This window comes from Marinitoga sp. 1138 (assembly GCF_013363265.1).
Lineage (GTDB): Bacteria > Thermotogota > Thermotogae > Petrotogales > Petrotogaceae > Marinitoga > Marinitoga piezophila.
In genome coordinates this window covers 1-57671 of the sequence record NZ_LBFA01000030.1, presented here as the reverse complement: position 1 = coordinate 57671, position 57671 = coordinate 1, and the positions used below count along the sequence as shown (strand labels likewise).

Annotated in this window: 44 protein-coding genes (1 of these 44 running past the window's edge); 21 read left to right on the top strand and 23 right to left on the bottom strand. The window is 29.2% G+C overall.

Translation table 11 applies throughout. The features are described from left to right. From XO11_RS09950 to XO11_RS09935, 4 genes are all read left to right on the top strand, one after another. Positions 1–289, top strand: partial view of a diguanylate cyclase gene (locus XO11_RS09950; RefSeq protein WP_014297469.1) — the end only. Its footprint begins 1112 nt before the window's first position; only the last 289 of its 1401 coding nucleotides appear in the window; its start codon lies beyond the left edge, outside the window; its stop codon occupies positions 287–289. 2 nt (positions 290–291) lie between these two features. Continuing rightward, the gene (locus XO11_RS09945) at positions 292–1581 is read left to right on the top strand and encodes a methyl-accepting chemotaxis protein (RefSeq protein WP_014297468.1); all 1290 of its coding nucleotides are present in this window, start codon (positions 292–294) and stop codon (positions 1579–1581) included. Between the two features lie 125 nt (positions 1582–1706). Beyond that, a complete protein-coding gene (locus XO11_RS09940; protein ID WP_014297467.1) occupies positions 1707–3368 on the top strand; it encodes a formate--tetrahydrofolate ligase in 1662 nt (553 codons plus the stop codon). An 18-nt stretch (positions 3369–3386) separates the two neighbouring features. Next, complete coding sequence (locus XO11_RS09935) at positions 3387–4199, top strand: bifunctional 5,10-methylenetetrahydrofolate dehydrogenase/5,10-methenyltetrahydrofolate cyclohydrolase (protein WP_014297466.1); 813 nt, start codon at positions 3387–3389, stop codon at positions 4197–4199. 30 nt (positions 4200–4229) lie between these two features. On the opposite strand, the gene XO11_RS09930 is transcribed toward XO11_RS09935, so the two are convergent. After that, entirely contained in the window at positions 4230–5495 is a 1266-nt protein-coding gene (locus XO11_RS09930) for a hypothetical protein (protein WP_014297465.1), read from the bottom strand. Between the two features lies 1 nt (position 5496). Beyond that, complete coding sequence (locus XO11_RS09925) at positions 5497–8646, bottom strand: hypothetical protein (protein WP_175418567.1); 3150 nt, start codon at positions 8644–8646, stop codon at positions 5497–5499. A 194-nt stretch (positions 8647–8840) separates the two neighbouring features. On the opposite strand from XO11_RS09925, the gene XO11_RS09920 reads away from it, so the two are divergent. Beyond that, complete coding sequence (locus XO11_RS09920) at positions 8841–11399, top strand: ATP-binding protein (protein ID WP_217671924.1); 2559 nt, start codon at positions 8841–8843, stop codon at positions 11397–11399. Next, a complete protein-coding gene (locus tag XO11_RS09915) occupies positions 11396–11752 on the top strand; it encodes a response regulator (RefSeq protein ID WP_014297462.1) in 357 nt (118 codons plus the stop codon). Before XO11_RS09920 ends, XO11_RS09915 begins: the two co-directional genes overlap by 4 nt. Positions 11753–11781: 29 nt before the next feature. On the opposite strand, the gene glmM is transcribed toward XO11_RS09915, so the two are convergent. Continuing rightward, the gene (gene glmM / locus XO11_RS09910; protein ID WP_175418565.1) at positions 11782–13098 is read right to left on the bottom strand and encodes a phosphoglucosamine mutase; all 1317 of its coding nucleotides are present in this window, start codon (positions 13096–13098) and stop codon (positions 11782–11784) included. Between the two features lie 113 nt (positions 13099–13211). On the opposite strand from glmM, the gene XO11_RS09905 reads away from it, so the two are divergent. Then, complete coding sequence (locus tag XO11_RS09905; protein ID WP_175418564.1) at positions 13212–14699, top strand: carboxypeptidase M32; 1488 nt, start codon at positions 13212–13214, stop codon at positions 14697–14699. Between the two features lie 39 nt (positions 14700–14738). Here the strand turns inward: XO11_RS09905 and fliD are convergent, their stop codons facing one another. From fliD to rsmH, 9 genes are all read right to left on the bottom strand, one after another. Continuing rightward, entirely contained in the window at positions 14739–16607 is a 1869-nt protein-coding gene (gene fliD, locus XO11_RS09900) for a flagellar filament capping protein FliD (protein ID WP_014297459.1), read from the bottom strand. Positions 16608–16625: 18 nt separating this feature from the next. Beyond that, positions 16626–17018: a flagellar protein FlaG gene (locus XO11_RS09895; RefSeq protein ID WP_175418563.1), complete on the bottom strand. Its 393-nt coding sequence runs from the start codon at positions 17016–17018 to the stop codon at positions 16626–16628. Positions 17019–17100: 82 nt separating this feature from the next. Continuing rightward, entirely contained in the window at positions 17101–17928 is an 828-nt protein-coding gene (locus XO11_RS09890) for a PHP domain-containing protein (RefSeq protein ID WP_014297457.1), read from the bottom strand. A gap of 2 nt (positions 17929–17930) precedes the next feature. Further along, positions 17931–21932 carry a diguanylate cyclase gene (locus XO11_RS09885; protein ID WP_175418562.1) on the bottom strand — a complete coding sequence of 1334 codons (4002 nt, stop codon included), beginning with the start codon at positions 21930–21932 and terminating at the stop codon, positions 17931–17933. A gap of 20 nt (positions 21933–21952) precedes the next feature. Beyond that, positions 21953–23041 (bottom strand): HD family hydrolase, encoded by a 1089-nt coding sequence (locus XO11_RS09880; RefSeq protein WP_014297455.1) that lies wholly within the window; start codon positions 23039–23041, stop codon positions 21953–21955. 4 nt (positions 23042–23045) lie between these two features. Next, a complete protein-coding gene (locus XO11_RS09875; RefSeq protein WP_175418561.1) occupies positions 23046–24011 on the bottom strand; it encodes a DNA polymerase III subunit delta in 966 nt (321 codons plus the stop codon). Then, positions 24008–25687 (bottom strand): penicillin-binding transpeptidase domain-containing protein, encoded by a 1680-nt coding sequence (locus tag XO11_RS10570; protein ID WP_014297453.1) that lies wholly within the window; start codon positions 25685–25687, stop codon positions 24008–24010. Before XO11_RS10570 ends, XO11_RS09875 begins: the two co-directional genes overlap by 4 nt. Positions 25688–25691: 4 nt before the next feature. After that, positions 25692–25967 (bottom strand): hypothetical protein, encoded by a 276-nt coding sequence (locus XO11_RS09865; protein WP_014297452.1) that lies wholly within the window; start codon positions 25965–25967, stop codon positions 25692–25694. 16 nt (positions 25968–25983) lie between these two features. Then, a complete protein-coding gene (gene rsmH / locus XO11_RS09860) occupies positions 25984–26871 on the bottom strand; it encodes a 16S rRNA (cytosine(1402)-N(4))-methyltransferase RsmH (RefSeq protein ID WP_175418560.1) in 888 nt (295 codons plus the stop codon). Between the two features lie 264 nt (positions 26872–27135). Between rsmH and pulA the strand changes: the two genes are divergently transcribed. Next, a complete protein-coding gene (gene pulA / locus XO11_RS09855) occupies positions 27136–29730 on the top strand; it encodes a type I pullulanase (RefSeq protein ID WP_175418559.1) in 2595 nt (864 codons plus the stop codon). Between the two features lie 37 nt (positions 29731–29767). Here the strand turns inward: pulA and XO11_RS09850 are convergent, their stop codons facing one another. From XO11_RS09850 to XO11_RS09825, 6 genes are all read right to left on the bottom strand, one after another. Then, on the bottom strand, positions 29768–30043 hold the full coding sequence (locus XO11_RS09850) for a hypothetical protein (protein WP_014297449.1): 276 nt from the start codon (positions 30041–30043) through the stop codon (positions 29768–29770). Between the two features lie 82 nt (positions 30044–30125). Then, positions 30126–31277, bottom strand: a complete 1152-nt coding sequence (rlmD, locus tag XO11_RS09845; protein WP_175418558.1) for a 23S rRNA (uracil(1939)-C(5))-methyltransferase RlmD — start codon at positions 31275–31277, stop codon at positions 30126–30128. 15 nt (positions 31278–31292) lie between these two features. Then, positions 31293–31769, bottom strand: a complete 477-nt coding sequence (gene bcp / locus XO11_RS09840) for a thioredoxin-dependent thiol peroxidase (protein WP_014297447.1) — start codon at positions 31767–31769, stop codon at positions 31293–31295. A 303-nt stretch (positions 31770–32072) separates the two neighbouring features. Next, complete coding sequence (gene mnmG / locus XO11_RS09835) at positions 32073–33947, bottom strand: tRNA uridine-5-carboxymethylaminomethyl(34) synthesis enzyme MnmG (RefSeq protein WP_175418557.1); 1875 nt, start codon at positions 33945–33947, stop codon at positions 32073–32075. Between the two features lie 41 nt (positions 33948–33988). After that, positions 33989–34684, bottom strand: a complete 696-nt coding sequence (locus XO11_RS09830) for a rhomboid family intramembrane serine protease (protein ID WP_014297445.1) — start codon at positions 34682–34684, stop codon at positions 33989–33991. Positions 34685–34774: 90 nt separating this feature from the next. Continuing rightward, positions 34775–35434, bottom strand: coding sequence for a PAP2 superfamily protein (locus XO11_RS09825; RefSeq protein WP_014297444.1), 660 nt, complete (start codon positions 35432–35434; stop codon positions 34775–34777). Between the two features lie 252 nt (positions 35435–35686). Here XO11_RS09825 and XO11_RS09820 point away from each other — a divergent pair, with 252 nt between their 5' ends. From XO11_RS09820 to XO11_RS09795, 6 genes are all read left to right on the top strand, one after another. Continuing rightward, positions 35687–36535, top strand: a complete 849-nt coding sequence (locus tag XO11_RS09820; protein ID WP_175418556.1) for a 50S ribosomal protein L11 methyltransferase — start codon at positions 35687–35689, stop codon at positions 36533–36535. Continuing rightward, complete coding sequence (locus XO11_RS09815; protein WP_175418555.1) at positions 36502–37023, top strand: DUF501 domain-containing protein; 522 nt, start codon at positions 36502–36504, stop codon at positions 37021–37023. Before XO11_RS09820 ends, XO11_RS09815 begins: the two co-directional genes overlap by 34 nt. Continuing rightward, the gene (locus XO11_RS09810) at positions 36977–37792 is read left to right on the top strand and encodes a GGDEF domain-containing protein (RefSeq protein WP_148265173.1); all 816 of its coding nucleotides are present in this window, start codon (positions 36977–36979) and stop codon (positions 37790–37792) included. Before XO11_RS09815 ends, XO11_RS09810 begins: the two co-directional genes overlap by 47 nt. Continuing rightward, on the top strand, positions 37782–39515 hold the full coding sequence (uvrC, locus tag XO11_RS09805) for an excinuclease ABC subunit UvrC (RefSeq protein ID WP_014297440.1): 1734 nt from the start codon (positions 37782–37784) through the stop codon (positions 39513–39515). Before XO11_RS09810 ends, uvrC begins: the two co-directional genes overlap by 11 nt. A gap of 15 nt (positions 39516–39530) precedes the next feature. After that, the gene (locus tag XO11_RS09800) at positions 39531–40997 is read left to right on the top strand and encodes an ATP-binding cassette domain-containing protein (RefSeq protein WP_014297439.1); all 1467 of its coding nucleotides are present in this window, start codon (positions 39531–39533) and stop codon (positions 40995–40997) included. A gap of 79 nt (positions 40998–41076) precedes the next feature. Next, a complete protein-coding gene (locus XO11_RS09795) occupies positions 41077–42456 on the top strand; it encodes a Do family serine endopeptidase (protein WP_014297438.1) in 1380 nt (459 codons plus the stop codon). Between the two features lie 23 nt (positions 42457–42479). Here the strand turns inward: XO11_RS09795 and XO11_RS09790 are convergent, their stop codons facing one another. Then, positions 42480–43190, bottom strand: a complete 711-nt coding sequence (locus tag XO11_RS09790) for a tetratricopeptide repeat protein (protein WP_014297437.1) — start codon at positions 43188–43190, stop codon at positions 42480–42482. A gap of 147 nt (positions 43191–43337) precedes the next feature. Between XO11_RS09790 and XO11_RS09785 the strand changes: the two genes are divergently transcribed. From XO11_RS09785 to XO11_RS09765, 5 genes are all read left to right on the top strand, one after another. Continuing rightward, positions 43338–43778, top strand: a complete 441-nt coding sequence (locus XO11_RS09785) for a Fur family transcriptional regulator (RefSeq protein ID WP_014297436.1) — start codon at positions 43338–43340, stop codon at positions 43776–43778. Positions 43779–44101: 323 nt separating this feature from the next. Then, positions 44102–44878, top strand: coding sequence for a transporter substrate-binding domain-containing protein (locus XO11_RS09780; RefSeq protein ID WP_175418554.1), 777 nt, complete (start codon positions 44102–44104; stop codon positions 44876–44878). 18 nt (positions 44879–44896) lie between these two features. Next, the gene (locus XO11_RS09775) at positions 44897–45622 is read left to right on the top strand and encodes an amino acid ABC transporter permease (protein WP_175418601.1); all 726 of its coding nucleotides are present in this window, start codon (positions 44897–44899) and stop codon (positions 45620–45622) included. Beyond that, positions 45619–46317, top strand: a complete 699-nt coding sequence (locus tag XO11_RS09770) for an amino acid ABC transporter ATP-binding protein (protein WP_175418553.1) — start codon at positions 45619–45621, stop codon at positions 46315–46317. Before XO11_RS09775 ends, XO11_RS09770 begins: the two co-directional genes overlap by 4 nt. Positions 46318–46519: 202 nt before the next feature. Continuing rightward, positions 46520–47293, top strand: a complete 774-nt coding sequence (locus XO11_RS09765) for a transporter substrate-binding domain-containing protein (RefSeq protein WP_175418552.1) — start codon at positions 46520–46522, stop codon at positions 47291–47293. A gap of 160 nt (positions 47294–47453) precedes the next feature. Here XO11_RS09765 and XO11_RS09760 read toward each other — a convergent pair whose 3' ends face one another. Together XO11_RS09760 and XO11_RS09755 are read right to left on the bottom strand one after the other, a co-directional pair. Continuing rightward, positions 47454–48197, bottom strand: coding sequence for a hypothetical protein (locus tag XO11_RS09760; protein ID WP_175418551.1), 744 nt, complete (start codon positions 48195–48197; stop codon positions 47454–47456). A 63-nt stretch (positions 48198–48260) separates the two neighbouring features. Further along, positions 48261–51644, bottom strand: coding sequence for a hypothetical protein (locus tag XO11_RS09755; RefSeq protein ID WP_175418550.1), 3384 nt, complete (start codon positions 51642–51644; stop codon positions 48261–48263). A 353-nt stretch (positions 51645–51997) separates the two neighbouring features. Here XO11_RS09755 and XO11_RS09745 point away from each other — a divergent pair, with 353 nt between their 5' ends. After that, positions 51998–53362, top strand: coding sequence for an RNA-binding domain-containing protein (locus XO11_RS09745; protein WP_254873330.1), 1365 nt, complete (start codon positions 51998–52000; stop codon positions 53360–53362). Between the two features lie 60 nt (positions 53363–53422). Here XO11_RS09745 and XO11_RS09740 read toward each other — a convergent pair whose 3' ends face one another. Both XO11_RS09740 and XO11_RS09735 read right to left on the bottom strand, forming a co-directional pair. Further along, on the bottom strand, positions 53423–54178 hold the full coding sequence (locus XO11_RS09740; RefSeq protein ID WP_175418548.1) for a hypothetical protein: 756 nt from the start codon (positions 54176–54178) through the stop codon (positions 53423–53425). Positions 54179–54230: 52 nt separating this feature from the next. Continuing rightward, positions 54231–56441 carry an LVIVD repeat-containing protein gene (locus XO11_RS09735; RefSeq protein ID WP_014297426.1) on the bottom strand — a complete coding sequence of 737 codons (2211 nt, stop codon included), beginning with the start codon at positions 56439–56441 and terminating at the stop codon, positions 54231–54233. Between the two features lie 289 nt (positions 56442–56730). On the opposite strand from XO11_RS09735, the gene XO11_RS09730 reads away from it, so the two are divergent. Then, positions 56731–57671: AAA family ATPase (locus XO11_RS09730; protein ID WP_175418547.1), on the top strand; the 941-nt coding region annotated here is incomplete at its 3' end.

Below are 57671 nucleotides of genomic sequence, written 5' to 3'. Positions count from 1 at the left end.
AGAAATGAGGGAAAATGATTTTGCCGGTAGATTTGGCGGAGAAGAATTTTTAATACTAATGCCGGGAACCTCCTGCATCGAAGCCAAAAAAGCTCTGGAACGTATATTAGAATCTGTAAGAAATTATAATTGGAAAGATTTAGGTATAAATCTTCCTGTTACATTTAGTGCAGGTGTTGCCTGTAACTATCAAAATAAAAGTGCAACAATATTTATCAATACTGCCGATAAATTATTATACAGAGCCAAGAAAAAGGGTAAAAACAGAATAATTATTGAGGAGGAATAAATATGAAACTTGAACTAAAGTATTCTTTAGCCATTTTAGGGATTTTCGCCATATTCTTTGTTGCTTTTTTCATAATTAGCTGGGATTTATTCTCAAACAACTTAAGAACAGAAATTCTGGATTCGTTTTTGTATTCATTGAAAATTGAAAGATATTCAATAAAAGACATTTCAAAAATTACAGAAGATTATTTTATAGAAGAATTCACAAAAGAAAACTCCGGATATTATTATGTAATAGATGAAAAAGGATATGCAATACTACATACCGACCCGACAAAAGTAGGAATTCATATTGTCAAAGACGCAAAACTTGATGATTTATGGAAATATATGAGAGAAAATGATGCAGGAACATATGAATATATCTTTGAAGGTGAAAAAAGATATGTATCCTTTGTAAAAATCACCTCAGAAGGAAAAACATATTATCTTGCCCATGCAATAACATATGGCGAATTATTTGCTGACTTAATAAAAACCAGATATTATATACTAAACATATTTATAATCTTCATGGTAATATTCTTTATTATTTCATATTATCTTGGAAAATGGCTAACACTGGCAATAAAAAAACAGGTAAAGAGTATAGAAGAATTCTCTGCAAATGTTGCTTCATTTATAGCTGAAAACAGTGCAGCTGCAGCTGAAATGGAATCTGTTACTAAAAACACGCAAAAAAATATAAATGAACTTGACGAATTAATTCAAAACTTTGCATCTGCAATAGAAGAAGGAAGAAGCGAATTAAATTCTATTTTGAACAATGTAAAATCATTCTTCCTGAATATTCAGGACATGACTCAAATGACAATGAAAATAGCAGATTTCATAAATAATCTTTCAGATTTAAACTATAAAATCAAAGATATATCAGAAACAGTTTCAATACTTTCAATAAACTCATCAATCGAAACAAGTAAAGAAGAAATAGACAGAGAGGGTATTTCGAGAATCGCTGATATGATAAACGAACTTGCATATGACGCTAAAAAAACATCAAGAGAATCAGAAAAAGTTTTAAAAAACATTGAGAGCAGTATAACCTCAAGCGTATTGCTTTCAGAAAAAACATTAAAAGAATTATCAAACGTTGAAAATTCCTTAGATTCTATTGATCAGGTTGTCGAAAGCTTTGTAAACAACATCGATACATTATCTTCTTTCTCAAATTCAACAAAAACATTAATAAAAGGTGTTCTTGATGGAATAAAACAAACATTTGAAGCACTCGAAGAAATAAAAAATAACATTGATGAACTTGTTAATATGGCTAAAAAAATCGAATGAAGTGGATTTCCACTTCATTCTTTTTTTTAAATAAAAAACCGATAAAAATTATCTTTTTTAAAAAATTATGGTATAATAATATTAGAATGTGAAAAATTCACAAACTAACAGAAGGAGGCGGGAATATGTTAAGTGATATTGAAATCGCAAGAAAAGCAAAATTAAAAAAAATAACTGAAATTGCTAAAGACATCAATATTAAAGAGGATTATGTTCATCAATGTGGAAATTATATTGCAAAAATTTCTCATCACTACTTAAGGGAATTAAAAGACAAAAAAGATGGAAAATTAATACTTGTTACAGCAATTAACCCAACACCTGCCGGTGAAGGGAAAACCACAACAAGTATTGGATTATCAATGGCTATAAACAAATTAGGAAAAAAGTCAATAGTAACCTTAAGAGAACCTTCATTAGGGCCTGTAATGGGAGTAAAAGGCGGTGCAGCAGGTGGAGGATATTCTCAGGTATTACCTATGGAAGATATAAATTTACATTTTACAGGAGATATCCATGCAGTAACAACTGCTCATAATCTTGTTTCTGCTGTAATTGACGCTCATATAAAATATGGAAACGATCTCGATATAGATGAAACAAGAGTATTCTGGAAAAGAGCAATGGACATGAACGATAGAGCTTTAAGGCAAATAGTTATAGCCCTTGGCGGCCATGCAAACGGAAATCCAAGAGAAGACGGATTTATAATCACTGCAGCATCAGAAATAATGGCTGTATTATGTCTTGCTGAAGATATACCAGATTTAAAAAGAAGACTTCAAAATATTGTAGTTGCAAGAACAAGAAAAGGAAAACCTGTAACAATTGGCGATTTAAAAATTGAAGGTGCTTTGGCTGCGGTATTAAAAAATGCTATAGATCCAAACCTTGTTCAAACAATTGAAAATACGCCTGCATTTATTCATGGAGGTCCATTTGCAAATATTGCACACGGAACCAATTCATTAATAGCAACAAAAATGGCTTTAAAATTAACTGATTACGTTGTTACAGAAAGTGGTTTTGGAGCAGATTTAGGTGCAGAAAAATTCCTTGACTTTGTATCTCCAACCGCAGGATTTAAACCAGACGTTATTGTTTTAGTTGCTACAGTAAGAGCATTAAAATACAACGGAGGAACAAAGGATTTCGAACAGGAAAATATGGAAGCATTAAGAAACGGAATAGAAAATCTAAGAGTTCATATAGAAAACTTAAGAAAATTTGGTATTCCTGTTGTTGTTGCATTAAACAGATTCAGCACAGATACTGATAAAGAACTGGAATTTGTTATAAAATTCGTAGAAAATCTTGGAGTGAAAATCGCATTAAATGAAGCATTTGCAAAAGGTTCTGAAGGTGCCCTTGATTTAGCAAAAAAAGTTTTAGAAGAGTCAGAAAAAGAAAGCGAATTAAAACCTATATATAACTGGCATGACCCACTTGAAGTAAAAATCATGAAACTTGCAAAAGAAATATACAGAGCTTCACATGTAGATTATGAAATGGCAGCAAGAAATAAAATTAAATTCTTCAAAAAATATGGATATGATCATTTACCTGTTATAGTCGCAAAAACACAATATTCAATTTCAGATGACCCTAAAAAACTCGGAGCTCCTTCAAATTACAACTTTACAATCCGTGATTTTGAACTCTCAGCTGGAGCAGGATTTATCGTTGCACTTGCTGGAGAAATTATGAGAATGCCCGGATTACCAAAAGTCTCAAATGCAGTAAATCTTGATGTTGACGCAGATGGAAACATAACAGGATTATTCTAATAAAAGAGGTGATTAATTATGATAATAGATATTGAACCTCTTGCTGAATCCATAAGAAATAAAATATCTGAATTTACAAAAAATCATGAAGTAACTCTGGCAAGTATTTCATGTAATCCAGATCCTGCAACAAAAGCTTATTTAAAATCACAAAAACGTCTATCAAAAAAATTCCGTATTAATTACATATCAATTGAAACAAAAAACAAAGAGGAAATGATTAAATCTTTAAAAAATCTTTCTCAGGATAATAATATTGATGGTATATTTATTGCTCAACCTTTACCATTTGATATTAAGGAAATTATAGAATATCTCAATCCTCAAAAAGATGTGGAAGGAATACATCCATATAATCTTGGTAATTTAATATATGGCAATGCTTATTTCAAACCATGTACCGCTGACTCTGTTGTAAGGATAATAAATCATTTTACCAATCCTGATGGTAAAAAAATCACAGTAATAGGACGTAGTGTAATAGTTGGAACACCAGTTTCCATTATGTTATCTGGTCATGAAAACAACGCCACTGTTTCTATATGCCATAGTCATACAAAAAATATTGAAGAATACACAAAAAAATCTGATATCATAGTTTCCGCAGTGGGAAAACCGGCATTTATAACAAAAGACCTGGTAAACGAAAAAAGCGTTGTAATAGATGTTGGAATAAATGTTGTTAATGATGAGATCGTTGGAGATGTTGATAAAAACTTATATGATTATATTTACGTTACCGAAGTGCCTGGTGGTGTTGGCGAAATAACCTCCTTAATACTCTTAGAAAATACAATAAAAGCTTACAAATTAAAAAGAAGAGATAGCTAAAAAGCTATCTCTTCTTTTTAATTAAACCCATTAAATTCCAGCTGCTACATTAACTTTAACTGTAAACCCTTCAAACTTCCACATTCCACCAAAAGTATCTGAAGCTGATCCTATTGTAAAATTAACATCTGCAAGATGAATATTTAGCCCAAATCCTGTATTTAACGACCATACATTCTGATTCTTGCTTATATCCATCCAGAATGGAATTATCCAGAGATTTCCATCAATTGAAACTCCATAATCAAGTCCTTTTCCCATATAATACTGAAAATGTGGTGTAAAATCAAATAACATATGCGTTGTAAAGAAATAACTAATGCTCATAGGCATATCTTCTGGTGAATTTGGATATTCCATAACCAATGCATCTTCATCCTCTTTAAGCATTGTACTTCCTTCTTCTGTTTCTATATTCATATTTTCTATTGTTATAGAAGATGTTGAAGAAAGGGTATATGCATAATCTGCCTGAGCTGGTTTTAAAACAATATCATTTATTGCTATTCCCCATTTTGCTTTTCTATTATAACCATTAACATATCCTATACTCATTTTAAATCCTGCGCTTTCACTCTTAAATGTTTCCATTAAATCCTCATTTAAATCTGGACCATAATAATCTTCAGAATCTCCTAATAGTGAAGATAAAGATTGCAAAGAACTATTTACATTTCCAACAACAGCATAATCTATCTTCATAATTCCCTTATCTGCATCTGCAGTCTGCGAAAAATCTATACTGCTTCTCATAATCATAACTGGATAAAATTTAGATAACATTATTCCGTATGAATAATTCTTATTACCAAATGAATAATAATTACTTGACTGAGCTATAATATCAACATTAAATATTCCATCTTTACCTTCTAAATCCTTAAATTCTCCATCCTCAACATTTCCCTCTGCAAGAAATTCCACTATTGCATTTGGAATAGACACATCTATATTTCCATCAATTGAATATTCTTTGGCATATGAAAAAGACCATAAATGCAACTTTAAATACAATCCTGTATCAAGATCAAGGGTTATAGGCAATGGATTTCCATCTAAATTATCATATATTTCATTTAAATCTATAACTATCTCTTCTTTAAACAAATCACCCATGGAAATAACAGGATTTGCCAAATCAAGATTTGCGTTTACTCCTATATCTATAAAGTTTCTCGTGCCAAAATCCAATAAAGCTGGATTAAATTTATAATTCCATGGTTTATTTATATTGGGATTTGCAAACAATGAAATGGAAAATATAAAAATCAAAAGTAATATATATAATTTCTTCATATTATTCACCACCTTCCATAAGGTCCATATCTACATCTGTTTTTACTTCTAACCATATTTTTATATCTACTTTTCCATTATCAAGAAAGCTCTGTAAATCACCTGGATTAATTTGAACTTTCGTATCGAGATAATACGGAATTGTATTCATAATAGTTTTTATATCTTCCGATTTAATTTCAATAACATCTTCATGAGAACCGTCCTTTAATGTAAATGTTTTTTTCATTAGCTGTTTATCAAATTTATTTCTTCCTATCAAGATAACTTCCGGTGAAAGACCTGATGTATTATTATATTTTATATGTATCTTAATTGATCCATCATCTCCTAATATAGAATTAATTAAAGTATCATCGCTTTCAGAATTTTCATCTCTGCCCAAAACATCATTTTCGCCTTTTATTTCCAAAAGTGTTAATGGCTCATTTCCTAAAATAGTAAAACTCAAAGGTACTGTCATATCAATTTTAAATGAGAATTTAAAATTATTCAGAGATGTAATATTTGCAGTAATATCATTTGATTTCATTGACATTACAACATCTTTTCCTTTTAAAACTTCCAGCAAGAAATCAGTAATATCTTTTTCTATATTAGTTTTATCCAATACAACATCAACTGATTTAACCTTTTTAACATTATCAACTGTGTATGTTGCTGTTAAGGTTATTTTATTATTTGCACTAACCAGATCCTGAGGAATATTTCCAAGTATCTTTGCTGAAAAACCATCTAATTCTATATCATTTAATGTGAGTGTAGTCTCTTCAGAAATTGGAATTTCAAAATTCAAAGGATTATCCTCTGTAATTATATTTGTATTAATTGGTTTTACACTTGCATTAAGATTATAATCAAGGGAAACTGTTGCTTCAAGTGTATATTTAGATCCCATTTCCAAATAATCATCTTCATTTGAAATATCTATTGTAAGAACTTCGCCATCGTAATTTTGCGGCGATGCTTCAAAGGTAAAGTTTAATCCGTTATCAAGATTTACTTCTCCACTAAAATTAATAACTTTACTTGATTCACCACTAATTACAAATTGATCGTTAACATTTAATTCAGGAATAGCTATTTTTGAATTAATATCAACTGGTAATTTATTATCCCATTCAATTAAAATTGTTGATGGATCCGTAAAGGTTATGGAATTTAAAACCTCTTTTAATCCTGCAAAATCTACAAATTGAGACTCTGAAATATCCATACTATCAGATGATTTTATTTCCACATGTTTTATTTTTGGTTCTTTTAATTCTACGTTTGCAGTAATGTTATCTCCAAGAGATATACCTGCATCTGACTCAATAGCAATTGAAGTAATGTTTATTTCGGCACTTGGTGCTCCTAATTCCAGATCTGTCATATCTATCGTTGCAGATCCTTCTGATGTAAGTTGAAGAGGTGTGCTATTAGTCTGATATATTAAATTACCACTAATACCTGTAAATTTAGCATTTAATAATGTTATTTCTATTGTACCAGAACCAAAAATAACGCTTTTAATATCCTCTGGAATTGGGATATCCTGTTTTATTTCTTTATTTACTGTTACTCTGGAAATTTTTGGCTCTGAAAAGTTTACCTCTGCATTTAATGTGTCTGAATTGCCTGAATCAAAATCAAGTGAAATTTTATCGATTAAAACTGTTGCATCAACTGATAAATTTCCAGACATGGTAATACCTGCTAAATTTAAAGTTGCTTCTCCAGTGTCTTCCACATTAAAATATACTTTATCTGTTGTTCCATCTCCTTTGTTGTATTCAAAGGAGGCTACTATAGAAGCAATCTTTGTATCAGTAATTTTCAATTCAAAACTTCCACTCATAAATGTAACAGATTCTATTTCATCTGGCAAATCCATAGTTTGTGTATTTTCAACCTCAAAGCCTTCTATTGAATTAATTGTTATATCTGGAGTAATTGTAAATGTTGGCGAATCTTCAAAATTTACATTGGCTTTTTGACCTGATTCATTTGTATATGTTGAATCTACTGTAAATTTAAAAACTCCATTTGCATCATATGGTATAGAAACATTATCAAAATTAAGAGGTCCATTTTCTGAAACATCTTTATGCGCAATTAAAATTTCCTTTGTATCATTTGAATATGAATATACTATTGTTGCTTCATATTCTGTTGAAATATTTTGCCATGTTGAAGGGAATTGAATTCCAACGTCAAAGCTACCGCTTATTGTAACTGTGGAAAATTTTGTACTTCCAAAACCGGGATTAATTTCCTGGGTTATTGATTTTCCAGTTTCAAACTCAATACCTTCTGCTGCTTTGATTTGAGTATCAGTGGAAAAAGATATGTTATTTACATTTAATGTATTATTTCCGTTCCCTGTACCACTTGTTATAGTTGCAATTAAGGTTATAATTGCATCTTTAGTAAGAATATCTCCATCTTCTAAAGATATCACCAATGTATCCGATTCTCCTTGAGCAAGGGTTGCAATATTACTCTTTAATACACTTCCATTTGAATTTTTTATCATTACTTGAGTCTCAATTGTAACCGCATCTCCACCATCATTATGCTTAACATCTATATTTATAGCCCCTTGTGAAAATACTAAAGTATTAAATTCTGTTGCGTTTATAGGTTGCGAGACACTTCCATCATCATCTACAGAACCCCAAATTTCTATTTCCAATGAAATATCAGGAAAAGTTACGCTATCAGGAATAGAAATAGCTCCAATATTTGCCTGGGTAGATTCAGGAGTTGAACCAAGATCGGGAAGATTCATAGTAATTGATTGAGGATCAAAATCCATGGAAGGAACTTCAATATTTATTGGATCTATATCATCAATAGAAGGAATGGAGATTTCCTGTATTATTGAAGTACTGAAAGAATCTATTTCTTTAAACGATTCTCCTCCATCTACAACCAATCCAGTTGCATAACGTATTGCCTTTGTTCCATCTACAGTAATTATTTCAGCACCTGGAAGAACGGATTTTATTCCATCTTCAATACCAACTGTAAAATCACTAACTGCTATACTTGTAGCCGAAACTGGAACACCTAAATCCGGTTTGGCTTTTACTTTTACATTTTGCACACATGACGCTAATAGTACCAGCATTAAAATCATAATTCCAATGATAATACTCTTTTTCATAAAATCACCTCTCTTTAAAATTTCTTTTTTTATATTATATCACATTTTCATTAAGTGTTCGCTTTATAACTTTAGACTTATTATATTTTACTAAGTTCTTAATATAGCCATATTTTATGGTATAATATTATATACAGATATAATATAGTAGTTAGGGGGATAATATGTTAAAAAAATATTCCTTATTTTTCTTTTTGTTTTTATTATTTTTCACTTCAGCTTTCTCATATATTAAGTTATATGATGGCTGGGAATATAAATGGGAATCCGAAAAAGAATGGCACAAATATGAAAATCCCGGTATCCCCATTGAAAATAAGGGCGAAGAACTTTTGCTTCGTTATAAGCTTCCAGATGTGACCTTCGAGGAACCTGCTATTTATATACGCGGAATCCTGAATTTTTTTACCCTTTATATTGGTAATAAGGTAATATATAGCAATATTTCTGAAGAAAGTTATTTTAGCCCTAAAAGCATTTTTAAAATCCCTGATAACTTCCAGAACAAATATCTTCTTTTAAAGATAACTTCTAAAAAAAGGGATGTTGGTTTTTTTGGAGAATTTTTACTTGGCAACGAAAAAGAATTATTAACTCATCAAATAGTTTATGAATCGGATAGATTGATTTTAATAGCATTTAATATCTTTATTGGATTTTTGGCTTTTATTTTTGCCATTTATTTCTGGACAATGAATAAAAGCTTAAATGAAGGAAAATTATTTTTATATCTTGGAATCTTTTCTATTTCTCTTTCAACATTTATTATGGGACAAAATCAAACCTTTAAATACTTTTATGATAATCCTGTTTTCTGGGCATATTTAATGGATATTGGAAAGTATTTATCTCCAATTGGCATTCTGGGATTTTTTTATAATATATTTGACTATTCATCAAAAAAATATATTCGAATTCTCATAAAGGCTCATCTTATTATTTTTGCAGGAATTACATTAATTCAGATTTTTACAGGAATAGAACCAAATTATTATGTAAAATATGTATTATTGCTATATTTATTGATGATTATTGATATAATGCTGATGATGTACTATATGTATATTGGAATTTCCAGATTTAAAGATAGAAAAGCTTATATTTTTTCTTTTTCAATTGTTACTGTTTCTATTTTTACCATTTATGAAATTTTAGGGGATTTTAGAATAATAAAATGGGAAAGGCCTTTAATACAGTGGTCCATTTTTATATTAATAAATTCAATGATTATTATGTCCTTGAAAAATATAAAGGATTTAAACCTTGAACTTTCTGTAAAAAACAAAATTCTGGAAATATGGAATGCCGATCTTGACAAAGAAGTATCAAAACGAACAAAAGAGATTAAGATGTTACTTGATAATTCTGGTGAAGGATTTCTGGCTTTTGACGAGAATTTTATAATTGATGATACATATAGTAAAGAGTGCCTTAAGATTTTTGATGGAGATATAGGAAAGAAAAATATTCTGGATTTATTGTTTTCTGAAGATAAGGATTTTGTAAAACGTATTTTTGAAGATATTTTTGCTGAAAATGATTCTTTAAGAAAAGAAGTTTATTTTTCATTTCTTCCTGAAGAAATATTATTTAAAGAAAAGTATTATAATCTAAGATTTAAAGAAATAGATTTTGATGATAAGAAAAAGATAATGCTTGTATTAAAAGATATTACAAACGAAAAAGCACTTGAACAGGCAATTCAAACAGAACGAGAAAATTTAAATAAAATTATAACTGTTATTCAAAATTACGATGCTTTTATGTATAACTTAAAGGATTTCAAATATTTTATATCACATGGTTATATTGAGATTTTTGAATCTAAAGATTCAAAAAATGAAAAGAATTTTGAAATACACAGAGCCATTCATACATATAAAGGAGTTTTTGCTCAATTTTATCTAACTCAAATCTCATATACTCTTCATTTAATCGAAAATGAGATTATAAAGGCTATTGAAAAGAAAACATTTTCTCAAAAATACTTTGAAAAACTATTATTTGAAAAATTCAACATTTATGAAAAGTTATCCTCTGAATTAGATATTTTGAAAGAGGCTCTGGGTGAGGAATTTTTAAATGACGAGGAAAAACTTAAAATACCAAAAAGCAAGATTATAGAATTAGAAAATAAAGTATTAAAATACTTTGAAAATGAAAAGGCTAAAAAAATATTAAAGGATATACGAAAATTAAGATACAAAAAAATCGATGATTTATTAAAACCTTATTTGCAATATTCTAAAGAATTAGCAACTCGCTTAGGTAAAGTTATAAACTATCCTCAAATTATACAGGATGAAGATGTATATATCGATCCGGATAAGTATTTTGAATTTATAAAATCACTTGTTCATGTTTTTAGAAATATTATAGATCATGGTATTGAAATACCCGAATTACGTATTGAAAAAGGGAAAACTGAATATGGAAATATTACAATACGTATTTTTAAAGAAGACGGACTATTGAAAATTGATATTGAAGATGATGGAAGCGGTATTGACAAAAACCAATTAATTGCTGTTGCCAATCGAAAAAATATCCCCTATGACAAAGAGAAAATTTTTGATATAATATTCCATGAAGGTTTTTCTACAAAGGTTGAAGTTACTGAAATCTCTGGAAGAGGTATTGGGTTAAATGTTGTAAAAAAAGAGGTTGAAAAACTCAACGGAAAGGTATATGTCGAAAGTGAAATAGACAAAGGAACAATATTCCATTTTGAAATACCGGAGGAAGATATATGAGAATACTTATTGTAGATGATGCACCATTTATAAGAAATCAATTAAAAATGATATTAGAACCTTTAAACTTTGAAATTATAGAAGCTTCTGATGGTGAAGAAGCTGTTGAAAAATATAAGCAATTCAGGCCAAATATAGTTACAATGGATATTACAATGCCTAAAGAAAACGGTTTAAAGGCTCTACAAAATATTTTAGCTTTTGATCCAAAAGCTAAAGTAATTATGGTGACCTCTTTGGGGCATAGAACAAGAGTTTTAGAAGCTATTGAAAAAGGTGCAAAATATTATATTGTAAAACCTTTTTCTCCAGATAAGGTTAGAGATGCAATTTTAAAGGTATTAAATTCGTAAGCCCCGAATTATCGGGGCTTACGTTTATTTTAATATTTTTCTATTTCTTCTATCATGGCATATAATTCATTAACAACATCATGCACTAATTTTTTATCTTCACCTTCAGCCATTATCCTAATTTTATGTTCTGTTCCAGATGGTCTTACTACAAGTCTGAAATTATCAAGTTTTGAAAATTTCTCTATTGCTTCTATTAAGTTTTTATTCCTCATAACAGCTTTCTTATCTTTCACAGAAACATTTTTTAATAATTGAGGATATTCTGGAATATCTTTAATAAGTTCATCGATATTTTTGTTATAATGAAGCATTGTTTCCAGAGTTTCAAGCGCTGTTATTATACCATCTCCTGTTGTAGCTTTATCGAGGAAAATAATATGTCCCGATTGTTCCCCACCAAGATTCGCCTTTGAAGCCAACATTTCTTCCAATACATATTTATCCCCAACTGCTGTTCTCATTAATGAAATATCATGTTTTTCAAGAAACTTTTCTAAACCTAAATTACTCATTATTGTTGCAACAACAAGATTACCTGATAATCTTCCTTTTTCTTTTAATTTTAAAGCATTTATTGCCATTAATTTATCTCCATCAATTAACTTACCATTTTTATCAATGAATAAACATCTGTCACCATCACCATCAAATAATATTCCAAGATCATATCCTTTTTCTTTTACTATTCCTGCAAGAACTTCTGGATGCGTAGAACCACATTTTTCATTGATATTTAAACCGTCAGGTTCATTAAAATACAAATCATAATCAATATTAAATGCACCAAAAATCTTATCTATTACCGCACCTGTTGCACCATTTCCAACATCAACAGCAATTTTATAATTTAAATTATTTATTTCAAATAAAGATACTATATATCCTGTATATTTGTCCTTTAAATGCGATGACGTCATCTTCCCTATTTCGCCATATGGAACATAGTCAGGATGTTTTTCAAGAATAATATTTTCTATATCCACTTCATCTTCATCTGATATTTTAAATCCTTCTGCAAGAACCTTTATTCCATTATAATTTGCAGGATTATGTGACGCTGAAATCATAACTCCCAGACTTTTCTCGCTTTTGGTTAAATATGCCAAAGCCGGTGTTGTTATAACACCACAAAATTCAACATTTAAACCGGCAGATAATGCTCCAGCGGCTAAAGCTGCTTCAAACATTTCTCCTGAATTTCGTGTATCTCTTCCAATTAACAATTTTTCATATTTACCTGCATACATTCTTCCCAATGCATTTCCCACTTTATATGTTAAATCTACAGTTAACTCTTCATTTACCAAACCTCTAATACCATCAGTTCCAAATAATCTTTTCATAATCCACCTCCACATAATTTATATATATAATTATATCATATATTTATATTGACAAAGAAAATTTAATGTAGTAATATAATATTATATGAAATTTTTTTCAAGGGGGTATTTTAATGAGCGCATTAGAAGATTTAAAAAAACGATTAAGATTAATATCGAGGTATAACACAGCCGCTGCATTGCTTGAATGGGATTTTGAAACTATGATGCCAGAAAAAGCTGCTGAAGAAAGAGCTGAGGTAATTGGTGAAATTTCAGGTCATGCTTTTGAAATGTCTGTTTCTGATGAAACATGGAATCTTGTTTTAAATGCAGAGAGAGAACTTTTAGAAAGCGAAGTTGATAAAGCTATAGTCAGAGTTGCAAAAAAGGAACTTGAAAAATCTAAAAAAATTCCTCCAGAACTATACAAAGAATTAAGTATTGAAACCTCAAAAGCTCAGGCTGCATGGGAAAAGGCAAAAACAAATAATGATTTCTCTATTTTCCAACCACATCTGGAAAAAATTGTTGAATTGACAAAACAAATTGCCGATAAATTAGGATATGAAGAAAATAGATACGATGCCTTATTGGATATGTATGAACCAGGACTTAAAACATCAGAACTTAAAAAGATTATTGAACCTTTAAGGGATTTTCTGGTAAATTATCTCGCTAAACTCGAAAAAGGCGAAAAACCAGATAATGAAATTTTAAAGCAATTTTTTCCTGTTGAAAAACAGAAAGAACTATCTATACGTGCTTTAAACTTAATGAATTATGACTTTAAAGCAGGAAGAATGGACGTGGCAATGCACCCATTTACAACAACAATAGGATTAAATGATGTAAGAATCACAACAAGATACAACGAACACGATTTAAATGATTCATTATATAGTACAATTCATGAAGGAGGACACGCATTATACGAACAGGGAATCCCTGCAGAATTTTCAGGATTACCTATTGGTGATGGTGCTTCAATGGGAATTCATGAAAGTCAATCAAGATTCTGGGAAAATATTGTAGGAAGAAGCCCGGAATTCTGGGAATATTTTTATAACGATCTTGTTGATGTATTTCCAGAATTAAAGAAATATACACCCGAAGATATTTTCAGAGCAACAAATTACGTTGAAAGATCATTAATAAGAACAGAAGCCGATGAAGTTACATATAATCTTCACATTATGTTGCGTTTTGAAATTGAGGAAGCTTTAATAAATGATAAAATTAAAGTAGCGGATTTACCAAAAATATGGAATGAAAAAATGGAAAAATATCTTGGCGTTGTTCCTGAAAAGGATAGCGAAGGGGTTTTACAGGATGTTCATTGGGCACATGGCTCTTTTGGATACTTCCCTTCATATATGTTAGGAAACCTTTATTCAGCACAATTATTATATGCAATGAAAAAAGATATTCCGGATTATAATGAAACTATTAGAAAAGGAGATTTTAAACCTCTTCTTAAATGGTTAAGAGATAAAATACATTCAAAAGGAAAGATGTATGAACCAGGAGAATTAATAAAAATGGCAACTGGGGAAGAATTAAATCCAGAATATTTCATGAAATATATAGAAGAAAAATTTAATAAAGTTTATAAAATCTAAAATAAAAAGGGCTGTTAAATTTAACAGCCCTTAATTTTATTATTTTGCAAATGCTCCTAATATCCATGAACCCTGTGATTGCATTTGAGATACAGATTGCTCCATAGCTGAGAATTTCTGCCAGTAATATGCTTCTTTTCTTTGAAGTTGATCTACAAGCGAAACCATTCTTTTTGCTATATCTCTCATTTCAAGTCCAATAGTGCCTGTGGTTCCAGAAATTTGATCTATAGTTCCACCAAACTTTGTTGTATCCCATACATAATCCTTAAACTGTATTGCTATCCCTTTATTATTATCATCTTCATATGCAAACAATTTCCATACTTCTTCTGCATTATCCTGTATAGCAGCCTTTAATTTATCCTCATCAATTGAAAGAACACCTTTCATTGTATTTTCATACGTCCCACCAGCATCACCAGAAGATATTCCTATATCATATAAAGAACTATATTTTCCTTTTACATCAGAAGTCCAATCAACAACTCCATATGCAATATCTCTTAATTTATAAAAGATATCTCTTAGATTTTGATCATCTTTTAAAACACCTTTCATTTTATCTTCTTCGCTTAATTCTTTCCCTCTTTCTGGTTTTACTGGCTCTTCATTTAATTTTTCATACACATAACCAATTACTTCATTGTATTTATCTACAAATTCTTTTATTTTATCATATGTAGCATCTGCATCCTGTGTAACCTGAACATTTACCCAATCTGTAGATGTTGATTTCAAATCAATGGTAACATTATTATATTCAACTGTATTACCCCATGTTGTTTTTGTAAGATCAGCTACACCATCGCCATCTATATCTATTTCAACATTTGCAGCAGTACCAGGAGTTACTTTTCCCATATAATTTCCTGTTGCATCTACCCAGGACAAATCATCTAAAACATTAGTTTTATTATTTCCATCTGCATCTCCATCCTCTATTGTAATAGACTGTGGACCGCCTTCTTTATTTCTTATCATTAATTTATCTTCATTCTCATCATACCATGCAATAACCCCTGCATTTGAAGCATTTATTCTTGAAATTAAACTTCCTATTGTATCATCTGCACTTACTGTAATTTCTGTTCCGTTTATTCTGATTATTCCAGAAGTTACATCAGAACTTATATCTGACAATGTTGTTCCGGTATTTACTGCACCTGCATGTACAGTACTTTCAATATAACCAGCACTTCCGCCACTGCCAGCAACATAATCAGCACCCTCAAGATTGAATACTTCTGTAAAATTACTTGTATCAGAAGCATCGCCCAATAAAATATTTGCAACGGAACCTTCCTGTCCGGCCTTTTCATGTATTTTTAATTTCCCATCAACTAATTCAGCTGTAAAATATGTGGAATTTGAATCGATTTTATTTATTATATCCTGTATTGTATCTGTACCTGCAAAATCAATATTTACTGTTTCAAGTGTATTACCATTTGAATCTAAAGCTTTTAATGTAAATGTCCCTGCTACCGGTGTTGTCCTTCCAGTTAATTTATAATATTGCGTATTTAAATCAGGTACATCACCTAAAGTATTATCCGGAGTTAAAATTGTTGATGAGGATAATGAATTAACCTTAACTTTGAAACTTGAATTTGTGGCTGAAGTTGCAGCTGTGGCACTTAATACATTTTCATCACTTACACTTACACTTTTTGGAATAAGTTTGCTCTTTAATTTAAAAGTTGCAAGGAAATCCCAGAAGTCACTTAATTTTTCATCTAATTCCTTCCACGCCTTTTGCTTTAATTTTAAATTTTCATAATCATTTTGAAGCCTTTCTAACGGCTTTCTTTCAACTTCCATTAATTTATCTATCATACTTGCTGTATCAAGACCACTGGCAACACCGCCAAATTGAAATGATCCAAGATAACTATTTTCACTCATTTAAATCACCTCCGCGCTTTAAGCACGTTCATCTAATAATATTCCCTCCAACTTATCAAGCATTTCTGCAATTTTTACTGCAGTTTCCGGAGGAATCTGTCTTATAACCTTTTTGGAATCTTTATCTATTATTTTAACTATAACCATATCAACATCATTGTTTACTTCAAATTTTACTTCACCTTTAAAGATTTCTCTTAATTTATTTAACTTTTCTTCTATCATTTTTGATAAAACTTCCGGATCCTTAATTTCATTGTTCTTCTGTTGATTCTGATTGCCCTGTACTCTTTGATGCTCTTCACCAATGTTATTATTGTTTTTCGATAATCTTCTGCTATTTTCGGCATCTCTTGTTATTGAATCTATAAAACTTCCAAAGTCCCCACTTATTCTGTTTAAGTCTCCCATAAAAACACCCCCACAGAGATTGAATATTTCTTCCCTACCATTTCTATTATCGGCTATTTTTATAATAACATAAGTTATTTTATTAATATTTTGTAATAAAATAGTTAATTGTATCTTGCAGAATAAAATCTTCAACAAAAACTCCAAGGGATACAAATGGTTTGTTAGTACCGTGAAAATCACTTCCAGCAGTTATTAAAAGCCCCAATTTTCTTGCTAAATCAATTAGAAAATTAGTATATTCTGGATCACTGGAATAATGAAATGCCTCTACTCCATCCAATCCATAATCTTTTAATTCATTTAAAAGCGTCTCAACCTGTATTTTTGATAATCTAAGTTTTCTTGGATGAGCTAAAACTGCAATTCCACCTGCTTTTTTTATAGCCTTTATGGTTTTTTTGGGAGAAAATTTAAATCGTTCAACATAGCATTTTTTTCCTCTTGTGAGATATGTATTAATTATCTGACTTACCGATGTTCCATAGCCTTTTTTTAATAGCATACGTGCAATATGGGGACGACCTATTGTATGAAGAGAAACTCCTTCAAGATCTTCAATATCAATATTAAAACCTTCTTCTTTCAGCAGTTCTATCATTAACCTGTTTCTTTCTATTCTTTTTTCAAATATTGTGTTTAGTATATTTAACAAATAATCATTATTTATATCTATATTGTATCCAAGAATATCCATTAATGTAGGAAATTCTGCATTTATTTCAACACCTGGTATATAATTGAGATTGAGTTGCTTTGAATACTCAATTGCTTCCGGTTGAGCGTTTATTGTATCGTGATCAGTAATGGAAAAATATTTTAATCCAAGATTTTTGGCTTTTTTTATTAAAGATTTTGGAGAACATGTACCATCAGAATATGTGCTATGACAGTGTAGATCCAGTAACATCGCTAATCTCCTCTCGATATAACAACTTTATTTTTTCCAGTATTCTTAGCCTTATACAATGCATCATCTGCATTTTTTATAAGATGTTTTGCTTTTGGTTCTTTCATTATGTTTTCTATAGATGAAACTCCAAAACTGCATGTAATATCAAGACCTGTTACATCTAATAAATCTCTATTTACCTCTATTCTTAATCTTTCTGCTATTTTTCCGGCTGCATTTAAACTGGTATTTGGAAGAATAACTATAAACTCTTCTCCACCATATCTACATACTATATCAAAGTCCCTTAAATTATTTTTCAGACTTCTTACAAGTTCTATTAATACTTCATCACCTTTTTGATGCCCGTATGTATCGTTTATTCTTTTGAAATTATCAATATCAAGCATTATGATGGAGAATGTAAATTTGTATCTTTCATTTAATCCTATTAATTCATTTAATTTATTTTCAAGATATCTTCTTGAAAATGCAGATGTTAATGGATCAACTATACTGTTTTCATAATGTACTATTTTATCAAGTATAGAAGTTAACAATTGCTCAATTATAATTAATGAATCAAGTATATAATTAGCTTCACTTTTTTCTAATTCTATATTTTTATTGGCAAAATATATATAATAGGTAAAATCTTTATATTCAGCTTTAAATGAGACAGTCAATGGATTTAATAAAAATATATCGTTTTTATACATAACAGGTTCTCTTGCATTAAATGCATATTCAACGTCATATAAATCTGTTTTTAATTTTAAAAATACAGTATCTACAGGAAAATTATTCTTTAAAAAGTTCCCTATTTTATTTATTACGTATTTCGGAGAATTTGATTTTAACAGATTTAAAGAGAGTTCATTTATTTTTTCATAGAAGTTAATTTTATTCTGTAATTTTTCAAATATTTTTCTGTTAGTTTCATCTTCAATTTCAATATCTGAAAAATCAAAGGCAAAACTTGGCATATTAAATTTATTCGTTAAATAATCATTTATTTTATCAAACTTGTTTTTCATAAAGAACATTTCATAGTTCATTTGAGCTGTTCTTAAATATTTCAATGACTTGAGTTTTTTTCTTTTTATATCGTAAAAATATCCCAGACCTTCATAAATTAATGTTAAGGATAATTTTTTCTCTTTTAACTCTTCTTCAAGAGATAATGCCCATTTTTCAAATTCATCTGCAAATGAATAATGCGCAATCTTAGGAGCAAGTATATTTATTAATTCTTCTTTTAAATACAAAAATGGATTATTTTTGAAGAATAGCCAGTGTTTATATACTTTTTCTTCTTCATCTTCTTTTAGAAGATAATAAAAATGCCTATAAAAATCATCTTTTTCAATAAACTCCATTAATTTCTCATCTTTTAATGTATCAAAATCATGTTCATAAAAAGCCTTTAAGATTATTATATTATTAATAACGTTTTCTATTCTTTCTTTTAAATAATAATTTTTATTTAAAACATTCAATGATTTAATAAGTGTATTTAAATTTGAAAAATCTATTCCATATAAATAATATATATTTTTTAATTCATATATTGAAATAAGATTTTCATAATCATTGTTTATTCTTGAATATTCTTCCGCTTTATTAATTAAATAAAAGAAGTCTTTTACATTTCCTTTGTATAATTCAGTATTTGCAATACTTACCAATGTTCTATTATAACTTGAAAAATCCCCTATACTTTTTGAGATTTCAAGCACCTTTTTAAAATAATATTCATTTAAAGGTGAATTTAATACTTCATATAACGAAGCCATATTGCTATATAAAACCTGCAATAATCTATTATATTTAATTTCCTTAGCTATTCTCAATGCATCGTTGAAATAATTTAACGCCAGATCAGGTAAATCTTTCTGCATTTTTAACGCAAGTATATTTAATAATAATCCTTTTAATGTCTGAAATTTCCTTAAATTATGATGTTTTGAAAACACATAGCTTTCAAGATATAAATAATAATCATAAATTTCTTCTCTTTTTAGCTCATCAAATTTAAAATAAAAATAGAAATAAGTATATAGCGCTTTTTTATAATCCGCTATACCTTTTTTGTTAATTAAAAATTCAAAGTGTTCCTTTGCAACATCAGGATTTTTAAACTTAAAGAATATTATATATATATAATTATAAACCTTCGAATTTTTTAATTTGTCAAGATAAACTTCGAGTTCTTGAGAATACTCATTTAAAAAGAATTTCTTTGTTAAATAAAGGGCTATAGCTGAATTTGGTATATCTTCCACTAAATCTTTTAAGCGTTCAAACCATATCTCTATTAAATTTAAATCTTCCCAGTTAAAAATCTTCTTTTTCATTTCTTTTATTATAAGAGCTGCTGCACTCTTATTTTTTCCCATACTAACAAGATGGAATATCTTCTTATCTATGTCCTTTGTTTTACACAACAAATATCCATGTACATTCTCTATTTCTTCCTGAGAAAGCATTTGATGCAATCGTTCTTGATATACCAGATTAAAGAATTTATAATTTTTCCCTTCTACGAGAATAATTCCTTTTTCTATTGCAAAATCTATTACTTCTTTAAAATCTTTGTTCAGAAAATCAGAAAGAGTTTTTAATTCTTCGCTATTAAACATAAATCCCAGAGTAGAAATATATTTTAAGCAATTTATATATTTTTCGGGAATATGTTTTATCTGTTCGAGAATAAAATCATATATCTTCCTGTTTTTTATCTTTTCTATATTAAATACCCATTTTTCATTTTTATATTCCAGAATATTCTGTTCATAAAAGTTTTTTATTATATGGAACATATTCCCCGGTAATCCACGAGAATATGAATATACAATTTCCACAAAATCAGGATTTTCTTTTATAAATTCACTTGATAATATTGTTTTCAAAAATATAGTTGCAATTTCCTTTGAAAACGGTTTAATTTCTAAATATTTTATCTTGTCGTTATCAAAATCAAACTTTTCATGAGAAATTATAAATATAGAAAATGGGAAATCAAATTCTTTTAATATCAAGGTTTTTATAAAATTTTTAAATGTTGTGGATGTACTCTGATAATCATCTATTAATATTATCAGTTTAAAGTCTTCATTCTTACCTTTTAAAGCCTTAAGAAACTCTATAAAATGAAATATATTCATAGAATTTGTCATTGTTTCCGGTAAACCAGGAACAATATCCTTAAAGTTTTTAGCATATATAACTTCATACCCCAATTCTTTGAATTTTGGGGTCAGAAAATTTATAAGTTGTGTTTTTCCAACACGCTGTTTTCCATAGATATAAAAATGTGTATTTCCTTTTAAATTTTCAAGGATAAAATTTCTTTCTTCAACTCTATCCAGAAAATGTGGTATCTTTAATGGATGTATTTTTTTTGAAATATAATAATTGGATAATATAATATAAAAATCATGAACACATTCAAATTTATATTCTTTTATTTCCTTGATAAAGTCTTTAACTGTTTTATTTTTAGATTCCAGAAGATTATATATCTCAAGTGTAGCTTTTTTTAAAATGTCAATTACACCTGCTTCTGCATCTAATTCACTTGTTATAATATATTCATTTTCTTCTTCTGTTTCAAAAAAAGGTAAAATTATTGAGACATTTCCCAATTCATCTATAAATATATCTTCCAGATATATATAATCAACATACCATTTTGTTGCATGAGTAATTCGATCAAATAAATCGTATAATGTATATAAAACCTCAAAAAATTCATTTTCTGTTAGTTTTTTTCTTGTTATTGAAACTTCATTCCAGTAATTAAAATAAATCTCATATGTTCCATTTGTATTTTCTATTTTAACAGGCAGGTCAACACCAAAGTCTTTTAAGGAATATATATCATTATATATCTGATAATATAAAGTATTATCAAAATTATCGCTACTTGTTTTTCTAACGCGATATGTCTTATTTTCTATTATTTTTAAATAATCAATTCCAAAAGCATTTTTATTCAAATAAGTGGTAAGTTCATCCATAATATAATCACCTCAAAAGGTTAAAAAAAGGTTATTTTTTCTATTTCATCTATTAAGTCATACATAAAATCAAAATTAAATCTTTTTAATTCCTTTTTAATACTGAAAAATGCTTCTCTAAATAGATTCTGTGAGTTTCCTGTTTTTATTTCTATTGCACTTTCAAGAAATGCATTAAATAGATCTGCAGCTCTAACATATCTTCCATATTCCTTTTCAAATGGCATAATCATATAATCTTTTAGATTTTTAAATAACTCTTCTGTATCCTTTTCTTTCTTTAACCATTCTTCTATCATTTCATTTTCCACATCTGTAATTATTTCTTCAAGACCTTCTACTTTTTTCTTTGTAGGAGTTATAACATCTCCTGTAAACGCTTCTGGAAAATCATGCAAAATAGATGCAATTATTATTTCATTAAGCAGATTTTCATCTTTCTGATTATCAAGATAATAAAATACAATCGCAGTGGAAACAACCATAAATGTATGCGCAGAAACAGAACTTCTTACATTTCTATGATTTTTGTTCCATCTATACATAGTTGTCATTCGAGTTGATGTCGTTAAAACATAACTGAGTATATTTTCAAGTTCATCAATATATTCAAGGTTTCTTAATTCTTTTATTTTGTTTTCTGTTTCCGTTTTGGGTTCACTAAAATATTCAGGAAACACTCTATAATTCACTTCAATTTCTTTCAATGCAACCATTAAATCTATAAAACTTGAATACTTTTCAAATTTTTCATCATATTCTGATTTAAAAATATCAACCACAATGCCTTCTTTTAGTTCTTTATAACTTTTATCGAGTACTTTATCCCAGATACTTTTATCTTTTTTTAATATTCTTTTCTTTGTATCCAGCGAAACATCGGAGAGTATTATCTTCGGCAATTCCTTATAAAGTTTTGCCTTGATATTTTTTGATATGGATAATTTATACCCATGATTTTGATTTAAGTATTCAAGAGCAATTAATTCAAGCAACAAACTGTGAAAAACATTATCTGCCTCTGTAAATCTCACCAATGCCGGTCTATTATTCCACCTATATATAGTGAATAAATTAGTTAAATCAAATAAACTTTTACCTATTCCCATACTATCACCCACATATATAAGATATTAAATCAAATATTAATATTTCCTGTTTTTCCCCAAGCTTTGCTTTTCTATCCATCTCTTCAAGTTTTATAATGATATCCATAATATCTTTTTTTGTATACAATACGCTATGATTGGCATAAAACTGTGTTTCATTCTTAAACTTTACTCCTAAAAACTTTTTTACGCGCATTTTATTTACACCGGAAATTTGTGATATTTTTTGCACTTCAGGCCAGCTAAATCTTTTTTTAGGCTCTATATTTATTATAACACGATAAAGGTCAAAAAAGTATCTAAAAATATAACTTATAAAAGAAACTATATTAAAATCATGCATCTGTGAAAAATTTTTAGCCATATTTATAACTTCATCACATCTTTTTGTGGATAACATATAAGCAAACTCTTCAAAATTAACATTTACAGCTGCAAATCCTATTTCATTTATAGCTTCTTTCGTTATTATACCTTCAGAATAAATAGATATTTTTTTCATTTCTTCATATAAAATAGTATCTGTATATCCATAAATATCCAGAATGTATTTTATTGTTTCATCATTTTCAAATTTACACTTTAAGTCTTCTGCAAGTTCTTTTATAAATTCAATCCATTTATCTTCTTCCCAGGGTTTTGGTAAATTGCATTCTTTTTTTTCTTCAACTTCCACCTTAACTTTTGATGATGCTGTAATAATAATATTTTCTATACTTTCAGAAGATACCTGAGATAATAATTTTGTAATTTCAGTAAATTCTTTTTTCTTAAATTTATCTATATTATTTATAATTAATACTTTTTTTCCACCGAAAAGGGAATTTGAAAATAAATTATGTTTTAAAATTTCTGCTGCATCCTGCACAGAATTATCTATTTTTACCACTTCTGCATCTTCTATCAAATAATTTTTTATCTCAATACTCTTTTTTATTTCCGAATCTCCATATATTAAAATTCTTCTCATTGTTTTTCATCTCCTAAATATAAAATTACTATATCTGTATCTTCAATTTTTTTTGCTTCTTTTGGATATTGCGAAATAATATATCTACCATTACCTTTTATAACTATCTTCCTACTGTCAACACCTATTGTTTCCAATTCAAATAAAGCTTCATAAAGAGACTTATTAACAAGGTTTGGAATATACCCTTCAACAATCTCAGGTTTATTATTATATTTGAAATTTTCAAGCCTATAAAAAATATTTGTAGCAATAGGAGCTGCAACTTCACCACCATAATACTCGTGTTTTGGATCATCAACAATAGAAACAATTGTATATTTGGGTTTTGATGCTGGATAAAACCCTACAAATAATGAATAATATTTTTCCGAGTATCCTTTTCCCGCTTCAGCTTTCTGTGCGGTTCCTGTCTTTCCGGCGATTAAAACTCCGGGTTTATATGCTTTTCTTGCAGTTCCTTTTACCATTGTATATCTCAACCAATCTTTCATCAAATCCGCCGTTTCAGGTGAAAATATTTGTATATCTTTTCCTTTTTTATTTTCAAGAAAGGTTGGCTTAATATATTTTCCTTCATTAGCAAGTATATTAAATATAGAAACAAGCTGTATTGGAGTTACACCTATTCCCTGCCCAATAGCTATCTGATATGGTGTAATTTTATACCATTTATCCGGCGGCATAAAAACCCCGGAAATCTCTTTTGAAAATTCAACCCCTGTTTTTTCACCCAATCCCATTCTTTTGAGTTTATCATATAACCATTCTTCTGAATAATTCTCAAGTATTTTCTTCATTACCATTGTAACTGCTACATTGGAAGAATAAGCAATTGCATCCTTTACATCAACGCTATTAAAATAATGACCTTCAACTTCAGAAATAGTAAAATTTACATCAGGAACAGGTTTTATTCTCGGCTTTAAATTAAATTTTTGATATGGAGATATAATATTTTCTTCAAGAGCTATTGAATAAATTATTGGTTTCATTGTAGAACCGGGTTCAACATAACCCATAAATGCCATATTATAAGGATAATTAGAAGCAACCGCTCTTATTTTCCCTGTTTTAGTCTCCATTATAATTACAGTTCCACCAACTGCATCCTGTTCTTTTATTGTTTTGGATAATTCTTCATAGGCTATCCTTTGCATTTTTAAATCTATTGTCAATTTAATTTCAGATTTATTTATCATATTATTATTTTTCAAATATGGCTCTATTCCATATTCTGTTTTATTTATTTCACCAATATTCTTTCTCATGCCATATGAAGTATTATATATTCGCTGATACGTCTTATAAATCCTTGAATATTTTAATATTTCAGCTGGAATATATGTTTTTACTTCCAGCATGTCTTCATATTGTCCAAGATCAACAAAATCTCGCTGTAAATCCTTTTCAGAAACATATCTTGAAAGAAGCATCTTCATTTTATCCATTTTTCCTCTTTTTCTAATAGTTTTTAAATCAAGCCACACTTCATAAATAGGTTTATCAATAGCAATAATGCGACCTTTACTATCCAGTAAGGTCGCTGTTTTTTTATTTTTTTCATTAATTACATATGAGCTTTTTGAATTTTCAACATTTAAAAACAAAACATAGGAAATTATAAAAACATACAGAATTATTATAACGAGAAAGGTTAATCGTATACGTGCCACAAGGTTATTCATCCTCCATTACAACAAGAGCCTGTTTATATATTTCTAACTCTGTAGAAACAGTTTGTATCTTGTTTTGATAATCAAGAATCCTTTGATTTAACGCATAAACGTTATTTTTAAGATTTTGAATTTTATTTCCAAAATTCAATGTAGTTGATACAAATAATACAGCCACAATTAATAAAGCTGAAAATGTAACAAAAGCTATAGATATATCCTTTGCCTGCTGTAACGTTCTTTCATTAACAGTTGAAAGATATTTAATTCTCTTTTCCATAAGCTATGGCCCCCTTTCAAATCCTTTCGGCCACCCTCAGTCGAGCACTCCTTGCTCTTGGGTTTTCATTCACCTCTTCTTCAGAAGGTAATATCGGCTTTTTTGTGACTAACTTTAATTTTTCATTATTTCTAAAGAAATTTTTTATTATTTTATCTTCCAATGAATGGAATGATATAACGCAAATTCGACCACCTGGATTAAGAAAATCAGGAAATTTTTCAAGTGCTGTTCTGATATTATCAAATTCCTTATTTGTTTCAATTCTGATTGCCTGAAATGTTTTAGTTGCAAAATGCCTTCTTTTATTATAAACAATCTTTGCTGGCAAAGCCTTTCTAATTGCTTCTACAAGCTCAAAAGTTGTGTTTATTGGTCTCGAATTAACAATGCTTCTGGCAATTCTTCGTGCAAACTTAAATTCTTCCCCATACTCAAAAATTATTTTCGAAAGCTGTTCTTCAGGATATTCATTTACAACATTCCATGCATTAAAATCAGAGTCAGGATCCATTCTCATATCAAGCGGTTCATCTTTTCTAAATGTAAAACCCCGATTTTCACCTTTTAACTGAAACGTTGAAACACCTAAATCCATTAAAAAACCATCGACTTTTGGAATCCCCAATCCGTGAAGGACAATATCTATATCTTTATATGACGCTTTAAAAAATTCTATATTATTTGTAATTTCTTTAAGTCGTGTTTCAGCAATTTCTAGAACTTCATAATCTACATCAACACCTATTATTTTCGCTTTTCCATTTGTTTTTTCATAAATAGCTTTAATATGTCCTCCTTCACCCGCCGTACAGTCTACATATATACCATCGTCTTTAGTTACTAAAAACTTTAGTACTTCTTCTACCATTACACTTTTATGATAATCTTCATATTTTCTCATCTCTTCTCTCCCTTTCAAATCCTTTTATGCTCAAAAAGCTATAGTATACTTGATTATAACGTAAAATCGAAATAAAGTCAATTATATAACATCGAAAAATCAAAGTTTGTTCTTATTATAATAAAAGTCAATTATTTGCGTTTATTTCAGAATTATCATTAATTATCTCATTATTTCTTTATGTAATAACAGATATTACCGCTTTTTTCATTTATATTAATTGATATAATTTTTATATAAAAATTTAATTATAGGAGGGTTTTTATGAGAAAAAAAGCATTTTTAATCATTTCATTACTTATCTCTGTTTTTATTTTTGCTACATTTCCTTCTTATTCTCAGGGAAAAAGTGCTGAAGACTTCAATGCAAAAACAGTATTAATTATCCATTATCATCGTTTTGATAATAATTACAACGGATGGAATTTATGGATATGGCCACATAAACCACAATCACTTGAGGGACACGCCTATCAATTTACAGGAAAAGATGATTTTGGTCCATATGCAATTATAACTTTTGATGAAAAATATACAGAACTTGGATATATCATAAGATTAAATGAATGGCAGGCAAAAGATGTTGCAAAAGACAGATTTGTTAAAATTCCAGAATCTGGAATTGCCGAAATCTGGGTTGTTACCAGTGTAGAAGAACCGTATTTGAAAGCTTCTGACGTTGATATACGCCCAAGAGTATTAAGCGCTATAATGGATTCTTCAACTGAAATCAAAAGTGTATTAACCACTCCTTTTGATATAAAAAATTGGAAAGGGAAAATAAATGTAATTTCAAATAGAAAATCACTTGAAATAAAAAATGTTGAAAAATTGGATCCTACTGATATTTCAAAAACCAATAAAATAAAGATTATTTTGAAAAATCCTTTTAAAGAAGTAGATTCAAATATAGAAGTAAATATAAATGGATACGTTGGGAAAAATGTAATAATGAGAAATATATTAAATGATTTTTATTATGATGGAAATGATTTAGGAGTTACCTATACTCATGAAAAATCTGTATTTAAAGTCTGGTCTCCAGTTTCAAAAAGCGCTGAATTATTATTATATAAAAAGTATAATTCAAACACTCCTGATGAAAGATATAAAATGAAGAAAGACAAAAACGGAGTATGGAGCATCTCAATTAATAAAGATTTACAAGGCTGGTTCTATAAATATAGATTCTATTCATACGGAAAATATAGAGAAACTGTAGATCCTTATTCAAAAGCTGTTTCAATTAATTCTGAAAAGTCAGCAATAATCGATTTAAATGAAACTAATCCAGATAATTGGAATAAAGACATTAAACCTCCATTTGTAAACCCCGAAGATGCAATAGTATACGAAATACATGTAAAAGATTTTACAATCAATGAAAATTCAGGTATCTCCGAAAAGCTAAGAGGCAAATACCTTGGACTTGTAGAAGAAAATACTAAAGGTCCCGATGGAGTAAAAACAGGTTTATCTCATTTAAAAGAATTAGGAATAACTCATGTCCATATTATGCCAATTCAGGATATATACTTTATCGATGAAACGAAATTCAGCGAACAATACGGTTGGGGATATGATCCAAAATTATATAACGTTCCTGACGGCTTTTATTCAGTAAATCCATTTGATCCAAAATCAAGAATATATGAAGTAAAGGAAATGGTTAAAAAATTCCATGAAAACGGTATAAGGGTTGTTCTTGATGTTGTATATAATCACACAGCAGTTGTAGGAGAAGGTTCTGCATTTGATCAAACTGTTCCTTACTATTATTATAGAACAGATGACATGGGACATTATACAAATGGATCAGGTGTTGGAAATGAAATTGCAACAGAAAGACCTATGGTCAGAAAATTCATTGTAGACTCAGTAAAATACTGGGCAAAAGAGTATCATATTGACGGTTTCAGATTTGATTTAATGGGATTAATAGATAAAAAAACTATGGCTAAAATTTCTGAAGAATTACATAAAATAGATCCTGATATTTTATTATATGGTGAACCATGGACAGGAGGAGGAAAATTATTATTTGGAAAAGGAGATCAAAAAAATCTTCATATAGCAGTATTCAACGATGACATAAGAAATGCTATTAGGGGTAGTGTTTTTGATGCAAAGAAAAAAGGTTTTGGATTAGGTTCTCTTGGAAAGGAAACAAAAATCAAAAGAGGTGTTGTAGGCTCTATAACTTATGATTCAAGAATTAGATTATGGGCTGCAGATCCAGAAGAAACAATAAATTATGTTTCAAACCATGATAATCACACATTATGGGATAAAAATGCAATTGCACTTGGATATGAGCCATGGAAGGAAAAAGTTCCTGAAAACATTGAAGAAAAACTTAAAAAATCACAGAAATTTTCAAATGCGATAATCTTAACTTCACAGGGAATTGCATTTTTACATGGCGGTGTTGATTTTGCAAGAACAAAAATGGGCGAACACAATCCTTATAACAAACAATTACCAAATGAATTTGACTGGTCACGCAAAGCAAAATATTATGATATTTTTGAATATTACAAAGGATTAATTCAATTGAGAAAAGAACATCCCGCATTTAGAATGACCAATGCAGAAATGATTAAACAACACCTTGAATTTTTAAAAACTCCAAAAAAGAGAATGGTTGCATTTATCTTAAAAAACAATGCAAATGGAGATAAATGGAAAAATATACTTGTAATCTACAACGCTAATTCTTCAAAGGTATCTTTTAATTTACCTGAAGGAAAATGGAATATAGTTGTAAACGGAGAAAAGGCTGGAACAGAAATAATCAATACCTCAGAAACCAAAATCACCTTAGAACCTTTATCAACATATGTTTTATATCAACAATAAAAAAATGGCAGGTCTAAAAACCTGCCATTTTTATTGTTTAATATATGTATTTTAATCTATAATAATTTTCACCACTTACGACATATAAGGTATCGTCTTTATTTAATTTATATGGATTCTCATTTACTTTAACTTCTGTTTCTAATAGTTCACTAATTTTTTTTGCACATTCTGCATCTCTTACGTGACTTTCAAAACCTTCTTTTATCCCGTGTTTTAATTCTTCAAGAGAAATTCTTTCAACTCTTAAATCTTCCACGGGTTTTACTAATATCAAATCTAAATCAACCCTATCAGCAACGTATTTAGCCATATATATCCCTCCCTGATTAATTTTGACATATATATTATACCACATTTTAATGAAAATGAAAAATTAAATTAAAAAAAGATTTCTAAGCTTTTTTCTTCAGGAGCGCTACTGATTCAAGATGTTTAGTGTGAGGGAACATATCTACAAAAACAAAATTTTCAATTTCATACAATTCTTTAAGCATAATCATATCCCTTACAAAGTTTTTGGGATTACATGAAACATATACGATATTTTCAAATTTATTGTCTAAAAGGAATTTAATAACATTTTTATGCAATCCTGCCCTTGGTGGGTCAACAACTATACTATCAAATTTAATATCCAATTCCTTTACTACATCCTTTGCATCTCCAAGATAAAATTCAACATTTTCAACATTATTATTTTTCGCATTTTCCCATGCTGCATCAACAGCCTCTTTTATTATTTCCACGCCAACAACCTTTTTTAATGTTTTTGCCATTAACAATGTAATTGTTCCTGCACCACAATAAAGGTCTAATCCTGTTTCTGCAGTTTTGTTTAAATATTCCAGAACTTTTGAATATAACACTTCAGATCCCAATGTATTTGTTTGCAAGAAAGAAAAAGGACCTATTTTAAAGGTTAAATCAAGTACTTTTTCCTCAAAATAATCCTTTCCATAAAGTTTTCTTACTTCATCAGGTCTGACTACCGTTGATTTTGCATCTGTAATGGTATGATATATACTTACTATATTTCCTTCAAGTTCTATTTTTCTTACTTCTTCAGCCCATTTTTCAACATATGAATGAAAATCTTCTGAAGATGTTGCAATATTTAAAAGAATCTCATTGGTTTTAAATCCTTTTCTCATAACAAGATGTCTTAAATAACCAGTATGTTTTCTATAATTTCTAAATGGTATATCCTTAAAAAACTCTTCTGAAAATTCTATTATTTTCCCAAAGTCTTTTGGGGCTATTTTACAGTCTTTAGCAGAATAAACATCATAAAATCTCCCTTTACCTCTTAAACCTATTGTAAGGGGACCGTCTTTATATTCATTACCAAATGAATATTCCATTTTGTTTCTGTAATGATATTTAATAGGTGAAGTAATTACACCTTCATAATTTTTTATTTCCATTTTGCTTTCATTGAAAAGTTCTAAAATCTCTTCTGTTTTTTTCTTCAATTGCTCATTATAATCTATATCTAAATAAGTACATCCTCCACATTTACCAAATGCATTACATATATTTTCCATCAATAAACCTCCACTTTATTTTTGTAATTCTTTTAATTTGTTTAAAACATCTTCCACATGCCCTTTTACTCTAACCTTTTCCCAGACATGTGCAATTTTTCCTTCAGGATCTACTAAAACTGTTGTTCTTACAACACCATAATATTCCCTGCCATACATCTTTTTCAATTGCCACACACCAAAATCTTCTAAAACCTTTTTTTCTTCATCACTTAATAACTTAACCTTTAGATTATGCTTTGTTTTGAATTTTTGATGTTTATCTATACCATCAGGACTTATACCAACAATTTCTGCATTTAATTTCTTGAATTCATCAAGCATTTCTGTAAAATCTATTGCTTCTGTTGTACAGCCTTTTGTATTGTCTTTTGGATAAAAATACACAACAACCCATTTTCCTCTGTAATCGTTTAATTTAAATTCCTTTCCTTCATCATCCAATAATGTAAAATCAACAACATCACCTACATTGTATTTTAAATATTTCATGAAATCCCCCCTTTAAATTTTTACATGTTGATTTTTTGAAAATGTGCAATTAAGTTATATATATCAGAAAACCTCATAAAAAGATTCACTCATGCAGCTTGATTGCTAATCCTCAAAAATTACTCGTTCTTGGGGGTCGTTGCAGACTCACATCCATGTTCGTCTTCACTCAAAATCACATCCATGTGATTTTGACCCCCGCCACTCGCAATTTTTTCGGGCAATCTTCGAGCATTCGTTCATCTTTTTATTCGGTTTTCTTCTCTGAATTAATAATTTTTTTGTTTACAGATATTTTTAATTTTATTTTGCCTTTAAGTACATGGTTAGGTTCATAATGTCTGATGGTGTGATGCCCGGTATCCTCATTGCCTGGCCTACAGATTTAGGCCTTACCCTGGATAATTTCTCAACAGCTTCATATGCAAGGTTTGGCACCTTTGAAAAGTCTATATTCTCAGGTATTTTTTCCTTTTCCAACCTCTTCATTTTTTCCACATCTTCCATCATTCTCTTTATATATCCACCATATTTTATTGCAATCTCAACCTGTTCAAGTAATTCTTTGTCTTTTATTGGCTGTGGATCAAATTCCATAACATCTGTATATAATACCTGCGGTCTTTTGAGAATATCGTATAAACTCATTCCCATTTTTATAGCTGATGTTCCTTTTGAAACAAGAATATCGTTTATTGCATTATTTGGTTTTACTTTTATATTTTTCAATCTTTCAATTTCTTCATCAATATTCCTTTCTAATTTCAATACCTTTTCATAGAATTCCTTTGGAATAAGACCGTACTTATATCCATACTTCGCCAATCTCAAATGTGCATTGTCATGTCTTAATAAAAGCCTGTATTCAGCACGTGAAGTAAGTAATCTATATGGCTCATTTGTTCCTTTGATTATCAAATCATCAATTAAAACTCCTATATAGGATTCGGCACGTGAAATAATAAACGGTTCTTCACCTCTTAATTTAAGCGCAGCATTTATACCTGCAATTAAGCCCTGCCCTGCAGCTTCTTCATATCCACTGGTTCCGTTAATCTGCCCGGCAAAATATAACCCTTCAATAATCTTTGATTCAAGCGTATGTTGAAGTTGATCTGGATATGCAAAATCATATTCAACAGCATATGCAGGTCTTACAATTATTGCATTTTCCAAACCAGGTACACTTCTCACCATTTGTATCTGAGCTTCATAAGGTAAAGAGGTACTTAAACCATTTATATAATATTCCTGTGTATTTCTTCCTTCCGGTTCTACAAATAATTGATGTGAATCCTTATTAAATTTTACAACCTTATCTTCAATTGATGGACAATAACGTGGCCCTATACTTTCAATTAATTTTACTTCACCATATAATGGAGAGAACATCAGATATTTTTTTATGATATCATGTGTTTCTTTTGTAGTTCTTGTAAGCCAGCATGGAAAATCTTTTTCAAGAACCTTCGGTTCACTGAAATATGAAAATGCCAATGGTTCGTCAGCAGTATCCTGTCTTTCCATTTTTTCAAAATTAATACTTTCTTTTAAAACTCTTGCTGGAGTTCCTGTTTTAAACCTACCGAGTTTTATGCCATGCTTTTTCAATGATTCGCTTAATCCATTAGCAGGAAAATCTCCCATTCTTCCTGATTCAAAAACACTTCTTCCAACAAAGATTTTCCCTCTTAAAAATGTCCCTGTTGTTAAAATTACAGCTTTTGCTTCGTACTTTGCGCCGAGTTCAGTTACAACACCTTTTATCTTTCCATTTTCCACAACCAATTCTTTTACAAGACCATATCTTAATAATAGATTAGGTGTTGTGTGAAGTATATTTTTCATTCTCTGTGAATAGTCATATTTATCTATCTGCGCTCTTAATGCTCTTACAGCAGGTCCTTTTTTGGTATTTAACATTCTGATATTAATCATACTCTGGTCAGTTACCTGCGCCTGTAATCCACCAAGCACATCTATTTCTCTTGTAACTATACCTTTAGCTGGACCACCAATTGCTGGATTACATGGTGCCCAACCAACATTATCAAGATTTATTGTTAGCAATAACGTTTTCATTCCCATTTTAGCGGAAATATATGCAGCCTCTATTCCAGCATGTCCGCCACCAACAACAATAACATCATAAATCAGGTCATCTTCAAACTTTCTCACAAAAGGTCCCTCCACTCTATAATTTTATTTTTAATCAATACCTATAAATTATCGTCAAAATAAATCTTCCATTTATATTTTTTAGCCAGATGTGCTCCATATACAAATCCACCTATATGAGCCCACCATGCTACTCCCGAACCATAATAAGGCCCTATTAGCGATAATACACCATTAAATATCTGGGACATAAACCAAATTCCAATAAATATAAATGCAGGAATATCTATAAAAAACGGAAATACAATTATTATGAATAACGTCTGTATTTTTGCAAATGGGAATAATACAAAATACAATCCTATTATTCCTGCAATTGCACCTGATGCACCTATGGTAACCACAGGAGAAGTTATATTAAAAATATAATGTGTAAATGCTGCTATATAACCACTTATAATATATACCATTAGAAATTTAAAATGTCCCAATGTATCTTCCACATTATCCCCAAATAACCACAACGACCACATATTTCCCAAAATATGCAAAAAACTTCCATGCAAAAACATACTTGTGAAAATCGAAAATAGGTTTAATATTATATATTGAATATTTCCTGTTACTATTCCTTTTGTTAATTCCCCAGGAATAAAACCATAATAGTTTATGAAATGCTCTCTTATTCCAGAAGGTAATGATAACTCTACAAAAAACACTATGGTATTTATGATAATCAAAGTTATAGTAACTACCGGGATTCTTTTACTGGGATTTATATCTCTTAGTGGAAACATTTTATTCTCCTTTCGTCATATCAGATTAATTTATTTTATTTCATTTACTTAATGATGTTTATTATAGGAAAAAGACTAATGCAAAAAGCATTAGTCTATATATTCTGAAGCGTATTTTTTACTTTTAATAATGCCAATAATATCAATCTCGTAGATTACAAAATATAATATAAAACTCAACGCTATTCCATAAATTATATCTATAATTGAATGCTGTTTAATCATAACCGTTGAAGCAATTATTAAAGACATTATTATAAAAGAAACGCTTCTCATTATCTTATTATCTTTAAATTCATTGCTTTTTATTATACTAAAATGCACTGCCAATGAATCCAGAACATGGATGCTTGGAGCTGTATTAGTTGGTGTATCATTTAGATAAATATTCTTTATTAAATTTGAAAAAAAATCATTTGATTGAATTACAGGTCTTAAATTTTGACCATTGGGATATATCATATAGATAAAATAACATGCTGTCATTCCCACAAACATAAAAGAAATCAATCTATAATAATCTTCTTTTGATTTAAAACCAAAATAAATTATTGCCATAAGTATATAGATATACCAGAATAAATAAGGAACTACCATTTCTTTAACAAAAGGAATATAATAATCTATTTTAGAGGATATTACATACTTTGGAACAGCATTTATTGTTTCTGTATATTTATACAAATGATAAATAACTATATAATATAATAAAAATAAGAAATGACCATATTTTCTTAGTTTATCTAGCAATGTGGTAATCCCTCCCATAACAGAAATTATAAAAATTTATTCATATATAAAAAAACTGCAATTTTTATTATACAACATTTTCTTTTCATTTCGTAATAATGTTTGTGAAAATTTATTTTTCACATATATTTAAACAAGCTTCTCAATAGAAATTCCATTAATAACAACAAATTTCATCTTATCTTCTGAAAAATTTTAAAAGATAATGATATACTATAATTGAAGAGATTTTAAAAATAGGGAGTTGATAATATGAATTTTATAGAATATATTTTCATTTTACCAGAAAATCAGGAGGAAGATGTAGAAACTTTCCTTGCAATTAATGAATTTCAAAATTACTATATAGACAAACCAACAAAAGGTCAGGAAGCTATAAAACTATATATAAATCCCAATTATCCAGAACAAGAAGTTTTAAACTTTTTTGAAGATAGATTTGAGCTCATTTCCAAAAAAGAAATTTCAGAGCAGGAATGGCTTAAACCCTGGGTTGAATCCTTAAAACCATTTGAATTTTTGGAAAATATCTGGATTTTACCTGATCCGGAAAAATCTGAAGGTGTTCCCAAAAATGCAAAAATAATAAAAATTATTCCCGGAACAGCTTTTGGAACCGGATTGCATCCTACAACAAAGCTAGCTGCAAAAAATTTACTAAAGGTTATAGGTGAAGGTGCAGAAGTATTGGATGTTGGCACAGGAACTGGAATATTGTCTATCATCGCATATTTATTTAACGCAAAAAACATTGTAGCACTTGATTACGATATTCTTGCTGTAGAAAAGGCTATAGAAACATTTAATTTAAACGGAATAGAAAATATAACAGTTAAGCAATCTGATTTACTTTCAAATATAGACAATTCCGAAAAATTCGATATTATAATTGCCAATATAGTTGTTCCAATTTTATTGAGATTATTAGATGACGAAAAGCTCGACAATATTTTAAATGACAATGGTTATTTAATTCTTTCTGGAATTAATGCAGAACGCGAGAATGAAATTCTTTCAAAAATAACAGAACACGAATATAATATAATTTCAAGAGAGGAAGATGCTGGATGGATATCAATTCTCCTACAGAAAAGGATTTAAATATAATAGAAAAACAGATAAACAGGAAACCTCATAAGGTTATTGACATACCTAAACGCTGTTCTTATGGTTATCCTATAGTTATAAAAAGTTATCCTGTTAAGGATAATGAACCATTTCCAACATTATACTGGCTTACATGTCCTCATTTAATTAAAGCTGTAGGAAAACTTGAATCGCTTGGTAAAATCAAAAAATGGGAAGAAGAATTAAAAAATAACGAAGAATTATTAAATTCTTATCTTAATGCCCATAAAGAAGAACAGGAAGAAAGACTCAAAATCCTGGATAATAACACAGAAGAATGGATTAAAAATGCTTTAAAAAAGGTAGGAATAGGTGGCATTAGAAATTTTGAAACGATAAAATGTTTACATCTGCATCTTGCATCGTATTTAGGAGGAACACCAAATCCAATTGGCGAAAGGGTGTGGCGTGAAATTGAAAAAGAGGCGGAATGTCCGAACTGCATCTGTTGTTTATTATAGGGATTTTAGAACACATTTTGTAATCTTCATATTGATTTTATTTGGAATATTATCTATAGTTAGAAATATTCTATTAAATGACTATACAGCTGCTATGAATATTGGCATGAAATTCTTTGCCTTATTAGTAGCAAGATTTGGTTTGTATATAACTTCACCTATGACAGATTTTTCCATTTATACCTTTAGTATATTAAATCTATTTAATATCAACACATTATATCTTGGAGATATATCCTTTTTTATGGCTTTTGCATTTACACTTCATGACATGCTAAGGGCAAGAAGATATATATTCACAGATTCGTTGACTGGACTTCTTAATAGGCGTTATTTTGTTGAAATTGTTCCAAAGGTTGTTAAATTAAAGGAATATATTGGAAAAGACTTTGGAATTATTGTTATTGACGTCAATAATTTTAAACCTGTAAACGATAAGTTTGGCCATAAAACAGGAGATTATGTCCTGAAAAAAATTGGTGAAATAATCGCTTCTTCTGTGAGAAAAAGCGATTTACCAATTAGATACGGCGGCGATGAATTTTTAATAATAGTATCTTCAGATAAAGAAGAAGTTCTTGATGAAATTATTGAAAGAATCAACAAAAAAATAAAAGATACTTTAAAAGCTTCCTTTAATGTATCAGTTGCCGCTGGAAAATACATAAAAACCAAAGACGATAATATTACTTTAGAAGAGATGTTTGAAACTGCTGATAAAAACATGTATATAGACAAAAGAAGGAGCAAAAGAGAAGATGCTCGATAGAAAGGTTTTGAAAGATATACCAAATGAACCTGGAGTATACATATTCAAAAACAAGGATTCAAAACCTATTTATATCGGAAAAGCAAAAAAATTAAAAAACAGGGTTTCATCATATTTCAATCCTTCAAATCAGGAAAAAAATGAAAAGATAAAATTAATTGTTGAAGAAGCCGAATTTCTCGATTATATTGTAGTTAGAAATGAAGATGAAGCCTTGATTTTAGAATCAAATTTAATATTCAACCATAAACCTAAATATAATATCTTATTAAAGGATACACGTGTTTATCCTTATATTGCTATTACAAAAGAGGATTTTCCCCTTATAAAACTGGTTCGTACCAAAAAAGGGGAAAATGCTTTTTTTTATGGACCATATTCAAATGTATCAATGGTCAGGGGGATAATTGAAATAATTCAATGGGTATATAAGGTAAGAACCTGCGAAAGAAATTTAAACAAAAAGTCCAAACCATGCTTTTTATATCATCTTGGAAAATGTTTTGCACCATGTTATGTTGACGTAGATAAAAAAGAGTATAATAAAGCCGTTAGGAAAGTTAAGAAATTCTTAAACGGAGACGTAAAATCAATAAGAAAATATATTGAAGATTCAATGAAACAATATGCCAAAATACTCAATTTTGAAAGAGCTGCCCAATTGCGAGATTTATTATTTAAACTCGATAAGCTTTTCATGCCTATAGGCGTTGAAATAGCCCATAACAAAGATGTTGATATAATAGCCATTGATAATGAATACCCTATTGCCGTTTTAATAATAATAAGGCATGGATATGTGATATCAAAACTGACCTTTACAATAGAAGGAAACATTAACGATTTTCTTCATCAGTATTATATCGTAAGAAAAAATATATTACCCGAAGAAATATGGATTAAAGACCTCAACATAGAAAAAATAGATGAGGACATAAAACATTTCTTTATTTCCAATGGAATTAAAGAACTTTCCAATCTTTCCGAAAAAAGCTCTGAATTACTTGAAATAATTAATAGAAACTTAGAGGAAGAAGTAAAAAAACAAACGGATTTAGGCAATACGTTAAAACAGGCAAAGGAAATTTTATCCCTTAAAAAAATCCCATATAGAATGGAAGGCATTGATATTTCGCATTTACAGGGATTATATACCGTTGCGTCATTAATTACATTTGAAAACGGAAAGCCTAAAAAAGATGATTATAGAAGATACAGATTAGACGAATTCAAAGAACCAAACGATTTTGAGTCAATAAGAACAGTAATTAAAAGAAGATACACAAAACATCCTTTACCTGACTTATTATTTATAGACGGCGGAAAAGGCCAGGTAAATTCCGCAGTTGAAGCGTTAAAAGAAATTGGTTATACACTTGATGACGTTGATGTCGTTGGTATTGCAAAAGAAGATGAAAGAATAGTCTTTCCAGGAGACATTGAAGATTTACATTTGCCCTTAGACCATCCTGTACTAAGAATGCTTATATTCATGAGAGATGAAACACATAGATTTGCCATAACCTTTAATAGAAAACTCAGGGCAAAAAGATTTGAACGTTCAAAATTAGACGATATTCCAGGTATTGGTCCAAAAAGAAAGAAGGCTTTAATAAACCACTTTGGAAGTATTGAAAATATTTCCAAAGCTTCCTGGCAGGAAATAAACAAGGTTATAAACAATGAAAAGGTCGCAAAAAAAATAAAGGAATTCTTCGATTGAGGTTGGGGGGATATAATGAAAAAATATTCTATTTTAGGATTCTTAATTATTTATCTTGTCTGGCACATGGCTGCATATTATTTGCATAATGAATTACTCGTTCCATATCCTCATAATGTCTTTTTAAGATTATTATCTTTTTTCAAAACAAAAGATTTTTATATTGACTTATTCAGTACAATTTCAAAAATTATCCTTGGATTTATAATCTCAACAATAATAGGCATTCCATTTGGAATATTATCTGGTTTAAGTGAAAAATTCTTTAAAATCTTTCGACCAACGTTAATGATTATCCAAAGCTCTCCTGTTGTTTCATATATTGCCATAGCCATGTTATGGTTTGGAATAGGATTTTACACACCTGTTTTCGTTTCATTTATGGTAGTCTTCCCTATTGTAGTTTTAAACATATCAGAAGGCATAAAATCTACAGACAAAAAATTGCTCGAAATGGCAAAAGTTTTTGAAATTCCAGACAAAAAAATACTTACAAAAATCTACATTCCATCTCTCGTTCCTTTTCTAAAATCCACGTTAAACCTTATTTCGGGAAACCTCTGGAAAGCTGTTGTTATTGGTGAATTTTTAGCTGGTGAAAGAGGCATAGGTGTTGGTCTTTCTTTCAGTAAAATAGCCCTCGATACAGAAGGTGTCTTTGCCTATTCTGTATTACTCGCTATTTTAGGATTATCTTCAGAAAAACTACTTAAAAATCTCTCTCATCTTAAACGTAAAGATAGAGGGAAAATACCTCATATTAAGAATTCTATTAACATAAAAAAAGAAAGAAATTTACAAAATATTATCATAGAAGATTTGAACAAACAGTTTGATGGCAACGTCATATTGCAGGGATTCAACATTACTTTCTATCATAACAAAATAAACATAATGCTTGGTGAATCAGGAATTGGAAAAACAACTATTTTGAATCTCATAGCGGAACTTTTAAAACCCGATAAAGGAGTTATTATAAAAAAAGGAAAAATTGGATATATATTTCAGGACGATCGTCTAATTCCATGGCTTACAGTATATGAAAACCTTGAGTTGGTAAATGAAAAAATCGACACAGAAGAGCTGGAAAAACTGCTGGAATTTCTAAATCTATCAAAAGATGTATTGTTAATGTATCCCGATGAATTATCTGGAGGGATGAAAAAACGAATAAACATATTACGCGCTATAGTATATGAACCGGATATTATATTAATGGACGAGGCATTTTCTTCACTTGATATTTCAACAAAATACAAAGTAATGAATGAATTATTAAATATACAAAAAGAAAGATTATATACCATAGTAATGGTTACCCATGATCCATTTGAGGTTTCTGTTTTAGGTGAAATTGTATATATCTTAAAAGAAAAACCCATAAAAATACACAAAAAATTCGAATTCAGAGAAAGTTATAAAAGAAATTCCGAGGAAAATCATCACATTCTTTATGAAATCAACAAAATTTTGTTAGCGTAACTTAATCTGATTCTAAGTTTTTTTTAAGGAAACTGCGCAAAAATAATTATGGTAATGATTGCAACAGGAGGTGGTAGTGATGAAGAAATTAGTAATGGCATTGATGATGGTAGTTCTAACAGTATCAACTTTTGCATTTGTTAATCCAGATTATGTTTCACCAGTAGTAAAAGTTGTTAATGAGGCTGCACCTGCAGTGGTTAATATTGAGGCAGTTGGGCATAAAAAGGCTTCAATAGACCCTTTCTTTGAAGATTTTTATAAAAGATTCTTTGGAGAAACACCATGGACACAGGATAGAGAATTTAAAGCTTTGGGAACAGGTTTTATCTTTGACAAAAGAGGATATATATTAACAAATTTTCATGTTGTAGAAGATGCTGACGAAATCACAATTACAACACTTGAAGGGAAAAAATACAAAGCAAAATATGTTGGTGGAGACAAAGACCTTGATATCGCAGTATTACAGGTAAAAACAAATGATAAGCTTCCTGTAATTGAATTGGGTGATTCAGATAATATTCAAATTGGCGAATGGGCAATAGCAATTGGTAATCCTTTAGGATTTAAACATACAGTAACCTTAGGCGTTGTAAGTGCTGTTCATAGAAAATTGCCTAAACCAGATGGACAGGGCGCATATGCTGATTTAATCCAGACAGACGCAGCAATAAATCCTGGAAATAGTGGCGGACCATTATTAAATATTCACGCACAGGTAATTGGTATTAATACAGCTATAGTTAATCCACAGGAAGGACAAAACCTTGGTTTTGCAATCCCAATTAATTTTGCAAAAAGATTCGCTGAAGCTTTAATTAACAATGGTAAAGTTTCAAAAGCATATTTAGGCGTATATGTTCAGGACGTAACAGAATCACTTGCCAAAACATTTGGATTAAATACAACAAAAGGTGCTTTTGTTAGCGATGTTGTAAAGGACTCACCTGCTGAAAAGGCTGGTATAAAACCAGGAGATGTTATCTTAAAAATCGACAACAAAGAAATTGACAGTGCTGATGAATTGGTATATATTGTAAAAACATATCCAGCTGGAGAACATATCAAAGTTGTTGTAAACAGAAAAGGTAGAGAAATTGAATATGAGGTAATACTTGCTGAAAGAGAAGAATTTGCAAAGACAACAGATAAATACTATCTCGGTATAAAAGTAAGAGACTTAACACCAGAAGATATAAATGAATTAAACCTTCCAAAAGAAATGTACGGTGTAATGGTTGAAGATGTAGCAGACAACTCAGAAGCTCAATATATCAATATCAAAAAAGGCGATATTATCATGGAACTTTATATAAACGGAAAAGGTATAAAATTAAAATCAGTAAAAGACTTCCAGAAATATGCAGCAAAAATCAAAAAAGGCGATTATATTGGGTTCATCTTATATAGAGATGGATATAGAAGATCAATATACTTCAAATATATGGGCAAATAATAAAAGGGGCGTTCTGCCCCTTCTTATTTTAAAGAATCCAATTCTTTTTTAGCATCTATTTTTGCCTGTTTTCCCTGTTCAATCCAATCAGGATGTAATGGCATTTCAATAACCTTTTCAAACATTTCTCTTGCCCTGTCATATTTCTTCCATACCTTATACAATACACCTAATTCATAATAGGCATTTACATATCCTGGTTCTATTTCAGCAGCCTTTTTCAAATAATATTCCGACTTTTTATAATTATTCATTGGCCATGGAACATCTCTATATCTCATTCCCATTGCAATATATGCTGTATATAGAGATGGATCAAGTTCAATAGCTTTTGAAATATGTTTATCAAAATCCCCAAGCATAAATAAACTTTGAACTATTCCTTTAAACTGTGCCAACCTTCCAATAGCTGCTCCTAAAACATAATGCGCATAACCATTATCAGGATCAATTTCTACTGCCTTTTTACCAACTTCAACAGCCTGAGAATAAATTTTTTCCTTTTCTTCCTCTTTCACACCCCAATTGGCATATTCTGTTAAAGCATTACAGTAAACTGCTAAAACAGATGCATCAGATGTTTCTTTGCTTAATTCATCAATTAATATTTTTATCTTCTCTACATCATGCAAACTATTTGCATTTTTAAAATCAGTATAATATTCTGTAAAACTTTTACCAAAAAGGCTTGAAAAAAGAAAAAGTAGTAGTAAAATAAAAGTAGCTCTCTTCATAGTCCCCCTCCTTTTCAAAATATTTTATTAATACAATTATATCATAAATTTTAAGTTTTGATGACAGGACTTGATTTTTTAACGAAAATGGTATAAAATTAATATTGAAATAAAAACAAAATAAAAATCAAAAAAGGAAGTGGTTTTATGAGTGAACAGGAAAAAATTGAATATATCAGTGAAGTGTTAAGAAGCCACAAAATATCCCCTTCATTACAGAGAATTCAGGTTTATAAATTCTTAATGGAAAATCATATACACCCCAATGTTGACACTATTTACAAAGAACTTGTTGTGAAAATCCCAACATTATCAAAAACAACCGTTTATAACACATTAAAACTTTTCCAGAGCAAAGGGATTGTCTCTGCTATCACAATTGATGAAAATGAAGTTAGATATGATATTAACACACATCTTCATGGTCATTTTAAATGTATTAAATGTGGTAAAATTTTTGATTTTGATATCCACGAAATTAAAATTGACTCCAATTTGGAAAAAGAAAACAAAATCCTTGATCAACAATTGTACATTAAAGGCATTTGTAAAGAATGTCTTGCAAAAGAAGAAAATACAGATGAATAATATTATTAAGGCTCCCATTGGAGCCTTATTTTATTTAAGAAATTTATATTTCATTTTAATTACTATTATCTTAGTGTTGACAAACAGGAAAAATTATGTTATACTTACAAAAAAAATTCTGAAGGAGGATATTAACATGATGAATTTAATAAATACATTAAATATAAATTCAATAATATTAAGACATCACTCAAGGTGTGGCCTGAGGCTAACACCTTGAGTTGTCGTATTAACTCAAGGAATCCAGAGGGCCACACTTTAAAAAGTGTGGCCCTTTTTTATTATCAAAAATTCTAAATTTTTATATATGGGAGGGAGAGATTATGAAAAAGGTATTTGTTATGATGGTTGTTGTAATTTTAAGTATGGTGATATTTGGAGGAAAAATTGAGGAAATTCAAAAACGCGGTGTGTTACTAATTGGTCAGGATCCTGCTTATGCTCCATTTTACGGTGTAAACACAAAAGGCGAAAGAATTGGTTATGAAGTTGAACTGGCAAAAATGATGGCTGATGTTTTAGGTGTAAAAGTAAAATTTGTAATTACTAATTGGGACGGTATTATTCCTGCATTGTTAGCAGATAAATTTGATTTCATTTTAGCTGGAATGACAATAACACCTGAAAGGGCTTTAAAGGTTAATTTCACAACTTCTTATTATGAAACAGGTCAGATTATATTCTACAATAGCGATAAATATCCCGATGGTTTAACTGAAAACGATCTTAAGAAAATGGGAAACAAAGCAAAAATAGCTGTCCAGCTCGGTACAACAGGGGAATTTGCAGCAAGAAAGTTTTTCCCGGAAGCTAAAATTCTTACATTTGAAACTGTTGATGCTGCAGCATATCAAATAATCACCAAAAAAGCTGATGCTATGGTCTTTGATGAATTATACTACGGCTCTATATCAAAAAAATATCCTGCTATAAAAACAACAGAAAATCTTTTAAACAAAGAAAAATTAGGAATTGCTGTAAAAAAGGAAAATATTGATCTATTATTATGGTTAAACACATTTATAGAATGCGTAAAAACAGACGGAACATTAGATCAATTAAAACAAAAATGGATGATTGAATACGATTGGGGTGAATAAACTTTGGACAGAAGATATATGAAAAAAATATTCGCATATTTTGTTATAATAATGATTTTCGCACTTTTCTATTTCCAGATGGCAAAAACCTATCCTTTTAATTGGAGCAAGGTGCCTTTTAAATATATGAGTCTTTATCTTGATGGATTCTATATGACTTTAAAAATTTCAGTTTTCTCAATCTTTTTTGCATTGATAATAGGTGTAGTAGTGGGAATAATGAAAACATCAAAATTTGAACTCTTAGAAGATTTTGCGAATACATATACAACCATATTTAGAAATATTCCATTACTTGTAATAATCTTAATAACCTATTATGGCGTTGGTTCAATAATTGATATAAGTGCATACGTTGGAGCAATAGTATCTCTCGCATTATTTGAAGGTGCCTATATTTCCGAAATAATCCGTGGAGGTATAGAAGCCGTTCCAAAAGGACAGATAGAAGCAGCAAAAAGTATAGGACTAAACACATTCTTCTTATACATTGACGTATTATTGCCTCAGGCATTTCGAACAACATTACCTGCATTAACAGGACAATTTATCAGTCTTGTAAAAGACAGTTCTTTAGCATCTGTAATTGCTTTACAGGAATTAACGATGGTTGGTAGGCAAATTGCCACCTCCTCGTTTGCTTCCTTTGAATCATATATCACAATAGCCGCATTTTATTTCACGGTCACAGCCTTATTACAACTACTTGGAAAATATTTTGAAAGGAGGTTCGCAATTCCATGATAATAAAAATAAAAAAACTTGTCAAAAGCTTTGGAGATTTAGAAGTATTGAAAGGAGTGGATTTAACTGTATCAAAAGGCGAAGTTCTTGTAATTATGGGACCTTCTGGCTCTGGAAAGTCAACATTATTAAGATGTATTGCCGGACTTGAACCTTATCAAGATGGAATAATAACCCTGGAAGAAAAAAATATATTAAATTACGATAGAAAAACGCTTGTTCAAAAAATAGGTTTTGTATTTCAACAGCACAACCTATTTCCTCATTTAAAAATTATAGACAATATCTCATTGGGATTAATAAGAACAAAAAAAATGACAAAAAAAGACGCTTATGATATAGCTTTGAAAGTGTTGGAAGAAGTTCATTTAAAAGATAAAGCATATAATTTTCCTTCACAATTATCTGGCGGGCAACAACAACGTGCAGGAATAGCAAGGGTTTTAGCAATGGATCCGGAAATTATATTATTTGATGAACCCACATCAGCACTTGACCCAAGTCTGGTATATGAAGTAAAAGAAACAATGGTAGAATTGGCAAAAATGGGAAAAACCATGATAGTTGTAACCCACGAAGTAGATTTTGCAAAAAAAGCAGGAAACAGAATTATATTTATGAAAGACGGAAAAATCCTTGAAAATATGGATCCTGAAACTTTTTTTAAAACAGAAATGAAATATGAAATTGCATGAGGTGATTTTAATGGAACGAATAGCAATTAATTTCAATACAAATATAATAAACAATATTTATAATCATCATCATTCAAGGTGTGGCCTGGAGCTGACACCTTGAGTTGTGATGCCAATTCAAGGATTATACCAGGCCACACTTTTTAAAAAAGTGTGGCCATTTTTTATTATAAAAAATTAAAATTATATAGGAGGCGATATTATGAAAAAAGTATTTGTTATGATGGTTGTTGTAATTTTAAGTATGGTGGTATTTGGTGGAAAGATCGAAGAAATCCAAAAACGCGGTGTATTATTAGTTGGTCAGGATCCTGCTTATGCTCCATTTTACGGTGTAAACACAAAAGGTGAAAGAGTTGGCCACGATATTGAACTTGCAAAACTCATGGCAGAAGCTTTAGGAGTAAAGGTTAAATTTGTAATTACCAATTGGGACGGAATAATTCCTGCACTTATGACAGATAAATTTGATATTATCCTTGCAGCAATGACAATAACCCCAGAAAGGGCTTTAAAAGTCAATTTTTCCATTCCATATTATCAAACAGGACAGGCTTTAATATATAATTCTTTAAAATACAAAAATCTAACTGTTGAAGATATTAAAAAAATGGGAAGCAAAGCTAAAATAGCTGTTCAACTTGCCTCAACAGGAGAATTCACTGCAAGAAAAGTATTCCCTGAAGCTCAAATTTTAACTTTTGAAACAGCTGATGCTGCTGCATATCAGATAATCACCAAAAAAGCTGATGCTATGGTATTTGATGATTTATACTTTGGAACGCTTGTCAAAAAATACAGTGCTATAAAAATGGATAAAAACCTTTTAACAAAAGAAAACTTAGGAATTGCCGTAAAAAAAGAAAATCTTGATTTATTACTCTGGATTAACACATTTATAGAATGCATTAAAACCGACGGAACATTGGAACAATTAAAACAAAAATGGATGATAGAATATGATTGGAGTGAATAATAACTCCTTTAAAATAATCAATATCCACTATATAAGTAATAAAGTAGCTATTATATCTTAAAAAATCAACATTAAAAAATAAAAACCTCCTCTTCCTGGATAATAGAAACAACTCAGAAAGAGGAGGATTGTTTGTTTATTAACTTTTCAAATTCAAAAATTATTCTTTTTTCAAAATTTCATTTAATTTGATGAGCGATTTGTAATCCTTTACCAAAATCTTGATTTTTTCAGGACTTTTCCAATTTGGATATTCATAATCCATAATCAAGGCTACACTATAAAAATCATTTGTCTTTGTATCCTTCAAAATTATCAAAGTTCCATATTTCATATATTCCTTATCACTTAATTCAAAATGTTTATCTATAGGAAGATAATACTCATTTATCATCTTATAAATCGCTGTATAATAATACTCTTCCGCTTCATCATAATTTCTTATAATTGCTCCAACCTTTTCTCCATCCATAATACATCTGTTTTTAACAACTGCCAATTGCCCAATATCAATAACTTCTTCCTCATAATGAGAACTTAAAACTCTTAATAGATTATTCAAAAACTCCTTTGAATTTACTTCTGTACTTACTGTACTTTCCTTTTCTTCTGCATAAATAAAGGATATATCTAAATTTTCATTATCAAATCCATAATGTATATCCTCCATAGGAGCAGAAAGTATGAGCATTAATAATTTCAAATTTTCATTCATTTCGTCAAGTAATTCTGTAGAAAGGTTATACTTATCCTTTAATTCATATTCATTATCAAAATAATCATCAATTGAGATAATATAGTCAAGCATTTCATACTTTGAACCGTATTCATCATAAAAACTAAATCCATCAGAAAAAACACTTATAATCATAATTAAAAAAATTGTTAAAAGTGTTTTTTTCATAATACTTGCCTCCTCATTTTAAAAATCCCGGCGCGGAGGCCGGGAGGTTGTTTTCTCAATTTATTACCAGAGCAAAATTGCTCCGAAATCTGACATTGGCATTTGCCAATTAATCTTTGCAAGACTTGGTGTTGAAACATCTACTTGCATATATCCCATTGAACCTCCAAGATAAACAACATTATTAGTTGCGTCAAGTTCCACACCATAAACATCACCATAATCATAATTTCTTATTTTAATAGGATTTGTTACATCTGAAACACGAACAATTACGAGACCATTATTACAATCTCCTACATATGCATAATCTCCATTTACAATTACATTACATGCATACCCTGTATCATAAGCTCCTACCTTTGTTGGATTTGTCTTATCTCTTATATTCACTATTACTAGACCATTAGAACCATCTGCTAAATATGCATAATCTCCATTTACAGTTATATTACCGGCATGATTTGTATTATAAGTTCCTATTTTTATTGGATTTGCCTTATCACTTATGTCCATTATTATAAATCCATAATTATTATATGTTATATAAGCATAATTTTCTTTTATATATATATCAAAAGCAGAGTTATTCAATCCTAAAAAACTATAAGTGCTAATCTCTTTCGGAGTTGTTTTATCACTTATATCCATCACTATTACAATATCTTTACTATACCACGTTTTCCCCGTTATATATGCATAATTCCCATCTACATATACTCCAGAAACATCTCCAGGATCATATCCTCCTATCTTTGTTGGATTTGTCTTATCGCTTATATCCACTATTATAAAACCTTCGTCACCAGCTGCCACGTATGCATAATTCCCATCTACATATATCTCTCTTACATAACCTCCAAGATAAAGAGTATATGTCTTCTTTGCTGTTTCATTGTATATAACAAGTCCACTTTCTCCTGCTGCAATAATATCATAATCATCAACATGAACACTGTTCATCGGATAAGAGACATTTTTTTCAACATATTCATAAATTGATTTATCAAAGTTATATTGATCACTAATATCAACTACAGCATAACCATTTCCTGTTACATACGCATAATCGCCTGAGATTACACCATGAAATACTGAAAAATCATCAAAATGCGAATCAACAAGATACGCATTGTTTAAATCAGTTATATCAACAGCTTGTAATCCTCCATAAGTTCCAAGAAAAACATATTTTTGAGTTCCATATGTTTTTATACCAATAATTTCATATGCAAAACCATTTGTAGAAACTGCAGCCACCTTTATTGGATTTGTTTTATTACTTATATCCACTATTACTAGACCTTTATAACTATCTGCTATATATGCATAATTTCCATCTATATATACATTATTAACAGAACCAGCAGTATCATACCGCCCAACCTCTATTGGATTTGTTTTATCACTTATATCCACTATTACTAGACCATTATCCGTAGCTGCTACATATGCGTAATTGCCGTCTACATATACTCCATAAGCAAATCCAGGATCATATTCCCCCACCTTTTTTGGATTTAGTTTATCGCTTATATCCACTATTATTAAACCATTATAATAATCTATTATATATGCATAACCATTTGATACCACAATATCTCGAGCATTTAAAGGTGTGTATGCATCATACTTCTTTTCCATTAATTTCGGATTTTCAACATCGCTAAGATCTATTATATCAAGATATTCGGTATATAGATATACGCCATCAAAAGAGAAGTTCTTTGCATAATGCGATAAAGCTATTGATGATATAAATACTGGACGTTCTGGATCTGTATTTACATCATATATTGCAAGAATATTGTTACCATATACAAACATATAACCATTTTGAATTGCTTCTTTCGCTGTTGTAAATGACCATACGTCACCTTTTGTTGTGTTTCCTGATTCATCTACTGCATCTACTCTCCAGTAATATGTTGTGCTGTTTTCAAGTGTTTCGCTTAAATCATATGATGTTTCTGTTGTTGTTGTTTTCTTTACAAGGTTTGTTTCTGAATCTCCAAAATATACTTCATATGAAACAGTTTCATTATTTGGATCTGTTGATTTGCTCCAGCTCAATGTAATGTTTTCAGGGTTAATTCCTGATGCACCATCTGAAGGAACAGGATTTGTTACTTTTGCAGGTGGTTCATTTGCTGCTGTTGTGAATGATCTAATAACACTCTTTGCTTTTCCTCCACTTGCATTTACTGCTTCTACCTGCCAGTAATATGTTGTTTCATAATCGAGTTTTTCTGTTAATGTATATGTTGTATCTGTAATTGGATTTTCATTAACCTGTTTAAGTGTATTTTCTGCTGTTCCAAGATAGAAGTTATATGTTACTGTTTCTCCATTAGGATCTGTTGAAGCTTTCCAAGTGAATTCTATTCCTGTTATAGGCTGACCTGTTGCATCGTCATTTGGCGCTGTTAATTGTGGTGCTGATGGTGATAATGTTTTTATTGTTGTAAATGACCACACATCGCTTTCCACCGGATCGTCTGAATCTGTTTTTGCAGCTACTTTCCAATAATATGTTGTATTTAATTCAAGTTCTGATGAAATTTTATATGAATTATCTTCAAATGAATATGTATTATATTTTTCAAGGTTATTTTCATCTGTTCCAAAGTAAAGATCATATTCTACAGTTTCACCTAATGAAGAAACTGATTCAGTCCAAGATAAAGTAGGGGTTAATTCAACATCTACTGCATCATCTGCTGGACTTGGATTTGAAGGTTTTGTCAATGATGTATATTTCATTGTTGTAAATGACCATACTGGACCTTTTACCGAAATACCATCACTTGAAACTGTCTCTATCTGCCAGTAATATGTTGTTTCAAATTCAAGATTATCATCAAGAGATACATAATTATAATTTATATCGTCTTTTTTTAATTCAAGTTTATCTGCACTTGTTCCAAGATACAGTTTATACTTTATAGTTGTATATACATTATCTGGTTTACAATCTGACCATGAGAATCTTACATTTATTTCAACACCTGTTGCTTTATCTGATGGTGTTGGATTTGCCGGTGTTAATGGAGTTACGCCTTCTTCTGTACTGAATGACCATACCTTACTCGATGTTTCTCCGTCATTATAATCTTTTGCAACTACTTTCCAATAATATGTTTTGCTTTTTTTAAGATCAGGCATATATGTATAGGTTTTACCTAAATCTTTATCAATTATTTTCATTGAATCCTGTGATTCGCCAAAATAAACGTCATAACTTATAATATCGCCATCCGGATCTGTTGACGCGTCCCATTCTAAATAAAGCTTATCTATACTTACATCTTTTGCACCATCTGCAGGATCTGGATTAGTTGGCGCTGTTGGCGGTGTGTTCTCAACAACAGGTTGTTGTTCAACACATGATACCATAGTAAGTGCCATAAGTAGCGCTAACATTAAAGATACAGCTATCTTCTTCATCACTCTGCCTCCTTTGTTTTTTGTTTAATAAAATATTAAATTATCATATATAATGTATCATTCTTATTTATTTTTTTTCGGAATTTTTATTAATTAGATATTACAATTTAGAAAACTTTTTTATTTTTATACTCCTTTCAGGAATGATACATGGTTTCAACAATAATTGAAAGGTTTCATTTGAAATTCAGATGTATTATAATAGATATGGTATAATAATATTTGTATAAGATAGAAAACAACTTAAAGAAAATATGTGAAAAAGAAACCAGGTTTGTTGAGGAAGTGAAATAAAATTACAGTGGGTGAGTCAATATGCTTTTAGATGAAATAAAGAAAATAAGAGACTTGAACTGAAAGAAAAGCTTCCTTCAAACGAAGCTATCGCCAAAACTGTTGTTGCATTTAGCAATACCAGTGGCGGAAAATTAATTATTGGAGTAAATGATAACAGAGAAATAGTTGGAATTGAAGAAGACAAAATTTTTGAATATGAAGAAAAAATTTCATCTATCATTAATGATTTATGCTATCCGACTATTTTACCAGAAATTTACGCTCAAAATATTAATGGCAAAGTAGTTCTGGTTATAGAAGTTTTTCGCGGTTCATTATTGCCATATTATCTTAAAAATAAAGGAAAATTAAAAGGAACATATATAAGAATTGGCTCAACAAACAGAATCGCAGATGAAAATATGATAGCAGAACTCCAAAGACAAAGACTTAATAAAAGTTTTGATGAAGAAATAAATTTTGAATTTGAAATCAAAGATATTGATTTAAATATCATTTATAACGAATTCAAAAAAATAAATAAAAAATGTGATTATGACAAATTAAAAAATTTAAAACTCATAAAAAATATAAACGGTAAAGATATGCCCACAAATGCACTTTTAATAACTCTTGGAAAATTTGATAATACAATGATAAAATGTGCGAGATTTAAAGGGATCACAAAAGAAATATTTATAGATAAAAAAGAATTCGATGGAAATTTATTTTATAATCTGGAAAACACCATTAAATTTTTACAGAACCATCTTAATTTAAATGCAGAAGTTGAAGGATTACAATTAAAGGAAGAGCTTGAAATTCCACTTTTGGCTCTTAGAGAAGTGCTAATAAACGCAATAATTCATAGAGATTATTTAAGAAACAGTGATATTAAAGTAGCTATTTATGATGATATTGTGGAAATTGTTTCACCTGGAGGATTTCCAAATGGATTAACTTTAGAAGAAGTAATGAATGGAAGAAGTGAAATAAGAAATAAAGTTTTGGCTAATCTTTTTAGAGAATTAAATTATGTAGAAACCTGGGGAAGTGGAATTGGAAAGGTTAAAAAAATTTGCGAAGAAAAAAATATCAAGTTTGAAATTAATGAAACAGGGAATTTTGTGAGTATTGTTTTTTACAGATCAAAAATAAATACCGCTGAAAAACCAGCGAATAACCAGCGAAAAACCGACGGAAAACCGACAGAAAACCGACGGAAAACCGGCGGAAAACCGACGGATTTAACAATTCAAGAAGAAATAATTTATGATTTTGTAATTAAAAACAAAAAAATTAATGTAAAAAATGCTGAAAATATATTAAATATAAAATCAACAAGAGCAAAGGAAATTCTTAAGAATTTAACTAAAAAAGGTATTTTAGAAAAAATCGGCAAAACAAAAGGTAGTTATTATATCTTAAAAAATCAACATTAAAAAATAAAATCCTCCTCTTCCTGGATAATAGAAACAACTCAGGAAGAGGAGGATTGTTTTTTAGTTTATACCAAAGAAATATTCAAGAATTAGGCTATATACCTTTTCTACAGCATCTTCTCCAATTTTTCCTAAAATCTTTTTTCCACCCAATTTTAAAAGATCTTCCAGATATTCTTTTGGTTCCTTCTTTTCTAAAACCTTTTCTGCTTTAAACTTTGAATATATTTCCTTAAATTCAGAGTTTATATTCATCAAAGCTTTTTCAAAATCTTTTATTTTTATTTCTTCACCTTTAGAAAAGATTACTGTTAAATGATATAAGTCGATAACCATTAAGTCCCTATTAAATGAATAATCAGCATATATTCCATTTTCATAGAACAATTGTTCAAGTTGCTCCTTCAATAATTTATTATCTACAACAATTGTTATTTTTCCGCTTTCCAGAACCCTTTTCACATTATGTTTTGATTTTTTCAAACTATCAATTAATATTTTTTTCAACTCTTCTTTTCCGCTTTCTTCAGCTGAATACCACATATTATATGATTTCTTTAAAAGGTTTTGCGCCGTGTTTTTATCTACTTTTAAATGCCTGGAAATCTCACTCGCAAGAGCTCTTCCTTCTTTCAAATAAGCCCTTAAAACTTTTTCTTTATCTTCACTTTCCACTTTTCTTTTTACTATTTCATCTATTAGTATGAGATTTATTGTATTTTTTGCAACACCGCTATAACCATATTGATTATATACCGCAAAAACCCTTTCTCCTATGTTTTTATAAAATTCATTATCCCGGGATTGATTGTTCATTTTATATTCCTCCAAAATAATCACCTATGTAAATTCAAATAAATATTAAAAATCAATATATTCTAATGTTTTCAATACGATTTGGCATTATATATTTTATTTTTTCATTTCCTGGATTGGATATATCTATTACAACTATACCTTTATATGAAAAACCATATGCCAATTTTTTGGATTCATCTATATTTACTGCAACAATACCAAAGTTACTTGGGATTTTTAGAGTTGATAATATTATAGGATATTTTGGATTATCAAATCTTAAAGTTATAATTCCTCCATTAGCAATATATGCATATTTTCCTGTTATATACATATCATAAATATTTTTTATATCTTCAATTGTTCTTATTTTCTCTGGATTTGAAATATCTGACATATCATAAATATATATTCCACCTCTTGATAATATATACATTATATTTTTTTCTTGATTTATTTTTATATATAATCCCTTTCCTCTATTATCAATATAAAAATTATCATTTAATTCGGAAATTTCTTTAAAATTTCTTTTATCTGAAATATCTATTATTTCAATATCTCCTTCATAAATTGATTTTTTTGATTTAAATAAATACATATAATTTTTATCAAATTTCAGTATTTTTATTCTTTGATTATATTTACTTGGAAATTCTGGTTTATATTCTGCAACCTTTACAGGACTTGCAATATTTGAAATATCATAAATTTCTAATTCTTTTTTATAGTTAATATATGCATAATTGTCGTATACATTAATGTCAAACGGAATATTTTCATTGTCAAATTCAAAAATTTTTTCTGGCATGAAATTTTTGACTTTATCCAGGTCATAAATTTCTATTTTTTTAGAGTTCTCATTATATTTCCATATATAATTTTTATCAAAATATTTTATAGAATCTCCAATATTTTTATCTAAATATAAAAATTTATGATTATTATTTTTTATATTGTATATTTCTATCATATCAACTCTTTTATGGGTATCGTTTATATATACACCTTCCTTTAAAATTATAAAATCATTTTTATAAGTTTTAATCATAGAAGCTCTTTTATTTGACCAAAAATTTATTATTTCAGGGTTATAGATATCATTAATTTTAAATATCATTAACCCGCTATTCCCATTTGTATATACATAATTATTATACACATCTATTCGAGAAAAACTATCTTTTATTTCTCCCAAAACAAATCCCATATCATAAATTGCCCCTGGATTATTTATATCTTCTATTTTTATAACCCTTATACCTTTATTAGTTGCAATCAACAAATAATCCTTAAATTTTGCCATATCTTTAGAAGTAGCATTAAATTTGAAACTTTTATATAATTCTATTTTATCGCTTTTCCAGTTTTTATATATATATAGCCCTCCATATTCAGCAACATACATATATTTATCATTTTCAGGTATTATAATCTTCTCAACAATATCTGTCCTCTTTTTATATAATAATTTTGGTTTTTTAGGGTTTGAAAGACTATATACAAAAAAGCCACTATTACCATTTTCGTTATTTCGATACAACCTTATTAAATATTTATCATAAATTATTAAATTATTTCCCCTATCCTGATGCCATATGTCTAAAGTATTATCTTCTAACACAGATATTAATTTTGGATTTTTCTTGTTTGATATATCATAAACTCTAAATTGATAAACAAATTCCTCTGTTTCAGGTATATAATCCCCAGAAACAGCATATAGGTATTTTCCATACACAGCTATATCTTTTATTGAATCCTTTGTCTTAGGATCCCCATATTTATATACCGGTTTTGGATTTTTCGGGTCTTTATAATCTATAATTTCAAATTTACTTGTATATAAATACCTTCCATCAAAATAAGAAATATTTCCATATGAATTACTATACCTTCCATCGCCAATAGAAGCTTTTAATTTTTCATCTGTAAAATATATTGTTGAAACAATTTCAGGATTTTCCGGATCTCTTTTTAAATTATATAAACTATACACCTGTTGATCATAGTATAGTTCAAAATCACCAAACATATATCCGCCCTCTAATTTATATTTTTCACCATCATCTGAAACTTCTTTTTTTGAGACAACTTTTTCTTCTTCATAACTCAAATCTGTTTGTTCATCATTTGAAGTATCGTATGTTTCCTCCTGTGTAGAACTGCTTGTTGAACTAATTGAAGATTGTGTTGTTTCTTCATCATCGCCTGGAAGAATTGCAACAATAACCGCAAGTGCAATTACCACAAGTAAAAAAACTTTTAGCGCCTTCTTCATCACTCTGCCTCCTTTGTTTTTTGTTTAATAAAATATTAAATTACCAACTATAATGTATCATTTTTATTTTTTTTTTTTTTTTTTTTTTTTTTTTTTTTTTTTTTGAATTTTCGTTAACTAAATATTGCAATTTAGAAAACTTTTTGTTTTTATGAAGCTTTAAGGAAGGATAAATAGTTTCAACAATAATCGAAAGGTTTCATTTAAAACTCAGATGTATTATAATAGATATGGTATAATATCTGTATAAGAAATGAAAATAGGATTAATTACATATGAGGTGATTGAAATGAAAAAGAAAATACCATATGGAGAACAGGAATTTGAATTATTAATAAAAGATAATTATTATTATGTAGACAGAACAGAATATATAGAAAAATTAGAAAACTTAAATGAAAAATATATAGTTTTTTTAAGACCGAGGAAATTTGGAAAAACCCTTTTTATCAATACACTAATGGCATATTATGATGTAAATAATAAAGAAAAATTTGAAAATTTATTTGGAAAATTATACATAGGAAAAAATCTAACTCCATTGAAAAATAATTATTACATACTAAAAATGAATTTTTCCGGAATTCAAACAGAAAATAAAGACATATTAATAAAGAGCTTTAAAAATAATGTAATAGCCTCACTTGTAGATTTTAATAATAGATATAAATTAGAACTATCAATAAAAGAAGAATATAGCGAACCAGCAGATATAATAAGAGCGTTTTTAACTGATGCAAAAGATATTTTAAACAAACCAATATACCTATTAATAGACGAATACGATCATTTTGCAAATGAGTTATTGAGTTTTAATCTCGATTTATTTAGAGATAGCATAACAAAGCATGGATTTGTAAGAAAATTCTATGAAGAAATCAAAAAAGGAACAGAAACAATAATAAAAAGGATATTCATGACAGGAGTAAGTCCAATAATGCTTGACTCATTAACCAGTGGGTTTAATATAACAATGAATATTACAATAGAAAAAGATTTCAATAGAATGTTGGGATTTACAAAAGAAGAAGTAATTCAATTACTTGAATATTATGAGATATATTCTGATAAATTATTAAAGGAAATGGAAGAAAATTACAATGGATATAAATTCAATGAAAATGCTTCAAAAACAGTATATAATCCCGACATGGTATTTTATTTTATAATAAAATATCAAAAAGAGAAAAGACCTCCACAAAAAATAATAGACGACAATATATTAAGCGA

Bases quoted from the DNA above. Each gene is read 5' to 3' on its own strand.
- XO11_RS09945 (WP_014297468.1), top strand. From the start codon at position 292: ATGAAACTTGAACTAAAGTATTCTTTAGCCATTTTAGGGATTTTCGCC.
- XO11_RS09940 (WP_014297467.1), top strand. From the start codon at position 1,707: ATGTTAAGTGATATTGAAATCGCAAGAAAAGCAAAATTAAAAAAAATA.
- XO11_RS09935 (WP_014297466.1), top strand. From the start codon at position 3,387: ATGATAATAGATATTGAACCTCTTGCTGAATCCATAAGAAATAAAATA.
- XO11_RS09930 (WP_014297465.1), bottom strand. From the start codon at position 5,495: ATGAAGAAATTATATATATTACTTTTGATTTTTATATTTTCCATTTCA.
- XO11_RS09925 (WP_175418567.1), bottom strand. From the start codon at position 8,646: ATGAAAAAGAGTATTATCATTGGAATTATGATTTTAATGCTGGTACTA.
- XO11_RS09915 (WP_014297462.1), top strand. From the start codon at position 11,396: ATGAGAATACTTATTGTAGATGATGCACCATTTATAAGAAATCAATTA.
- glmM (WP_175418565.1), bottom strand. From the start codon at position 13,098: ATGAAAAGATTATTTGGAACTGATGGTATTAGAGGTTTGGTAAATGAA.
- XO11_RS09905 (WP_175418564.1), top strand. From the start codon at position 13,212: ATGAGCGCATTAGAAGATTTAAAAAAACGATTAAGATTAATATCGAGG.
- fliD (WP_014297459.1), bottom strand. From the start codon at position 16,607: ATGAGTGAAAATAGTTATCTTGGATCATTTCAATTTGGCGGTGTTGCC.
- XO11_RS09895 (WP_175418563.1), bottom strand. From the start codon at position 17,018: ATGGGAGACTTAAACAGAATAAGTGGGGACTTTGGAAGTTTTATAGAT.
- XO11_RS09890 (WP_014297457.1), bottom strand. From the start codon at position 17,928: ATGTTACTGGATCTACACTGTCATAGCACATATTCTGATGGTACATGT.
- XO11_RS09885 (WP_175418562.1), bottom strand. From the start codon at position 21,932: ATGGATGAACTTACCACTTATTTGAATAAAAATGCTTTTGGAATTGAT.
- XO11_RS09880 (WP_014297455.1), bottom strand. From the start codon at position 23,041: ATGGGAATAGGTAAAAGTTTATTTGATTTAACTAATTTATTCACTATA.
- XO11_RS09875 (WP_175418561.1), bottom strand. From the start codon at position 24,011: ATGAGAAGAATTTTAATATATGGAGATTCGGAAATAAAAAAGAGTATT.
- XO11_RS09865 (WP_014297452.1), bottom strand. From the start codon at position 25,967: ATGGAAAAGAGAATTAAATATCTTTCAACTGTTAATGAAAGAACGTTA.
- rsmH (WP_175418560.1), bottom strand. From the start codon at position 26,871: ATGAGAAAATATGAAGATTATCATAAAAGTGTAATGGTAGAAGAAGTA.
- pulA (WP_175418559.1), top strand. From the start codon at position 27,136: ATGAGAAAAAAAGCATTTTTAATCATTTCATTACTTATCTCTGTTTTT.
- XO11_RS09850 (WP_014297449.1), bottom strand. From the start codon at position 30,043: ATGGCTAAATACGTTGCTGATAGGGTTGATTTAGATTTGATATTAGTA.
- rlmD (WP_175418558.1), bottom strand. From the start codon at position 31,277: ATGGAAAATATATGTAATGCATTTGGTAAATGTGGAGGATGTACTTAT.
- bcp (WP_014297447.1), bottom strand. From the start codon at position 31,769: ATGAAATATTTAAAATACAATGTAGGTGATGTTGTTGATTTTACATTA.
- XO11_RS09830 (WP_014297445.1), bottom strand. From the start codon at position 34,684: ATGTTTCCACTAAGAGATATAAATCCCAGTAAAAGAATCCCGGTAGTT.
- XO11_RS09820 (WP_175418556.1), top strand. From the start codon at position 35,687: ATGAATTTTATAGAATATATTTTCATTTTACCAGAAAATCAGGAGGAA.
- XO11_RS09815 (WP_175418555.1), top strand. From the start codon at position 36,502: ATGGATATCAATTCTCCTACAGAAAAGGATTTAAATATAATAGAAAAA.
- uvrC (WP_014297440.1), top strand. From the start codon at position 37,782: ATGCTCGATAGAAAGGTTTTGAAAGATATACCAAATGAACCTGGAGTA.
- XO11_RS09800 (WP_014297439.1), top strand. From the start codon at position 39,531: ATGAAAAAATATTCTATTTTAGGATTCTTAATTATTTATCTTGTCTGG.
- XO11_RS09795 (WP_014297438.1), top strand. From the start codon at position 41,077: ATGAAGAAATTAGTAATGGCATTGATGATGGTAGTTCTAACAGTATCA.
- XO11_RS09790 (WP_014297437.1), bottom strand. From the start codon at position 43,190: ATGAAGAGAGCTACTTTTATTTTACTACTACTTTTTCTTTTTTCAAGC.
- XO11_RS09785 (WP_014297436.1), top strand. From the start codon at position 43,338: ATGAGTGAACAGGAAAAAATTGAATATATCAGTGAAGTGTTAAGAAGC.
- XO11_RS09780 (WP_175418554.1), top strand. From the start codon at position 44,102: ATGAAAAAGGTATTTGTTATGATGGTTGTTGTAATTTTAAGTATGGTG.
- XO11_RS09775 (WP_175418601.1), top strand. From the start codon at position 44,897: ATGAAAAAAATATTCGCATATTTTGTTATAATAATGATTTTCGCACTT.
- XO11_RS09770 (WP_175418553.1), top strand. From the start codon at position 45,619: ATGATAATAAAAATAAAAAAACTTGTCAAAAGCTTTGGAGATTTAGAA.
- XO11_RS09765 (WP_175418552.1), top strand. From the start codon at position 46,520: ATGAAAAAAGTATTTGTTATGATGGTTGTTGTAATTTTAAGTATGGTG.
- XO11_RS09760 (WP_175418551.1), bottom strand. From the start codon at position 48,197: ATGAAAAAAACACTTTTAACAATTTTTTTAATTATGATTATAAGTGTT.
- XO11_RS09755 (WP_175418550.1), bottom strand. From the start codon at position 51,644: ATGAAGAAGATAGCTGTATCTTTAATGTTAGCGCTACTTATGGCACTT.
- XO11_RS09740 (WP_175418548.1), bottom strand. From the start codon at position 54,178: ATGAACAATCAATCCCGGGATAATGAATTTTATAAAAACATAGGAGAA.
- XO11_RS09735 (WP_014297426.1), bottom strand. From the start codon at position 56,441: ATGAAGAAGGCGCTAAAAGTTTTTTTACTTGTGGTAATTGCACTTGCG.